The organism is Streptomyces sp. SID14515, from assembly GCF_010548505.1.
Lineage (GTDB): Bacteria > Actinomycetota > Actinomycetes > Streptomycetales > Streptomycetaceae > Streptomyces > Streptomyces caviscabies.
Genome location: NZ_JAAGMH010000065.1, coordinates 170,157 through 226,096, shown reverse-complemented (window position 1 = coordinate 226,096; position 55,940 = coordinate 170,157). Strand labels below are relative to the sequence as shown.

The 55,940-nt window shown below is 72.5% G+C and carries 50 protein-coding genes and 1 tRNA gene (1 of these 51 only partly in view); 30 read left to right on the top strand and 21 right to left on the bottom strand.

Annotation, left to right across the window (positions count from 1 at the left end; translation table 11 throughout):
• The 6 genes from G3I54_RS12375 to G3I54_RS12350 form a co-directional block, all read left to right on the top strand.
• Positions 1-1,200, top strand: the 3' end of a protein-coding gene (locus tag G3I54_RS12375; RefSeq protein WP_164614014.1) for a non-ribosomal peptide synthetase/type I polyketide synthase. Its footprint begins 11,376 nt before the window's first position; 1,200 of the gene's 12,576 nt are visible here — the last part of the coding sequence; the start codon falls outside the window, past its left edge; the stop codon is at positions 1,198-1,200.
• 110 nt (positions 1,201-1,310) lie between these two features.
• Positions 1,311-1,814 carry a hypothetical protein gene (locus G3I54_RS12370; protein WP_230543733.1) on the top strand — a complete coding sequence of 168 codons (504 nt, stop codon included), beginning with the start codon at positions 1,311-1,313 and terminating at the stop codon, positions 1,812-1,814.
• Positions 1,784-3,220, top strand: a complete 1,437-nt coding sequence (locus tag G3I54_RS12365) for a hypothetical protein (RefSeq protein WP_164614012.1) — start codon at positions 1,784-1,786, stop codon at positions 3,218-3,220. The genes G3I54_RS12370 and G3I54_RS12365 overlap by 31 nt, the downstream gene beginning before the upstream one ends.
• Entirely contained in the window at positions 3,217-4,602 is a 1,386-nt protein-coding gene (locus G3I54_RS12360; protein ID WP_164614010.1) for a VWA domain-containing protein, read from the top strand. The genes G3I54_RS12365 and G3I54_RS12360 overlap by 4 nt, the downstream gene beginning before the upstream one ends.
• 74 nt (positions 4,603-4,676) lie before the next feature.
• A complete protein-coding gene (locus G3I54_RS12355) occupies positions 4,677-5,807 on the top strand; it encodes an AAA family ATPase (RefSeq protein ID WP_164614008.1) in 1,131 nt (376 codons plus the stop codon).
• Positions 5,804-8,665, top strand: a complete 2,862-nt coding sequence (locus tag G3I54_RS12350; RefSeq protein ID WP_164614006.1) for a hypothetical protein — start codon at positions 5,804-5,806, stop codon at positions 8,663-8,665. Before G3I54_RS12355 ends, G3I54_RS12350 begins: the two co-directional genes overlap by 4 nt.
• A 107-nt stretch (positions 8,666-8,772) precedes the next feature.
• Here G3I54_RS12350 and G3I54_RS12345 read toward each other — a convergent pair whose 3' ends face one another.
• A complete protein-coding gene (locus G3I54_RS12345) occupies positions 8,773-9,537 on the bottom strand; it encodes an SDR family oxidoreductase (RefSeq protein ID WP_164614004.1) in 765 nt (254 codons plus the stop codon).
• Positions 9,538-9,817: 280 nt separating this feature from the next.
• Here G3I54_RS12345 and G3I54_RS12340 point away from each other — a divergent pair, with 280 nt between their 5' ends.
• Positions 9,818-10,705 carry a sugar isomerase gene (locus G3I54_RS12340; RefSeq protein ID WP_164614002.1) on the top strand — a complete coding sequence of 296 codons (888 nt, stop codon included), beginning with the start codon at positions 9,818-9,820 and terminating at the stop codon, positions 10,703-10,705.
• A 92-nt stretch (positions 10,706-10,797) separates the two neighbouring features.
• Positions 10,798-11,667: a class II fructose-bisphosphate aldolase gene (locus G3I54_RS12335; RefSeq protein ID WP_164614000.1), complete on the top strand. Its 870-nt coding sequence runs from the start codon at positions 10,798-10,800 to the stop codon at positions 11,665-11,667.
• A 68-nt stretch (positions 11,668-11,735) separates the two neighbouring features.
• Here G3I54_RS12335 and G3I54_RS12330 read toward each other — a convergent pair whose 3' ends face one another.
• The 6 genes from G3I54_RS12330 to G3I54_RS12305 all read right to left on the bottom strand — a co-directional run bounded on the left by G3I54_RS12330 (position 11,736) and on the right by G3I54_RS12305 (position 19,084).
• The gene (locus G3I54_RS12330; protein ID WP_164613998.1) at positions 11,736-13,292 is read right to left on the bottom strand and encodes an HAD-IA family hydrolase; all 1,557 of its coding nucleotides are present in this window, start codon (positions 13,290-13,292) and stop codon (positions 11,736-11,738) included.
• A gap of 45 nt (positions 13,293-13,337) precedes the next feature.
• Positions 13,338-14,375 (bottom strand): hydroxyacid dehydrogenase, encoded by a 1,038-nt coding sequence (locus G3I54_RS12325; protein WP_343240318.1) that lies wholly within the window; start codon positions 14,373-14,375, stop codon positions 13,338-13,340.
• Positions 14,372-15,310, bottom strand: coding sequence for a carbohydrate ABC transporter permease (locus G3I54_RS12320; RefSeq protein WP_164613996.1), 939 nt, complete (start codon positions 15,308-15,310; stop codon positions 14,372-14,374). The genes G3I54_RS12325 and G3I54_RS12320 overlap by 4 nt, the downstream gene beginning before the upstream one ends.
• On the bottom strand, positions 15,307-16,317 hold the full coding sequence (locus G3I54_RS12315) for a sugar ABC transporter permease (protein ID WP_343240317.1): 1,011 nt from the start codon (positions 16,315-16,317) through the stop codon (positions 15,307-15,309). Before G3I54_RS12315 ends, G3I54_RS12320 begins: the two co-directional genes overlap by 4 nt.
• Before the next feature lie 89 nt (positions 16,318-16,406).
• Complete coding sequence (locus G3I54_RS12310) at positions 16,407-17,711, bottom strand: sugar ABC transporter substrate-binding protein (RefSeq protein ID WP_164613994.1); 1,305 nt, start codon at positions 17,709-17,711, stop codon at positions 16,407-16,409.
• Between the two features lie 224 nt (positions 17,712-17,935).
• A complete protein-coding gene (locus G3I54_RS12305) occupies positions 17,936-19,084 on the bottom strand; it encodes a substrate-binding domain-containing protein (protein WP_164613992.1) in 1,149 nt (382 codons plus the stop codon).
• A gap of 368 nt (positions 19,085-19,452) precedes the next feature.
• Between G3I54_RS12305 and G3I54_RS12300 the strand changes: the two genes are divergently transcribed.
• On the top strand, positions 19,453-21,867 hold the full coding sequence (locus G3I54_RS12300; protein WP_164613990.1) for a polysaccharide lyase 8 family protein: 2,415 nt from the start codon (positions 19,453-19,455) through the stop codon (positions 21,865-21,867).
• A 36-nt stretch (positions 21,868-21,903) separates the two neighbouring features.
• On the opposite strand, the gene aac(3) is transcribed toward G3I54_RS12300, so the two are convergent.
• Positions 21,904-22,761 (bottom strand): aminoglycoside 3-N-acetyltransferase, encoded by an 858-nt coding sequence (gene aac(3) / locus G3I54_RS12295; protein ID WP_164613988.1) that lies wholly within the window; start codon positions 22,759-22,761, stop codon positions 21,904-21,906.
• A gap of 96 nt (positions 22,762-22,857) precedes the next feature.
• On the opposite strand from aac(3), the gene G3I54_RS12290 reads away from it, so the two are divergent.
• Positions 22,858-23,370, top strand: a complete 513-nt coding sequence (locus tag G3I54_RS12290) for a DinB family protein (protein WP_164613986.1) — start codon at positions 22,858-22,860, stop codon at positions 23,368-23,370.
• 121 nt (positions 23,371-23,491) lie between these two features.
• Positions 23,492-24,235, top strand: coding sequence for a transporter substrate-binding domain-containing protein (locus tag G3I54_RS12285; RefSeq protein WP_164613984.1), 744 nt, complete (start codon positions 23,492-23,494; stop codon positions 24,233-24,235).
• 29 nt (positions 24,236-24,264) lie between these two features.
• Here the strand turns inward: G3I54_RS12285 and G3I54_RS12280 are convergent, their stop codons facing one another.
• Entirely contained in the window at positions 24,265-25,890 is a 1,626-nt protein-coding gene (locus G3I54_RS12280; protein WP_164613982.1) for a family 20 glycosylhydrolase, read from the bottom strand.
• A gap of 258 nt (positions 25,891-26,148) precedes the next feature.
• Here G3I54_RS12280 and G3I54_RS12275 point away from each other — a divergent pair, with 258 nt between their 5' ends.
• Together G3I54_RS12275 and G3I54_RS12270 are read left to right on the top strand one after the other, a co-directional pair.
• Positions 26,149-27,474, top strand: a complete 1,326-nt coding sequence (locus tag G3I54_RS12275) for a family 1 glycosylhydrolase (RefSeq protein WP_164613980.1) — start codon at positions 26,149-26,151, stop codon at positions 27,472-27,474.
• Between the two features lie 10 nt (positions 27,475-27,484).
• A complete protein-coding gene (locus G3I54_RS12270; protein WP_164613978.1) occupies positions 27,485-28,138 on the top strand; it encodes a TetR/AcrR family transcriptional regulator in 654 nt (217 codons plus the stop codon).
• An 84-nt stretch (positions 28,139-28,222) separates the two neighbouring features.
• Here G3I54_RS12270 and G3I54_RS12265 read toward each other — a convergent pair whose 3' ends face one another.
• Positions 28,223-30,577: a glycoside hydrolase family 3 C-terminal domain-containing protein gene (locus G3I54_RS12265; RefSeq protein ID WP_164613976.1), complete on the bottom strand. Its 2,355-nt coding sequence runs from the start codon at positions 30,575-30,577 to the stop codon at positions 28,223-28,225.
• A 335-nt stretch (positions 30,578-30,912) separates the two neighbouring features.
• Between G3I54_RS12265 and G3I54_RS12260 the strand changes: the two genes are divergently transcribed.
• Complete coding sequence (locus tag G3I54_RS12260; RefSeq protein WP_164613974.1) at positions 30,913-31,827, top strand: SGNH/GDSL hydrolase family protein; 915 nt, start codon at positions 30,913-30,915, stop codon at positions 31,825-31,827.
• Here the strand turns inward: G3I54_RS12260 and G3I54_RS12255 are convergent.
• On the bottom strand, positions 31,817-32,536 hold the full coding sequence (locus G3I54_RS12255; RefSeq protein WP_164613972.1) for a TetR/AcrR family transcriptional regulator: 720 nt from the start codon (positions 32,534-32,536) through the stop codon (positions 31,817-31,819). The two genes, G3I54_RS12260 and G3I54_RS12255, sit on opposite strands and share 11 nt — an antisense overlap.
• 178 nt (positions 32,537-32,714) lie before the next feature.
• Between G3I54_RS12255 and G3I54_RS12250 the strand changes: the two genes are divergently transcribed.
• From G3I54_RS12250 to G3I54_RS12235, 4 genes are all read left to right on the top strand, one after another.
• Positions 32,715-34,244 carry an ABC transporter substrate-binding protein gene (locus tag G3I54_RS12250; protein WP_164613970.1) on the top strand — a complete coding sequence of 510 codons (1,530 nt, stop codon included), beginning with the start codon at positions 32,715-32,717 and terminating at the stop codon, positions 34,242-34,244.
• A 76-nt stretch (positions 34,245-34,320) separates the two neighbouring features.
• Positions 34,321-35,262 carry an ABC transporter permease gene (locus tag G3I54_RS12245; RefSeq protein WP_164613968.1) on the top strand — a complete coding sequence of 314 codons (942 nt, stop codon included), beginning with the start codon at positions 34,321-34,323 and terminating at the stop codon, positions 35,260-35,262.
• On the top strand, positions 35,259-37,049 hold the full coding sequence (locus G3I54_RS12240; protein ID WP_164613966.1) for a dipeptide/oligopeptide/nickel ABC transporter permease/ATP-binding protein: 1,791 nt from the start codon (positions 35,259-35,261) through the stop codon (positions 37,047-37,049). Before G3I54_RS12245 ends, G3I54_RS12240 begins: the two co-directional genes overlap by 4 nt.
• Entirely contained in the window at positions 37,046-37,927 is an 882-nt protein-coding gene (locus G3I54_RS12235; RefSeq protein ID WP_164613964.1) for an ATP-binding cassette domain-containing protein, read from the top strand. Before G3I54_RS12240 ends, G3I54_RS12235 begins: the two co-directional genes overlap by 4 nt.
• A 7-nt stretch (positions 37,928-37,934) precedes the next feature.
• On the opposite strand, the gene G3I54_RS12230 is transcribed toward G3I54_RS12235, so the two are convergent.
• From G3I54_RS12230 to G3I54_RS12225, 3 genes are all read right to left on the bottom strand, one after another.
• A complete protein-coding gene (locus G3I54_RS12230) occupies positions 37,935-38,435 on the bottom strand; it encodes a GNAT family N-acetyltransferase (RefSeq protein WP_164613962.1) in 501 nt (166 codons plus the stop codon).
• Positions 38,436-38,494: 59 nt separating this feature from the next.
• Positions 38,495-38,665 carry a DUF6381 family protein gene (locus tag G3I54_RS38970; RefSeq protein WP_203686005.1) on the bottom strand — a complete coding sequence of 57 codons (171 nt, stop codon included), beginning with the start codon at positions 38,663-38,665 and terminating at the stop codon, positions 38,495-38,497.
• A 199-nt stretch (positions 38,666-38,864) separates the two neighbouring features.
• Positions 38,865-39,299: a hypothetical protein gene (locus G3I54_RS12225; RefSeq protein WP_164613960.1), complete on the bottom strand. Its 435-nt coding sequence runs from the start codon at positions 39,297-39,299 to the stop codon at positions 38,865-38,867.
• Positions 39,300-39,480: 181 nt separating this feature from the next.
• Here G3I54_RS12225 and G3I54_RS12220 point away from each other — a divergent pair, with 181 nt between their 5' ends.
• Together G3I54_RS12220 and G3I54_RS12215 are read left to right on the top strand one after the other, a co-directional pair.
• Positions 39,481-39,993, top strand: a complete 513-nt coding sequence (locus tag G3I54_RS12220; protein WP_164613958.1) for a helix-turn-helix domain-containing protein — start codon at positions 39,481-39,483, stop codon at positions 39,991-39,993.
• A complete protein-coding gene (locus tag G3I54_RS12215) occupies positions 39,986-40,372 on the top strand; it encodes a DUF4180 domain-containing protein (protein ID WP_164613956.1) in 387 nt (128 codons plus the stop codon). The genes G3I54_RS12220 and G3I54_RS12215 overlap by 8 nt, the downstream gene beginning before the upstream one ends.
• A gap of 82 nt (positions 40,373-40,454) precedes the next feature.
• Here G3I54_RS12215 and G3I54_RS12210 read toward each other — a convergent pair whose 3' ends face one another.
• Positions 40,455-41,453 (bottom strand): sporulation protein, encoded by a 999-nt coding sequence (locus tag G3I54_RS12210; protein ID WP_164613954.1) that lies wholly within the window; start codon positions 41,451-41,453, stop codon positions 40,455-40,457.
• A 326-nt stretch (positions 41,454-41,779) separates the two neighbouring features.
• Here G3I54_RS12210 and G3I54_RS12205 point away from each other — a divergent pair, with 326 nt between their 5' ends.
• The 5 genes from G3I54_RS12205 (at position 41,780) to G3I54_RS12185 (ending at position 45,869) form a co-directional block, all read left to right on the top strand.
• Positions 41,780-43,117 (top strand): hemolysin family protein, encoded by a 1,338-nt coding sequence (locus tag G3I54_RS12205; protein ID WP_164613952.1) that lies wholly within the window; start codon positions 41,780-41,782, stop codon positions 43,115-43,117.
• Positions 43,114-44,130 carry a hemolysin family protein gene (locus G3I54_RS12200; protein WP_164613950.1) on the top strand — a complete coding sequence of 339 codons (1,017 nt, stop codon included), beginning with the start codon at positions 43,114-43,116 and terminating at the stop codon, positions 44,128-44,130. Before G3I54_RS12205 ends, G3I54_RS12200 begins: the two co-directional genes overlap by 4 nt.
• A 123-nt stretch (positions 44,131-44,253) precedes the next feature.
• Positions 44,254-44,874, top strand: a complete 621-nt coding sequence (locus G3I54_RS12195; protein WP_164613948.1) for an L-threonylcarbamoyladenylate synthase — start codon at positions 44,254-44,256, stop codon at positions 44,872-44,874.
• A gap of 31 nt (positions 44,875-44,905) precedes the next feature.
• Positions 44,906-45,529: a hypothetical protein gene (locus tag G3I54_RS12190; RefSeq protein WP_164613946.1), complete on the top strand. Its 624-nt coding sequence runs from the start codon at positions 44,906-44,908 to the stop codon at positions 45,527-45,529.
• Between the two features lie 115 nt (positions 45,530-45,644).
• The gene (locus tag G3I54_RS12185; RefSeq protein WP_030080623.1) at positions 45,645-45,869 is read left to right on the top strand and encodes a hypothetical protein; all 225 of its coding nucleotides are present in this window, start codon (positions 45,645-45,647) and stop codon (positions 45,867-45,869) included.
• On the opposite strand, the gene G3I54_RS12180 is transcribed toward G3I54_RS12185, so the two are convergent.
• The 5 genes from G3I54_RS12180 to G3I54_RS12160 all read right to left on the bottom strand — a co-directional run bounded on the left by G3I54_RS12180 (position 45,854) and on the right by G3I54_RS12160 (position 51,479).
• Positions 45,854-46,426, bottom strand: coding sequence for an AAA family ATPase (locus G3I54_RS12180; RefSeq protein ID WP_164613944.1), 573 nt, complete (start codon positions 46,424-46,426; stop codon positions 45,854-45,856). The two genes, G3I54_RS12185 and G3I54_RS12180, sit on opposite strands and share 16 nt — an antisense overlap.
• Positions 46,423-48,099, bottom strand: coding sequence for an ABC-F family ATP-binding cassette domain-containing protein (locus tag G3I54_RS12175; RefSeq protein WP_164613942.1), 1,677 nt, complete (start codon positions 48,097-48,099; stop codon positions 46,423-46,425). Before G3I54_RS12175 ends, G3I54_RS12180 begins: the two co-directional genes overlap by 4 nt.
• A 319-nt stretch (positions 48,100-48,418) precedes the next feature.
• Positions 48,419-49,924: a polyprenol phosphomannose-dependent alpha 1,6 mannosyltransferase MptB gene (mptB, locus tag G3I54_RS12170; RefSeq protein WP_164613940.1), complete on the bottom strand. Its 1,506-nt coding sequence runs from the start codon at positions 49,922-49,924 to the stop codon at positions 48,419-48,421.
• Positions 49,925-50,015: 91 nt separating this feature from the next.
• Positions 50,016-50,432 carry an SRPBCC family protein gene (locus G3I54_RS12165; protein WP_164613938.1) on the bottom strand — a complete coding sequence of 139 codons (417 nt, stop codon included), beginning with the start codon at positions 50,430-50,432 and terminating at the stop codon, positions 50,016-50,018.
• Positions 50,433-50,468: 36 nt separating this feature from the next.
• Positions 50,469-51,479 (bottom strand): aldo/keto reductase, encoded by a 1,011-nt coding sequence (locus G3I54_RS12160; protein WP_164613936.1) that lies wholly within the window; start codon positions 51,477-51,479, stop codon positions 50,469-50,471.
• A gap of 174 nt (positions 51,480-51,653) precedes the next feature.
• Between G3I54_RS12160 and G3I54_RS12155 the strand changes: the two genes are divergently transcribed.
• Together G3I54_RS12155 and G3I54_RS12150 are read left to right on the top strand one after the other, a co-directional pair.
• Positions 51,654-52,550: a LysR substrate-binding domain-containing protein gene (locus G3I54_RS12155; protein ID WP_164613935.1), complete on the top strand. Its 897-nt coding sequence runs from the start codon at positions 51,654-51,656 to the stop codon at positions 52,548-52,550.
• Positions 52,551-52,598: 48 nt separating this feature from the next.
• A tRNA-Trp gene (locus tag G3I54_RS12150) sits at positions 52,599-52,674 on the top strand.
• A 34-nt stretch (positions 52,675-52,708) separates the two neighbouring features.
• On the opposite strand, the gene G3I54_RS12145 is transcribed toward G3I54_RS12150, so the two are convergent.
• On the bottom strand, positions 52,709-52,978 hold the full coding sequence (locus tag G3I54_RS12145) for a hypothetical protein (RefSeq protein WP_164613933.1): 270 nt from the start codon (positions 52,976-52,978) through the stop codon (positions 52,709-52,711).
• 148 nt (positions 52,979-53,126) lie between these two features.
• Here G3I54_RS12145 and G3I54_RS12140 point away from each other — a divergent pair, with 148 nt between their 5' ends.
• From G3I54_RS12140 to G3I54_RS12130, 3 genes are all read left to right on the top strand, one after another.
• Complete coding sequence (locus G3I54_RS12140) at positions 53,127-53,747, top strand: DinB family protein (RefSeq protein WP_164613931.1); 621 nt, start codon at positions 53,127-53,129, stop codon at positions 53,745-53,747.
• Positions 53,748-53,856: 109 nt separating this feature from the next.
• On the top strand, positions 53,857-54,690 hold the full coding sequence (locus tag G3I54_RS12135; RefSeq protein ID WP_164613929.1) for a PP2C family protein-serine/threonine phosphatase: 834 nt from the start codon (positions 53,857-53,859) through the stop codon (positions 54,688-54,690).
• Between the two features lie 63 nt (positions 54,691-54,753).
• Positions 54,754-55,779: an MASE1 domain-containing protein gene (locus G3I54_RS12130; RefSeq protein WP_343240316.1), complete on the top strand. Its 1,026-nt coding sequence runs from the start codon at positions 54,754-54,756 to the stop codon at positions 55,777-55,779.
• Positions 55,780-55,940: the final 161 nt, after the last annotated feature.

The following is a 55,940-nucleotide window of genomic DNA, read 5'->3' as shown; positions in this document are numbered from 1 at the left end:
GGCTCCGGCCGGGACCGGCGGATGGACGCCGCGCTCGTCGGCTATCTGCCGTCCCCGGCCGACCTCGCCCGCCTGGCGGGTCTGCCGGAGGGGGCGCTGCCGCGCGAGGAGTTGCGGAGCCTGCTGTTCCCCGGCGGTCGGCCACGGCTCCTGGAGACGCTGCGGACGCCGCTGGGCCGTTCGGGCTTCGTGTGCGTCCCGCTGTTCGCGGACGAACTCGCCCCCGGCGACGACCTGCTCGGGCACACCGCACGGGGTGTGGAGTTCGCCTCGTCGCTCGGGGCGCGGGCCGTGTCCCTGGCGGGCATGATCCCCTCGCTCACCGGTTACGGCTTCGATGTCCTGCGGGCCGTCGGCACCACAGGAACCGCCCGCGCCGTCGCCACCGGACATGCCGTCACCACCGGTCCCGTCGCCCCGGTCGCCCCCGCCGTCACCACGGGTCACGCGGCGACCGTCGTGTCCGTCGTCAGGACCGTGCACGCCGCTCTCGAGGCGACGGGGCAGGAACTGGGCTCTCTCACCGTCGCGTTCGTGGGGCTCGGCTCGATCGGCTCCTCCTCGCTGGAGTTGTTGCTCACCCGGGCCCACCGGCCGCCCGCCCGGCTGCTGCTCTGTGACGTACCGGGCAGCGGGCCACGTCTGAAGGAGCTGGCCGACAGCCTCCTGGCACGCCGCCTGGCCGAGTCCGTGGAGGTGGTCGAGTCGCACCAGGGGCTGCCCGATGCCGTGTACGGGGCCCGGCTGATCGTCGCGGCGGTCAGCGGGGGCGGCACGCTCCTGGACGTCGACCGGCTGGCACCGGGTACGACGGTGGTCGACGACTCGTTCCCGCACTGCTTCGACACGGCGCGCGCCATCGGCCGGATGGAGCGAGAGCAGGACGTCCTGGTCGTCGGCGGTGGGCTGTTGCGTGCCGGTCCCACGGAACGGCTGGTGGCCGAGGGTCTGCCGGCCGCCGCGGTGGCCGGGTACCTCGCGCGGCCGATGGTGCCGGACAGCATCGCGTCCTGCCGGCTGGAGTCCTTGCTCCAGGCCTCGGGGGCCGAGGTGCCGCTCGTCCACGGTCCGGTCGACGCGGCCACCGGACTGGCCTACTGGGAGGCGGCGGAGGCGTCCGGCATCCGTGCCGCACCGCTTCACCTCCTCACCCGCACCATCGACGTGGACATGCTCGCGCGGCGCCCCTGGAGGTCATGACCGTTCCTCGTGCCGGGCGCCGGGGCGTTGTCAGTGGTCGGGATTAAGTTCGTTCTTGTCCCGCCGCGATGGCGTGGACGTCCCCTTTCGCATGCATGGGAGTTGGCGCGTTGTCGGTCTGGGAGAAGTCGAGTACCGCGCGGGTGGTGCCGCCCGCGCGGCCGCGGAAGCTGGCCAAGGTGCCGTTCGTCGAACTGGCCGACGGGCGGTTGCAGGGCGTCGTCTCCAGCGGATCGGACATCGGGCGGGTGTACGTGTCGTCCGTGGCGGCCCGGACGTACGCGTTCGCGTGCAGCACCAACAACAACCGGCCCTGCGGCGGTGCGCGCGGCATGTTCTGCAAGCACATCCAGGCGCTCGTCGGCGAGGCGGTGCTGCAGTACGGTGCGGAGCGCGTCGCCCGCTACCTCGCGGTGGACACCCCGGACGGGGAGCCCGACGCGCAGTCCCTCACCGCCGCCATGACCGCCACCCGGCCGGTGCTGGGCGACTCCTCGGCGGCCGCACAGGTCTTCAGCCGGTTCCTCCGGCACCTGGCCTATCTCGAACTGGCCCCGGTCACCGCACCGTTGCCCGAGATGCAGTGGTTCCCGCCGACCCGGGCGGTGGCGTGATGCGCGGCGATCTGCTGTCCGATCCGGTCGACGGGCTCGACGAGGCGCTCGCCGCCGTGGACGCCTTCGACGAAGCGCTGGTGGCCGGGCTGCTGCGGCCGGGGCCCGCCCAGGCGGCCGCGGTCGCCGGGCTCGCCGGGGCCGTCGCCGGGACCCCGCTGGCCGCGCGGGTTTCGGAGGCCGCCGACAGGGCGACGGGCGGGGCCGCCGGGGAGGACCACTTCGTGGCGCTCGCCGCCGCCCGCGGCGCGCTGCTCGGCTCCGTGCACGACGCCTTGACGCACCGGATCGACGAAGCCGTCGGCAGGCCCACCGCCGAGGAGGAGCGGGCGGAGGGCTCCGGCACGGTGTCCGCCGAGCCGGAGCAGGGTTCCAACCTCATCGCGGCGGCCCGCAGTTGGCTGTGCGATCTGGCGCGCGGCGGCTGGCGGGGCATCGACCACGAGCTCATCGCCGGGGCCGCGCCGGTCGTTTCCGCGATGCTGCCCGAACCGGGCCTGCGTCGTCGGGCGACGCTGCTGGACGGGTTCGCCGCCGAGCTCGCCGCGTCCTGCCCGGGGGCGGCGCTGGAGCGCGTGCCGGTGCGCCGGTGGGCCGATCTGTGGTCGCGCGCCCTGCTGTTGACGGTGCCCGGCGCCGCCGGGGAGCCGTCCGTCGTCCCGGTGACCGGTCGGCTGTTGCCGCTCGGCGTCGATGTGCAGGAGCACGCGACGGCCGTGCAGGCGCAGGTCCACGCCGTGTTCGAGCCCGCGGACGGCGGGGCGCCGCGTCTGGTGCGCGCCGGGGTCTCAGCGCCCAAGCCCGACACGGTCGTCGGGGCGGGCCTGTGGCAGCTGTTGCGTCCTCGTCTGTCTCTGCTCGGGGCCGTGAGCGAGGGCCGCTCGATGGAGCTGGAGGCCATGCCGATGACCGCCGAGGGGGATCTGGTCTGGGACGACGGGCGGGCCCGTACGGGTGAGCCCGCCGACGCCTTCGCCACTGCCCGGGTGATGCTGTCCGCGGCGACGGCCGCCCGCACTGCCCCGCTGGACCGGCATCCCGTCCGGATCGCCGTGCCGGTGCTGCTGGAGGGGTACACCGCGCGGAACGAGGAGGGCCGCCTCGCGTTCGATCTGGCGGGCCGGCTCCTGGCCGTCGACGCCGACCGGCTGCCCACCGCCGGTCCGCTGACGCCCGAGGCGGTCGCCGCCTCCAGCGCCTGCGTCGGGCTGCTGCGCTGGGACGCCGGGGAGTTCTTTCTCCAGCCGCTCGCGGTCGAGGCGACCGTGCGGAAGAAGGCCGTCGCCGTGCACGCCGGGGCGTGGGCGGGCGGCACCACCGACAAGGCCGGTGTCCGGGCGGAGAAGGCCGCCACCGACGCCGTCGCCGTGCTGCGCGAGCGCGCCGGAAGGCTGTTGCGGAAATGACCGAGGATCCCACCCGGCGGCCGCCGGGCCCCGAAGCCCCGCCCCAGGCCGGGCCCGACCCGTACGACAACCGCCGTCAGGTGCTGTACTGGCGGCTCCTGGCCCGTCTCTTCGACGGTGAGGAGCAGCCCGCGCTGGAGTCGGCGAGCCTCGGGGTGGTCGAGGACATCGGGCTGCCGTCCGCGCTGCTGGACCCCGGGACGTCGCTCGACTCGGTCGTGCAGCGCCACCCGGAGCTGGCCGCCGAGTTCGACGGGCTGATGACGCCGGACGACGGTGCGGACGGCGCCCGTGACCGGGCGGCGGAGGTGCGGCGCGCGGCGCTGGTCTCGAAGGTGCTGCTCAATGTCTTCGCGACCGGTTCCGGCGCGGTGACCGCCGAGCAGCTGGCGCGCTGGCAGTCCGACGCGGGCTGGCTGGGGCGTGCGCAGGGCGGTCGGCCCGGTGGGCTCCGCGGCAGGCGGGCGGCGGGCGCGGGCCCGGACGGCGGCGGCCTCGGGCCCGAGTTGGCGGCGATCGAGGCGGACCTCGTGGGGCGCATGCGGCTGCGGGAGGTGCTGGCCGATCCGGCGCTGGCCGCGCGGCTGACGCCCAGCATGTCGCTGATCGAGCAGTTGCTGCGGGACAAGGGCAATCTGTCGGGTGTGGCCCTCGCCAACGCCAAGTCGCTCATCCGCCGGTATGTCGACGAGGTCGCCGAGGTGCTGCGTACGCAGGTGGAGAAGGCCACCGTCGGCGAGCTGGACCGTTCGGTGCCGCCCAAGCGGGTCTTCCGCAATCTCGACCTGAACCGCACGATCTGGAAGAACCTCACCAACTGGAGTCCGGAGGAGGAGCGGCTCTACGTCGATCGCCTCTACTACCGGCACACCGTCCGCAGGACGACACCGCAGCGGCTGATCGTCGTGGTGGACCAGTCCGGCTCGATGGTCGACTCGATGGTGAACTGCACCATCCTGGCCTCCATATTCGCCGGGCTGCCGAAGGTGGATGTCCATCTCATCGCCTACGACACCCGCTCGATCGATCTCACTCCGTGGGTGCACGACCCGTTCGACGTGCTGCTGCGCACGAATCTCGGCGGTGGGAATGACGGCCCCGTCGCGATGGCGATGGCCCGCCCGAAGATCGCCGAGCCGAAGAACACCGTCATGGTGTGGATCTCGGACTTCTACGAGTTCGACCGCTCCCAGCCGCTGTTCGAGGGCATCGAGGCCGTTCACCGCTCCGGGGCGAAGTTCATCCCGGTCGGCTCGGTGACCAGCTCCGGACGGCAGGAGGTCAACCCCTGGTTCCGGGAGCGGTTCAAGGCTCTGGGCACGCCCGTGGTCTCCGGACACATCGACAAGCTCGTGCACGAACTCAAGACGTTCCTCACCTGAGGCCCCAGGGGGCCTGGCGCCGCCGGCCTCCTCCCCCTCGACATCTTTCCCGCTTGTTCAGAAAGGCCCTTTCCATGTCCGATGTGCTGCGCGCCCCCGCCGAGACCAAGTACGCGGAGGAGCTCGACTGGCTGGAGTCGATCGACGACAGCCCCAAGCCGTTCTCCTGGCGGCTGTCCCCGAAGATGGTCCGGCTGTTCATTCTGGGGTCCGAGCGCGCCGACGGCCTGGACCGGGAGATCTCCCAGAAGTGGTTCGGCGACCGGAGCTTCGTCGAGCGCTCGATCGTCACCCTCGCCTCCGACCGCGGTCTGCTCCTGATAGGAGACCCCGGCACCGGCAAGAGCTGGTTGGCGGAGCTGTTGTCCGCCGCGATCTCCCGCAACTCCACGCTGGTGGTGCAGGGTACGGCCGGCACGACCGAGGACCACATCAAGTACGCGTGGAACGTGTCCATGGTCATCGCCAAGGGCCAGTCGCGTGAGTCGATGATCCCGTCGCCGATCATGACCGCGATGGAGACGGGCGCCATCGGCCGCTTCGAGGAACTGACCCGTTCCACCAGCGACGTCCAGGACGCGCTGATCTCGATCCTCTCGGAGAAGTACATCTCCGTCCCCGAGCTGCAGGGCGACGGCACGGACGCGGGCGACAACATCGTCTTCGCCAAGCCGGGCTTCTCGATCATCGCGACCGCCAACAGCCGCGACCGGGGCGTCAACGACCTGTCGTCCGCGCTGAAGCGCCGCTTCAACTTCGTGCGTATCCCGGTGGTGACGAACAGGAAGAGCGAGGCGGAGATCGTCCGCTTCCGCACCGAGGAACTGCTGCGCCGCCACGCGATCGACCTGGACGTGCCGCCGACGCTGCTCGACATCCTGCTCCGGAGCTTCGCCGATCTGCGGGCCTCGGCCGCGGCGGCGGGCAGCGACGACGAGAAGCTGGAGTCCGCGCTGTCGACGGCGGAGCAGATCGGCGTGCTGGAGGACGCCGTCCTGCACAGCAACTTCTTCGGCGAGACCACGCTGACCGCCCGCACCCTCGCCGCCTCGCTCGTCGGCTCCCTCGCCCGGCGTGACCCCGAGGACCTCGCCATCTTCAACAAGTACCTGCACGGGGTGGTCGAGCCGCGGAGCCAGGAGGAGGGCGGCTCGTGGCCGGAGTTCCTGGACGGCGGCCGCGACACGATCGCCACCCTGTCATGAGCGGCTCCTCCACGAACGGCCCCGGAGAGACGCACTTCAGCGCACTGCGCGGGCAGTTGCACGAGGCCGCCACCGCCTTCGCCGACGGGCCCGACGCCCTGGAGGGCATCCTCCTCGGCATGGTCGACGACGTCGACCGGGCGGTGCGCGAACCGCTGGAGATCTTCCCGGTCTGCCACCATTCGCCCGCCTCCGCCCTCGCCATGGCCCGCCGGCTGCGCGAGAAGCAGCCCAAGGTCGTCTATCTGGAGCTGTGCGAGGACATGGCGCCGCTCCTCGACGAGCTGCGCAACTGCCGGCTGCCGGTGGCGGTCCAGGCCTTCGCGAGCGAGGTCGACGGGTTCCCCGCCGAGTGGGCCCCGCTCTCGGTCGTCGCCCCGATCACCGAGGCGTCCGCCGAGTACCAGGCCATCGCGTACGCCCTCGACACCCCGGGCGTCGAGCTGGTCCTCGTCGACCGGTCGTCGGACCATGTCTTCCAGTGGGACGGCCGCCACGGCGAACGCGCCCCCGAGGAGGAGCCCGGTGCCGCGGCCGGGACGCCGGAGCCCGAAGCGGCGCTGCACGGCGAGGCGGTCGGCGTGGAGATCGGCGACCTGCGGCCCCGCTTCGCGGAGCTGGAGGAGCATCTGCTGCGCCACGGCAGGGTGCGGCACTGGTCGGAGTGGTGGCACCAGTACGTCGAGGTTCCGCTCGGCGACAGCGACCACGACGCCTACCGCCAGGTCATGTTCCTCGTCGGCAGCCTGTTCCGGCGGCTCGCCCCCGGCGACGGGGACCGGGTCCGCGTGGACGAGGACCGCGAGCGGTACATGTGGACCAGGATCCGCGAGCATCTGGCGTCGAGCGGGGCCGGTCCGGAGGACTGCCTGTATGTGTGCGGCGCCTTCCACGCGGCCAGCCGGGTCGAGGAGTTCGGGGTGGCGGGCAGCGGGTCGTTTCTGATCTCCCCGCGCTCCGCGACCACCTGGCAGCACGGGCTGATCCCGTCCAGCCATGCGGCGATCGAGGCGCAGTTCGGGCTGGTCCCCGGGTCGGTGTCGATCGCCGCGACGCAGTGGGCGAAGAACCTCAAGCGCACCCGGGTGCAGCCCTACCGGCTGGCCGGGCAGGATAGTGCGAAGAAGCCGCGGGTCTCGAAGAAGGCGGTGGCGCCGAAGAAGGCCCCGGCAGCCGTTCCCGCTCCCCCGCAGGAAGCCGCCACGGACCGGCTCTCCGGGTTCCTGCGACGGCCGCCGGTCCTCGACACGCTCGACGAGGCCGAACTGCTGGGCTGGTCGGTCGACATCGTGCGCGCGGCACGGCGCAGTGGCTATCTGGCGTCCACCGCCGACGCCATCGCGGTGTTCGAGACGTCGATCCTGCTCGCCGGGATGCGGGACCGGGCCAAGCCCACTCCGTACGACTTCCAGGACGCGGCGATCACCTGCATCGAGAAGGACTCGGTGCCGGGGAGGCGGGACGTCCGCCGTCTCGTCGAGATCATGATGGGCGGCGACCGGATCGGCCGGGTCGGCTACGACGCGCTGCCGCCGCTGGCCCGCGATGTGCACGACCGGCTCGCACCGCTGGAGTTGAAGCTCCAGCAGCGTGGTGTGCAGCGTGCGCTGCTGGACCTGCACTCCAAGCCCGAGCTCGGGGCCTGCTCCGATGTGCTGTGGATGCTCCGCCGGCTGATGCCGCACGGTGCGGCCCGGCCCATCATGGGTGAGCGGAAGCTCGGCGAGCGTTCGATCCAGGAGTCGTGGGACCTGGCGCTGGGCACCCACCAGCGGGCGCTCATCGAGCTCGGTTACGAGGGCGTGAGCATCGAGCAGGTCCTGGAGCAGCGGCTGCGCCGCGACGCGTACGGTCCGCGGGCGACGACGGCGGTCGTCCTCGCCGCCGTCGAGGACGCGACGCTGTATCTCAGCAGCCGCCGACTCGCCGACGAGCTGGGCCACCGGGCCCTGGAGGTCCTCGCCGCCGAACGCACCGTGGACGGGGCCCCGGAGGTGCTGCGCCGGGTGCGGGGGCTGCTGGCCTACTACCGGACCGCTGAGCCGGTCCTGCCGCCGTGGGTGGAGTCGTTCGTCAAGGCCGGCTATGCGCACTACTGCACCTTGCTGCCGACAGCGTTCACGGACGAGGACGCGACCGTGGGGCAGGTGGCGGCGATGCTGGGCTTCCTGTTCAGCATGGAGAGCCTGGCGCTGTCCCTGGGCTGCGACCGGGCCCAGCTGGAGTTGGCCGTCGCCCAGTCGCGCCCCACCGACCCGGAGCGGACGGCGCTCCTGTGGGCGGCGCAGGTGCAGCTCGGCGCCCTGTCCCGGGCCGAGCTGCGGGAGCGCTGCGGCGAGCTGCTGGCGAACCCGATGGTGGTGCCCGCCTATCCGCGCTATCTCAGCGGTTTCGTGCACGCGTTGGTGCCGGTGCCGGGGTTGGCGGACGTGGTGGTGGAGGCCGTGTCCAACGCGTTCGGGCGGCTGCCGGATCCGGTTCTGCTGCCGTGGCTGCCGACCCTGATCACGACGCTGCGCGCCGGAGCGGCGGACCTGGCCCCGCTGTTGATCCGTGAGGCCGGGCGGATCTTCCCGGCCCGGCTCGCGACGCTGGATACGTGGGTGCCGCCGTGGCACGAGACGCCGGAGGCGGCTGCGCCGGCCGCCGGCCCCGCGAAGGCGGCCGACGGCGCGAGCCGTGGCGCCGCCCTGCTCTTCGCCCACCCGGGGACACTCGACGCCGTCGCGGAGCTGCTCGGCTGCGACGGCGCCTGGGCCTCGCCCGCCGCGGATGGTCCGCGGGCCCCGGGCGCGGCGCTGTTGACCCGTCACCCGGACACCGCCGCCGCGTGGGAGTCGCTGCTCTCGGGCTCATGACCGACGGGCGGACCGCAGAGGGGCGCGGGGAAAGCGGGGGCGTGAGGGATACGAGGGATGTGTGCGGTGCCGGGGCGGATCCGCCCCGGCACCGCGCCCTGGGCCTCTCAGAGCCCGATGCCGCCCGTGGCGTCGATGCTCTGGCCGGTGACCCAGCGCGCGTCCTCCGAGGCGAGGAAGGCCACGACGTCGGCGATGTCGGCCGGCTGGCCCATGCGTCCGAACACCGAGTGCGCGGCCAGGGCCGCCGCCGCCTCGGGCGTCTCACGTCGCCGGGCGTTCATGTCCGTCTCCACGAAGCCGGGCACCACGGTGTTCGCCGTTATGCCCCGCCCCGCCACTTCCTTTGCCACAGCAAGCGTCAGCGTCTCCACCGCGCCCTTGGTCATGGCATAGGTCACCGACTCCGGAAAGGACCGGTGTGCGGCGGCCGACGAGATGTTGACGATCCGCCCTTCGTCCCGCATCAAGGTCAAACCCTGCTGAATAAGGAACAGCGGCGCTTTCACGTTCACCGCGAACAGCCGGTCGAAGACCTCCGGTGAGGCGTCGCCTATTCGCCCGGATCCGCTGACACCGGCGTTGTTGACCAGAATGTCCAGCACCGGTTCCTCGCCCCGGTCGGTCATTCCCGCGCCGAACGCCTCGTACAGCGCTTCGGCGTCTCCCCGCACCCCCAGCAGGGCGCCCACCGCGAAAGCCTGTCCGCCCGCTTTCCGGATCTCCTCGACCACCTCCTGCGCCGCCTCTTCCCGCGCACCGTAATGAACGGCGACCAACGCACCGTCGCGCGCGAGCCGCCGGGCGATCGCGCGGCCGATACCGCGGCTGGCGCCGGTGACCAAGGCGACCTTCCCCGTCAGCGAACCCATGGATCAATCCCCCTACCTCGTACATTCCGCGGAACTCGTAAAGCGCAGCCACCCTACCCACCTACGCGGGGCCGAATGCGCGACCGCGAAGCGACGCCCGGAGCACCGTCGCCGGCGGCGTACCGGCCGAGCGGTCGAAAGCGGGCAGGTCGTGCGGTCGAGGGCGGGCAGGCCGCGCGGGGCGCACGAACCCTGCACGCATCTGCTTGATATTGCTTGAAACTCTTGCCTAATATGCAGCTTCGAGCATCATCCGCCGGGACGGGAACAGGGAGCACAGATGACGCACGTGGCTCAGGAGCTGGCAAGCCAGCCCGACTGCTGGCAGGTGGCCGCCGGTATGGCGGACGGGCTCGCCCACCGGCTTCCGGCGGCCGGCGAGCGCATCGCCGTGGTCGGCTGCGGTACGTCGTACTTCATGGCGCAGGCCTACGCGGCTCTTCGGGAGGGCAGCGGCCAGGGCGAGACCGACGCCTTCGCCGCGTCGGAGTTCCCGGCCGGCCGCCCCTACGACCGGGTCGTGGCGCTGAGCCGCTCGGGCACCACGACGGAGGTGCTCGGACTCCTCGGGAAAATCGGTGACACGACCCGCCGCACGGTGGTCATCGGCGACCCCGACACCCCGATGGCGGCGATGGCCGACGACACGATCGTGCTGGAGTTCGCCGACGAGAAGTCCGTCGTGCAGACCCGCTTCGCGACCTCCGCCCTGACCCTGCTCCGCGCCCATCTGGGCCTGCACTCCGACGCGGTCGTCGAGGACGCCCAGGTGGCGCTCGCCGAGCCGCTGCCCGTCGGTCTTGTGGAGTGCAGCCAGTTCACGTTCCTGGGGCAGGGCTGGAGTGTGGGGCTCGCGAACGAGGCGGCGCTGAAGATGCGCGAGGCGGCGCTCGCCTGGACCGAGGCGTACCCGGCGATGGAGTACCGGCACGGCCCGATCAGCATCTCCACCCGCTCCACCGCGACCTGGATGCTCGGCGAGGCCCCGGCCGGGCTGATGGACGAGGTGCACGCGACCGGCGCCCGCTGGGTGGCCGGCGGACTCGACCCGCTGGCGGAGCTGGTGCGGGTACAGCGTCTAGCCCTGGCCATCGCGAACGCCCGCGGTCTCGACCCGGACCGGCCCCGCCACCTCACCCGCTCGGTCATCCTCAGCACCACGGCCTGACAGCCCACGCTCTCCCCCTCCGTCTCCCCTTCCCTTTACCTCCCCTCCCTCCTTCTCCCTCCCCGCCGACGGTCCCTCATCCCGGAGTCGCCATGCCCATCGCCGCCACCGGCGATCTGATCGCCGAGGCCGCCGCGCAGCAGCGTGCGGTCGCCGCGTTCAACGTCATCACCCTCGAACACGCGGAAGCCATCGCCGAGGGCGCGGAGGCCGCGGGGTCGCCGGTGATCCTGCAGATCAGCGAGAACGCCGTCGCCTACCACCGGGGCCGACCGCGTCCGCTCGCGCGCGCCGCGGCGGAGGTGGCGGACCAGGCCGCCGTGCCCGTATCCCTGCACCTCGACCATGTGCAGTCGACCGAGCTGCTGCACCGGGCGGCGGACTGCGGTTTCAGTTCGGCGATGTTCGACGCCGCCAAGCTGCCGTACGCGGAGAACCTGGCGGCCACCCGCGCCGCCGTCGTATGGGCGCACGAGCGGGGTCTGTGGCTGGAGGCCGAGCTCGGGCAGGTCGGCGGCAAGAACGGCGAGCCGACGCTCGACGCCCATGCGCCCGGGGCCCGTACGGATCCGGACGAGGCGCGGTCGTTCGTGGCGGCCACCGGCGTCGACGCGCTGGCCGTGGCGGTCGGCACCTCGCACGCCATGACATCGCGGGACGCCGTCATCGACCACGCGTTGCTGGGCAGGCTGCGGGAGGCCGTGCCGGTTCCGCTGGTGCTGCACGGTTCGTCCGGGGCCTCCGACGAGGAGCTGGCGCGCGCCGTGGCGGGCGGGATCCGCAAGGTCAACATCGGCACCGCGCTCAACATCGCGATGACCGGCGCGATACGGGAACGGCTGGCCCAGGACGACCGGGGCGTGGACCCGCGCCGCTATCTGGCGGACGGACGGGACGCGATGGCCCGCACGGTGGCCCGGATGATCTCGCTGCTGCCCTCGGGGAGGGCGCACGCCGCGTGACGAGCGGGAAGACGCCGGGGCCGGCGGGCGTGATGCCCGCCGGCCCCGGCGTCTTCCCGCTCGTCAGGTCATACGGGCTCCTCCGGCCACCATTCCCGCAGCGGGAATGTGAGATCCGGCCGGACCTGCCGCCCCGGGCCGGGGGTGATGGGCGCCGACGAGGGCACGGCCAGCACCCGGCAGCCCGCGGCCTCGGCAGCGGCCACCCCGGTCGGGCTGTCCTCGACGGCGAGGCAGGCCTCGGGCGGGAGGCCCAGGCGCGCGGCCGCCTTGAGATAGGGGTCGGGGAACGGCTTCGAGCGGTCGCTCTCGCCGTCCGCCACCGTCGTACGGAACACCTCGCCGCCCAGCCTCCGCAGGACCGTGTCCACCACCCGGCGCGGCGAGGCCGACACCAGCGCCGCGGGCAGGCCGTCGCGCTCCAGCCGGTCCAGCAGTGCGCGGGCGCCGGGCCGGAGTCGGACGCCCGCTTCGACGGATGCGAGGAACGCGTCCTCCAACTCGGACGCGAGCGAAGCGACTTCCGGCCCGGCGACTTCCGACCCACCGGCATCCGGCCCGACGGCATCAAGCCTGGCGGCTTCCGGCCCGGCGGCGGTCTCCGGCCACAGTCGTACGAGAAGGGCGGCCGTGTCGGCGCAGGTGCGGCCGAGGACTCCGGCGCCCTCCGCGTCGGTGAGGGTGTGGCCGTGGGCCGCCGCCACGGTGCGTGCCGCCTCCAGCCAGAGAGGTTCGGTGTCGACGAGGGTGCCGTCCATGTCGAGGAGGACGGCGCGCGCCACGGTGGGTATCCGGCTGCCGTCGAGCGTCCAGTGCGAGTCCGGCGTACGGTCCAGGGCCGCGTACACCTGGGCGGCGACGTCCTCGTGCCGGACCTGGCGGGCGGGGCGGGCGCCGGCCGTGATGTCCGGGCCCGCGCAGGCCAGCCACGCGGTGCGTTCGGCCGGGCTGTCACCGCCGTGACCGCCTTCGTCCCGGTGTCCGTGGTCGGTGACGACGAGGACGGTCCAGGCCTCGGCCTCGTACGAGGGGCGTGCGCGTACCGCCGTCAGGAGGTCGCCCAGGCGGCGGTCGGCCGCCTGGATCGACGCCTCGTACGCGTCGCCACAGCCGAGGTGGTGGGCCGTCTCGTCGGGGGCGCCGAGGTAGACGAAGGACGCCTCGGGGTCCTCGTGGGTGAGGACGCCCACCGCGTCGCGCACGGTCGAGGCGTCGGCCTCCTCCCAGGCGGCGGGGGTGTCGGCGGCCGGTGCGTGGTGGGTGAGCCGCGTGGGCCTGCGGAGCATCGGGCCGCCGTCGGCGACGGTGACCAGGGGTTCCCACGCGGCGGCCGCATAGGTGCGGCGGCCGTCCTGGCGGGCCAGGCGGGTCGTGAAGTCCGGGAAGACGCCGAGCCGGTGGCCGCTGAAGTCGTTGCTCCACACGGCGTGCTTGGTGACGCCGACGCCCGTCAGGATCGTCGCCCAGCACGGCCCGGACATGGTCGGCGTGCCCTCCCCCACGGCCACCGGGGCCAGGAAGCCCGCGTCGGCCACCGCGTCGAGGTGCGGGGTGGGCACACGGTTCAGGGTGTCGAGGCGCACTCCGTCGATGCCGACGACGAGCACCCGGCGGGTACGGGACATGGCGGGTCTCCCGGGGGTGGTACGAGGGTGGGTACGGGTACGGGGTCAGGCCTGCTGGTGCAGGGTGCGGGGGTCCACCGCGTGGGCGAACGGCAGGCCGTGCGCGTAGCGTTCGAGCTCGTCTACGGCGGCGTCCGCGAGCCGGTGGAGTTCGCCGCCCTGGGAACCGGCGATGTGCGGGGTGAGCAGGACGTTCGGCAGGTCGTAGAGGGGTGAGTCGGCGGGCAGGACTTCGGGTTCCGTGTGGTCGAGCACGGCGTTCAGACGTCCGGCGGCCAGTTCCTTGACCAGCGCGTCGGTGTCCACGAGGGAGCCGCGCGCGGTGTTGACGAGGGTCGCTCCGTCCGGCATCAGGGCCAGCCGCCCGGCGTCGAACAGGTGCCGGGTCGACGGCAGTTCGGGGGCGTGGATGCTGACGACGTCGCTCTCCGCCGCCAGGGCGTCGAGGTCGTAGCGCTCCACGCCCAGGGTCCGGGCGCCGGCCTCGTCCAGGTACGGGTCGTGGACCAGGACGCGCAGATCGTAGGGGCGCAGCAGTTCGACGACGCGGCGTCCGATGCGGGAGGCGCCGACGATGCCCACGGTGCGGCGGTAGTTGCCGACGTCGGGGAACCGTTCGAGGAGGTTCACCCGGGTGCGTGCCGCGCGGTAGACGCGGGCGCTCTCCAGGATGTTCTTGTTGGCGAAGAGGATCGCCGCGACCGTGTATTCGGCGACCGGGAAGGCGTTGGCCGTCGCGGCGGTGCTGACGGTGATGCCGCGGTCCCAGACGTCCTGGGTGATGTGGTGCTTGACGGAGCCGGCGGCGTGGACGACCGCGCGCAGCCGGGGCATGGCGCTGAGGGCGGCCGGGCCGAGCGGCGGGCAGCCCCAGCCGGTGAACAGGACCTCGGCCTCGTGGAGTCCGGTGCGCTGCGCGGGGTCGTCGGCGTCGAAGTCGGTGACCAGGAGGCCGGGGACGAGGTCGGCGACGCGGGCGAGCCGGTCCAGGGCTTCGGGGGCCAGGATCGCCGCACGGGTCTCGCCGCTCATCGCCAGGACGGTGCGGGGTCGGGTCCGCTGGGGCGTGGCGGGGTGGCTCACTTGACGGCTCCTGCGGTGAGGCCCGAGCGCCAGAAGCGCTGGAGGCAGAGGAAGGCGATGATCAGGGGGACGACGGCGACGAGGGAGCCGATGATGACCAGCGGGTAGAGCTCCGGCTGCTGGTTGACGTTCTGGTTCCACATGTAGAGGCCCAGGTTGACCGGGTAGAGCTGGTCGTCGTTGAGCATCATGAGCGCGCCGTAGAAGTTGTTCCAGCTCGCGGTGAAGGAGAACAGGAAGATGGTCACGAAGCCGGGCGCGAGCATCGGCAGGGCGACCTTCGTGAAGGTCCGCACCTCTCCCGCCCCGTCCATCCGGGCCGCTTCCAGGACCTCGCCGGGCACGTACCCCTCGGAGAAGACCCGGGCGAGGTAGACGCCGAACGGGTTCACGAGGCTGGGGATGAGGACGGCCCAGTAGGTGTTGACGAGGCCCAGTTCGGAGGCCATCAGGTAGAGCGGGAGCTGAACGACGGTGGAGGGGATGAGGACGCCGACGAGGACGACCCCGAACCACTTCTCGCGGCCGCGGAAGGCGTATTTGTCGAAGGCGTAGCCGCAGGCCACCGAGATGAGGGTGGAGAGCCCTGAGGCGACGACGGTGTACAGGAGGCTGTTGAGCAGCCAGCGGACGAACACCCCGTCGTTGTATTCGAGGAGGGCGGTCAGGTTGGCCAGGAACCGGAAGTCGCCGAGGCTGAACGGGTTGGTGGCGAACAGGTCCCGGTAGCTCTTGGTGGAGGCGATGAGGAGCCAGGTCAGCGGCATCAGTGTGTAGACGGCGACGACGGCGAGCACGCCGTTCACCATGACGCGCGAGGTGAGACTTCCGGTGCGGCCCCGTCGTGCGGGCGGTCGTGGCGCGGTGCGGCGTTCGGCCCGGCCGCGCCGTGCGGTGGCGGCCGGTGCTTCGCGGTTGGCTGTCTGGATGCTCATGAGGCCTTCCACCGGTTGCCGAGCTTGGTGACGACGAAGGACAGCAGGCCGGCGAAGAGGGCGAGCAGGAGGGAGCTCGCGGCGGCCAGGCCGTAGTCGTGGCCCTTGAAGGCCGCGGTGTAGATGAACATGGTCGGGGACCAGTCCTCGCCCATGGTGTTGGCGCGGAGCTGTACGAGCTTGGGGGCGTCGAAGAGCTGGATGGCGCCGACGCAGGTGAAGAGCAGGGTCAGGACGACGGTCGGCCGGATCATGGGGATCTTGACCTGGAGGGCGGTGCGCAGTGCTCCGGCTCCGTCGACGGTGGCGGCTTCCAGGACCTCGCGGGGAACGGCCTGGAGTCCGGCGTAGAAGATGATCATGTTGTAGCCGGTCCACTGCCAGGCGGAGATGTTGACGACCGAGAAGATCGCCTCGTCCTGGCCGAAGAAGTTCCAGCTCGCGCCGAGGGCGTCGAGGGCGTCGGTGACCGGGCTGAGGCCGGGTGTGTAGAGGTAGAGCCAGATCAGCGAGGCGATCAGGCCGGGCACCGCGTGCGGCAGGAAGTAGGCGATCTGGAAGAAGCGCCGGGCCCGGGCCATGGTCGAGTCGACGAGCAGGGCCAGGATGAGCGCGCCGCCGACCATCGCGGGGATGTAGAGGGCGCAGTAGAGGGCGATGTTGCCGAACGAGCGGAGGAACGCCTCGTTGCCGAGGGCTTCGGTGAAGTTGCCGAACCCGGCGAAGACGCGCTCGGTTCCGCCGAAGCCCAGGCCGGAGGACTCCTCGCGGTAGAGGCTCATCCAGGCCGCGTAGATCATCGGCAGGACGGTGACGGCGGTGAAGAGCGCGAAGAACGGCACCGTGAACAGGGCGAGGGCCCGGCGCTGTCCGCGTCGTGTGCCGGGGCCGCCCGGGGCGCCGGGCCTTCCCGGTCCGGCTGATCCAGCGGGTCCGGTGGAACCGGCGGGCGGCGGCGCGACCTGGGGTGCGGCGGTCTTGGCCGGCCGGGCGAGTGGGGCTGCCACCTGATGCTCCTTCGGCGGATGGGGTGGGCGGGTGGGGCGGGGCGGGGCCGCCCGGAACGGTCGACGGTCCGTCCCGGGCGGCCGCGCGACTACTTGTCGAGCTTCAGACCGCGGTCGGTGACCGCGCTCTCGCCCTTCGCCTGGCCGGAGTCCAGCATCTTCGTGTGGTCGCCGCCCGCGGCCATCTGCGCCGAGGTCACCTGCTGCTGCACCGGGCCCCAGGTCCAGCCGGGCACGATGGTGTCGGCGGCCTCACCGGCCACGGCGTAGACGTCCTGGTCGCCGAAGTAGGAGCTGTCGAACTGCTTCGCCGCCGCGGCGCGCATGCCCTCGTTGGCGGGCAGGGCGCTGCTGGGGGTCTTGAGGGAGCTGAGGCGGGCGGTCATGGCCGCGGGGTCGGTGGTGACCCACTTGATGAACTCGGCGGCGGCCTCGGTGTGTTCGCTGCCCTTGGGCACGATGTAGGACGTTCCGCCGTACATGCCGGTGCTCGGCTTGCCGTCCCAGGTGGGCAGGGGCGCTATGCCCCACTTGCCCTTGGAGTCGGGGTAGCTGACGGGGAAGTTCCCGGCGCTCCAGGCGGCTCCGATGATGGTGGCCACCTTGCCGGTGGCGCGTTCCTTGTTCTCGCCCTCGCCCCAGAGCGGGGTCTTGGAGGCGAGGCCGTCCGCGAGGAGGTCGTCCCAGTAGGCGGCTACCTTGCGGGAGGCCGGGTCGTCGATGTTCACCTTCCAGGCGTCGCCGCTGGTGCCGTACCACCGGGCGCCGGCCTGCCAGGCGAGGCCGGAGAGCAGGGCGGGGTCGCCGCCGCCGAAGTTGGTGATGGTGACGTCCGGGTCGCCCTTGTGGATCTTCTCGGCGGCCGTACGGTATTCGGCCCAGGTCGTCGGCACCTCGACGCCGTACTTCTTGAAGAGGTCCTTGCGGTAGAAGAGCTGGATCGGTGTGACGTCGAACGGCACCGCCCAGGTGGAGCCGCCGAGGTTGACCAGGGACTGGACGGCTTCGGGGAATTCCTTCTTCACCAGCTCGCCGGAGCTGGGGGTGAGGTCCTCCAGGTTGCCCTCGCTGGCGTACTCGGGCAGAGCGGAGTAGTCCATGGTGGCCACGTCGGGGGCGTTGCCGCCCTTGACCGCGTTGGAGAGCTTGGTGACGCCCTCGGGGCCCGCGGGGACCATCGAGAACTTCACCTTGATGCCGGTGTGCGCCTTGTTGAACGCGTCGGCCGTTTCCTTGGCGCCCGCGGTGGCGGACCAGAAGGTGAGGGTGACGGGCTTGCCGTCCCCGGGGCCCGAGGCGTCCGATCCCGATCCGCCGCAGGCGGTGACGAGCAGGGCGAGTGAAGCGGCGGACGCCGCCAGGGCGAGGCGGGACGTGCGGGCGATACAGGGCATGGGCCGGCTCCTACGAGACCTCGAACTGCGGGAGATGAGGTGAACGGCACACATCATTTTGCGCAGAACCGATCGCCGTCAAGAGCAAACGACCAAATCAATCGAATCGATCACCACGGGTCGGCACCCTGCCTCCGACCGCCCACGGACTGCGGGCATGCAAAGAGCCGTGCCAGCAGGGCCTGTTGGCCCGGGCACGGCTCGTGGCGTGGCTCTAGGGGGTGTCAGGGAGCGGCAGCGGCCGCCCCGCAGGAGACCCGGATCCGCAGGGTGGGCAGGATGTCCAGGTGCCGGCGGGCGGCGGAACCCCCGCCCGCCGCACCCGCGCCCACGCCCCCGCTCTCATCCGTCGCGCCGGGTTCGGCCACCCCGAGACGGGACAGCAGGAGCCGGGCGGCAGCCGCCCCCACGGCGTGCTTGTCCGGGGCCACGGCGGTGAGCGGCAGATCGGCGAGGCCGGCGACCTCGTCGTCGTACGCGATCACCGCGAGGTCCTCGGGCACCCGCACCCCCCGGGCCTGGAGCCGGGGAATGAGGACGATCGCGTCCGCGTCGCTGTGCACGATCGCGGCGGTCACGTCACCGCTCGCCACGCCCTCGCAGAGATACTCCAGCGTCCGCTCGAAACGATCGGCCTCCGACCGCGACGGGGCGTCGTCCAGCGGCGAGGCCGACACCGGGGTCAGCCCCAGGGCCTCCACGGCGGCCCGGTACCCGACCCGGAGCCGGGGAGCGGTCGGGCTGTCCTGCACGGCGAGCGCGATCGCCCGGTGCCCCAGCCCGGCCAGATGCGCCACCGCTTCGGCGGCGCCGTGCGCGTGGTCCGAGCGCACCCGATCCAAGCGCGCCGCCGGATGGCCGAGGGGCGCCGAGCGTTCCACCAGGACGACCGGGGTCCGCTGCTCCACCGTCCACAGCCCCTCACCCTGCTCCGGGCAGCCGCGCTCCCAGCTCGGCGTGAGCAGGAGCCCGTCGGCGCCGGTGGACAGCAGCCGGCGGGCCTGGGCGGCGTCCTCGTCGGGGAGGTAGCGGGAGAGGCCGATCGTCAGCCGGGCGCCCGCGGCCTCGACCGTCTGCCGGGCGCCGCGCACGACATCCGCGTAGTAGTACTCGGTGGTCGGCACCACCATGCCCACCACCAGCCCTTCGGCGGGGGGCGCGGCGGCGGGTGCGGGCCGGGACTGCCCGGCGGGCCACACCACCGCGCCGTGCAGCCGCTCCACCAGGCCCTGGGCGGCCAGCGCCTCGACGTCCCGGCGCAGGGTGACGGCGGACATGCCGAGTTCCTCGGCGAGTTCGGCGACGCGCAGGCTGCCGCGCTCGCGGACGAGTTCGAGCACCCGCTCGTGGCGCTGATCGACGTGCAGTCGCATGGATCCCCCTGGACTCGGAGACGGCTGGGCCCCGGCCCGACGGTGTCCCGGCGGCGGAAGCGCGTGGGGTCCGGCTCCCGGGCGGCCGCCGTCCGGCCTGCCCCAACCATATCGATCACATGCGCTCGAAACGATCCGAGCAGGGTTTTGCCCCGGTGCGACGGTCGCGCGCCGGTTCGCATCCGGCAACGACATACACGCCCCGAGAATCGATTGATACGATCAATTCGGCCAAAGTCATTGAGCGAGTCGCCTGGCGGCTGCTAGAAAGTGCCCGCCCGCTCAGAACAGTCGGATCCCGGGATCAGTTCAGCGCCCCCGCGCGCCGGGTTCCCGCCGGAGACACGTCACCGACCCGGAGCTCTCCCATGACTTCTGCCTGGTCCCGCCGTACCTTCCTGGCCACCTCCGCGGCGCTCACCGCCGCCGGTGGCGGCGCCCTGATGCTCACCTCGCCCGGTGCCGCCGCGTCCCCCGCCGAGGACGACCCGTACGCCGCGCTCCGCACCACCTGGAGCGCGCTGATCCTCGGCGAGGGGTTCAGCCCGACCGCCGAACCCTTCAGGAGCCGGCTGGCCGATCTCGGCACGAAGGCCTCGCAGTGGCTGGAGACGATGGCCCCGGCGGAGGGCTCGCTGTGGCCCGACGCCGTGTTCGCGGATCCGGACCCGGACACGGACCCCGAGTCGTACGTCCTCTCGGGGCGAATGGCCGACAGCTACATCCGCCTGAACACCATGGCCCAGGCCTACCGCCAGCAGGGCACCGGGCTGACCGGGAACACCGGACTGCGCGATGCCGTGCTCACCGGACTGGAGCACCTCAACACCCAGGTCTACAACGACGGGCAGACCCGGTACGGCAATTGGTACAGCTGGCAGATCGGCGCGCCGCAGGCCCTGCTGGACGTGTGCGTGCTGATGTACGACGCGATCGCCCCGGAGCGGCTCGCGCGCTACTGCGCCGCGGTCGACCACTTCGTACCGGACTCCGCCGTCGCCTCGTACACCGGGACCAGCACCGGGGCGAACCGGGTCGACCTGTGCCGGGTGCTGGCCCTGCGCGGGGTCGTCGGAGGGAGCCCGGCGAAGATCGCGCTGGCCCGGGACGCCCTCTCCCCCGTCTTCCCGCTGGTGGCCAAGGGCGACGGGCTGTACGCCGACGGCTCGTTCATCCAGCACACCACCGTGCCGTACACCGGCAGCTACGGATCGGTGATGCTCGGCGGGCTCGGGCTGCTGTTCGCGTTGCTGAAGGGGAGCACGTGGGAGGTCACCGACCCGAAGCGGCAGGTGGTGTTCGACGCGGTGGAGAACGCCTGGGCGCCGTTCCTCTTCAACGGACTCGTCATGGATTCCGTCGCGGGTCGCGCGATCAGCCGGGGCGAGGTCGACGACCACCGGCGCGGGCACCCCATCCTCGCCTCCATCGTGCTGCTCGGGCGGGGCGCGTCGGACGCCGAGAACGCGCGGTGGCGGGCGCTCGTCAAGGGCTGGGCGCAGCGCGACTACTACAGCCCGCCGCTGAACAACCCCTCGCTCGGGCTCACCGCGCTGGCCCGGATCAAGAGCGTCCTGGACGACACCTCGCTCACCCCGGTCCCCGAGCCGGACGGCCACCGGCTGTTCCCCGACATGGCGCGGGCCACGCACCGCCGCCCGGGCTGGGCGGCGTCGCTGAGCATGGCCGACCGGCGGATCACCTACTACGAGGTCGGCAACGGCGAGAATCTGCGCGGCTGGCACACCGGGTCGGGGATGCTCTACTGGTGGGGCGACACCTTCGCCAACGGCCAGTACAGCGACGCCTTCTGGCCCACCGTCGATCCGTACCGGCTGCCCGGCACCACGGCCTCGCGCAAGGTGCTCGCCGACGGAGCGGGCGGCGACTGGGGTGTTTCGCTCCCCGATGTGAACTGGGTCGGCGGGGTCACCGACAAGAAGCGCGCCGCCGTGGGGCAGTACCTCAAGGGTCTTTCCAGCACGCTGATGGCGAAGAAGTCGTGGTTCTTCCTCGACGACACCGTGGTGTGCCTGGGCGCGGGCATCCACGGCCGCGACGGCGCGGCCGTGGAGACCACCGTCGACAACCGCAACCTCGGGCCGACGGGCAACGCCCCGTTCACCGTGGACGGCTCGGCCAAACCCCTCACCCTGCCGTGGTCGGCGACGCTGACCGACGCGTCCTGGGCTCATCTCGCCGGGCACGGCGGTTACGTCTTCCCGGGCGGGGCCACCGTGAAGGCGCTGCGGGAGAACCGGACGGGCCGCTGGCGCGACATCAACACCGCGGGCTCCACGGATCCGGTCTCCCGGAAGTACCTCACCCTCTGGTTCGACCACGGCCAGGACCCGACGGACGCCACGTACGCGTACCAGCTGCTGCCCGGCGCGTCCGCGCAGCGCACGGCGGCACGGGCGGCGGACAGCGGCTGGCTGCGGGTGCTCGCCAACACGGACGATCAGCAGGGGGTGTCGGTGCCTTCGCTCGGGCTGACCGCCGTCAACTTCTGGTTCGGCGGGAGCGTCGGGCCGCTGGTGGCGGACGCCCCGTGCTCCGTGATGGTCACCGAGCACGCCGACGGGACGGCGACGGTGTGTGTGAGCGATCCGATGCGGATGCGGACGAGCCTGACCCTCACCTGGAACCGGGCCGTCGCCTCGGTGGTGTCGAAGCCGGCGACGGTGACCTCGGCGACGACGGGAGCCTCGCTGCGCCTGGTCTTCGGCGACCTGTCCGGGACGCGCGGGGCGACGCAGACGATCAAGGTGCGGCTGTCCTGAGCCGCGTCGGCGTCGGCGTTCAGGCGGCCGGTCGGTTCAGGCGGCCGGCGGGTTCAGGTGCTCCTCGATCCAGCGGACGCCGAAGTCCACGGCCGGAGCGGCGTCGAACAGACAGCTCCTGGCCGCCCCGACGAAACCCTCGCGCCCGATGCCGGCGGCGAGCATGCTCCCGACGATCACCGCGAAGGGGTCCTGTCCCTCGGGCACGACCGGGGAGTAGTCGAACGCGCCGTGCTCGGAGTCGATGTCCCGGAAGGTGCGCCAGAGCCGCTCGCCCTCCACCCGGACGGGCTGTTCGTACGTCACGAACCGTTTGCCGGGGGCCTGGGCGAGCGCCTCGGCGTGGTGCAGCAGCGTCATCGTCTCCCGGGGCGCGCCGAGGAGCAGCACCCGGCCGCCGAGGGCGACCAGCCGGGCCAGTGGGCTGCCGGGGCCGTGCGGGTCGTCCCAGGGGTGTGCCTCGGTCAGCGCGGCGGCCGAGGCGCCGAGCGCCGCGAGGCTCACGTCGGGGTGGCGGCTGCGCAGGGCCCCGGGCCGGTGGCGCAGTGCCTCCGGGAGGCGGCCGTTGGCGTGCTCGGCCTCGCTCAGTTCCGGGTCGTAGGCGGGGTGGTGGGCGCGCAGGGCCTCCTGCCAGGCGCGGGGCCAGGTGGTGAAGTCGTAGGGCGGGGCGTCGTTCCAGCCGCAGGTGACCAGCAGCGTGCCGGCCGGCCCCACCACGTCCAGCAGGGCGTCGATGACCGTGCCGGGGCCGCCGGGGACGTAACCGATCGCGGACAGCCGCGTATGGAACATCACGGTGTCGCCCGGGGCGAGGCCGAGTCCGGTCAGGTCGTCCCGGATCCGGTCCCGGGTCACCGGGCCCTCGGAGCGTCGCAGCAGTTCCCTCTCGTCCATGGCTCACCACCCTAGGCTCCGGCGGGAAACTCGCCTGCCCGGGCGGACGCGGGCCGGTCATACTGTCGGCCGGAACACGGACTGGGGAACCTCATCATGACGAACGACGACCGGATCGGGCCTCCTCTGCTGGGGAGCGAGCGCGAGACGCTGCGGGCCTTTCTCGACTACCACCGGGACACCTTGGCCATGAAGTGCGCGGGGCTGGACGACGAGGAGTTGCGCGAGCGGTCGATACCGCCGTCGACCTTGTCGCTGCTGGCTCTGGTGCGGCATCTCGCGGAGGTGGAACGCACCTGGTTCCGGCGGGTGTTCGAGGACGGGGCGGCTCCGATGGTGTGGTCGGAGAAGCTCTTCGACTTCCAGGCGGCCTACGACGCGAGCGCCTCGACCCGGGCCGAGGCGTTCGCCGCGTGGGAGGCGGAGGTGGAGACCTCGCGCCGGATCGAACGGGAGGCGGCCTCGCTGGATCTGGTGGGGTATCAGCCGCGCTGGGAGAAGGAGGTCTCGCTGCGGATGGTCATGGTGCACGTCCTGCTGGAGTACGGCCGCCACAACGGTCACGCGGACCTGCTGCGGGAAGGGGTGGACGGGACGGTGGGTGCGTGAGCCCGCGCCGGTCCCGTACACGCGCCTTCGCCGCCGCGGCCGGTCCCGTACGCCCTACGGCGGTGGTGAGCGCGGTTGTACGCCCTTCGGCCGCGGCCGGCGCGCTCGTAGACTCGGCTCCATGACTCAGCAGCCGACAGCTTCCGCCCTCGTCTCCGTGTTCGCGCCCGGCGGCGTCCTGCGTGCCTCGATCAACCTGGGCAATCCGATCCTGGCCCACCGGGATCCGGCGAGCGGCGAGGTGGCCGGAGTCTCCGTCGACCTCGCGCGGGAGTTCGGGCGGCGGCTCGGGGTGCCCGTCGAGCCGGTGGCCTTCGAGAGGGCCGCGCTGTCGGTCGACGCGGTACGGGCCGAGCGGGCGGACATCGGGTTCTTCGCCGTCGACCCCGCCCGGGGCGAGGGGCTGCGGTTCACCGCCCCCTATGTCCTCATCGAGGGCAGCTATCTGGTGCCCGAGCCGTCCGCGGTCTCCGAGAACGGCCAGGTGGACGCCGAGGGCACCCGGATCTCGGTCGGGGCCGGGTCGGCCTACGACCTCTTCCTCACCCGCGAGATCCGCCGGGCCGAGGTCGTCCGGCTGGAGGGCGCCCCGCGCGCGCTCGCGGCCCTCCGGGCGGGCGAGGTCGATGTGGCCGCCGGGATCCGGCAGTTGCTGGAGGCCGAGGCGGCGCGGGCCGAGGGCGTACGGGTGCTGCCGGGGCGGTTCATGGTGATCCGGCAGGCCATGGGGGTGCCGTCCGGGCGAGGGGCGGCGGCGCAGGAGCTGCTGGCGTCGTTCGTGGAGGAGATGAAGGCGGGCGGCTTCGTCGCCGACGCCCTGAAGCGTCACGGCGTCGAGGGCGCGTCCGTGGCGCCCGCCGCCTGAACCTTCCTCCGGCGCCCGGCCGGTTCGCCTCACCGCCGGTCCTGCCCCGCCCAGTCGATCTCGGTGGACGCCAGGTAGGCGAGCCCCCGCTGTTCCCAGAGCCGGCCGTGGTGGGCGAGGCGGGTTCGGTGGTCGGCCCAGTCGGGGGCGCGGCCGGTCCAGGCCGCCGCCGCGACGGACGGCAGGCGGGGCAGCAGCAGGGTCGTCACATCGTCGAGGGTTTCCACGGATTCGGCGAAGACGGTGGCCTCCACCCCGGCGATCCGGTCCTCGGGGACGCCGTGGGAGGCCGGGTCCCAGCGTGCGGCGTGCTCGACGCCGAGCGGGCGGTAGGTGGGGAAGCCGAGGCGGGCGGCGGTGGACGCCTGGCCGGGCGGGACGATCTCCGGGGCGTAGGAGCGGTCCAGGTAGAGGTGGGACTGCGGGGAGAGCAGGACGCGGCCGCCGCCGTCGAGGATCCGGGCCAGGTCGTGGTCGCTGGGCGCGAAGAAGGCCTTGAGAGCCGCGATGAACTCCGGGGTCTGGCCCGCCGCGAGGAGTTCGGGGCGGGCGGCGAGCTCCTCGGCCGAGTCGGGCAGGTCCATCATCGGGACGTCGACCCAGAACTGGGCGATGTCCTCGGGTCCGATCCCGGCCCGGGAGGATTCCTGCCAGCCGACCGGCCGCTTGCCCGACTCCCGTACCAGTGACCGCAGTTCGCGGATCGACCGGACGAAGCTCTCCTCGGTCGCGCCGACCGCCTCGTCGCCGCCGATGTGCACGAAGGGGCCGTCGGTCAGCCGGCACACGTCCGCGAGGACCGTGGCGACGGCCTTCCCGGTCGCCGGGTCCGCGAGGTCCAGCGGCGGGACGAACGGGAAGCGGCCGGTCAGCCCCTCGGGTGCGGGGGCCGCCGGAAGCCCGGGCAGGGCCTCGCGGAGGGTCGCGCAGTGGCCGGGGAGGTCGATCTCGGGGACGACGGTGACGAAGCGTTCGGCGGCGTAGGTCTGGAGTTCGCGGTAGTCGTCGACGGTGTAGAAGGCCCGTGGCGTGCCGTCCGGGGCGGGAGCGGTGAGCTCGGGGACGCCGGGGATCTCCAGCCGCCAGCCCTCGTTGTCGGTCAGGTGCAGATGGAGGACGTTCAGCTTGTAGAGCGCGGCGAGGTCGATGAGGGCGCGCAGTTCACCGGGGGCGAGGTGGCCGCGGGCGGGGTCGACGAGCAGGCCGCGCCAGGCGTGGTGCGGGGCGTCGGTCAGCTCCTGGGCGGGCACGCGGTCGCCGGAGGTGGCGAGCAGGTGGAGCGCCGTGGTGGCGGCGCGGAACACCCCGGTGGGCGTGGCGGCCCGGCAGGCGATGCCGGACGCGCCGACCGTCAGGCGGTAGGACTCGTCGACGGGTTCGGCGCCGCCGGTCGGGGCGATGCCCACGGGCGTACGGAAACCCGGGGCCGCCTCGTCGTCGAGAGCGAGCGCGAGGGTGGCGGCTTCCGGGTCGGGCCCGGCCCCGAGGGGCAGGAGGCGGTCGCCGAGGTGGGGCGCCAACAGGGCGTGGACCGTGGCGGCGAGGCCGCCCGGCGTCGCACCGGCCGGTTCGATCCGCCAGGCGCCCGTGGTGCTCGGGCCTGCGGTCGCGGCGTTCGGGGTCGTGCGCCGGGGCCGGGGAATGACGGCGTTCATGGTCTCCTCCACGGGCTGCTGTGCCGGTACGGGGCCGGGTTCCCGGCCTGTGCGGACGGCCGGGAGGCCCGGGCCCTCGTCAGGTCGGAGCCGGGCCTCCCGGAGCGGTGGGTTCCGGCGGGCCTCGGGGCTGTCGCCTCTTCCTGCTGGGCCGGACGCACCTGTACGCTAACACGAAAACCGATCAATGAACGCTTTTCGTGGAGCGCTGCGACGGCCGTCCGCCCTCGTACGCTCCCCGGCGGAAGGAGCTCCTCCATGACACCCCCGACCGGCCCCCGACTCACCCTGCCGGAGGGCTTCCTCCTGGGCGCCTCCACCTCCGCCCACCAGGTCGAGGGGAACAACGTCGGCAGCGACTGGTGGGCCGTCGAGAACCGGCCCGGCACCTTCGTCGCCGAGCGCAGCGGGGACGCGGCCGACAGCTTCCACCGCTGGCCCGAGGACATGGACCTGCTGAGCGAACTCGGCTTCAACGCCTACCGGTTCAGCATCGAGTGGGCCCGCATCGAGCCCGAGCGGGGGCAGATCTCGCGGGCGGCGGTCGCGCACTACCGGGCCATGGTCCTCGGCGCGCTGGAACGCGGCCTGACACCGGTGGTGACGCTGCATCACTTCACCTCGCCGCGGTGGTTCAGCGCGCTCGGCGGCTGGGCGTCGCCCGGGGCGCCCGGACTCTTCGCCGCGTACGCCGAGGTCGCGACGGAGATCCTCTCGGCGGGCGTACGGCACGTGGCCACGATCAACGAGCCGAACATGATCGCGCTGATGCACACGATGATCCGGCGGCTGGGCCTCACGACGGGCGACACGGAGGCGCGGACCGGGGAGTCCGTCGCGTCGGAGGGGCCAGGCGGCACCGGACAGCAGGCGGGGGCCGCCGCTTTCGACGCGAGCGGGGTGGAGCCCGACGCGGAGGTCACCCGGTCGCTGATCCGGGCGCACCGGGCGGCGTACGAGGTGCTGAAGGCGGCCGACCCCGAGCTCCAGGTGGGGTGGACCGTCGCCAACCAGGTCTATCAGGCCGAACCCGGTGCGGCCGAGGTCGCCGCGGCCCACGCGCACCCCCGGGAGGACGTGTTCCTGGAGGCCGCCCGCGAGGACGACTGGATCGGCGTCCAGGCCTACACCCGGCACCGGATCGGCCAGGACGGCCCGCTGCCGGTGGAGGCGGGCGCCGAGACGACGCTGACCGGCTGGGAGTACTACCCGGAGGCACTGGGCCTCGCGATCAGGCACACCGCCGCGGTGGTCGGTCCGCACGTTCCCGTGCTGGTCACCGAGAACGGCATCGCGACCGGGGACGACGAGCGCCGCGTCGCGTACACGACCCAGGCGCTGGCGAGCCTGGCCTCGGCCCTGCGCGACGGCATCGACGTACGCGGCTATCTGCACTGGAGCGCCCTGGACAACTACGAGTGGGGGTCCTACCGGCCGACCTTCGGGCTCATCGCGGTCGATCCCCGCACCTTCGCCCGGACGCCCAAGCCCTCCGCCCGCTGGCTGGGTGCGCTGGCCCGGGCCGGACAGATCCCGGACGGGGCGCCGACGGCCGTGCCCGCGAGTGTCCGCAGCGCCGGTTAGGCTTCCGGGCATGGCAAAACGGGGCCCGTACGAAAAGGGCGAGGCGAAGCGCACGGAGATCCTGCACGCGGCACTGGAGATCTTCGCCGCCGAGGGCTACCGCGGCACATCGCTGCGCAAGGTGGCCGCCAAGTGCAGTCTCAGCCTGCCCGGCCTGATGCACTACTTCAGCTCCAAGGAGGATCTGCTCACCCAGGTGCTCCGGATGCGTGACGAGACGGCGCGGGCGCGGCAGAGCGAGCGCTCCAACCCGGAGAGCTACCGCGAGATCATCCGGGAGAGCGCGAAGACACCGGGCCTGGTCGAGCTGTTCGTCTCGATGGCGGCGGCGGCCGGCGATCCGGAGCACCCCGCGCACGCGCATTTCGCGGAGCGCTATCCGGTGCTGCGCGAGCGCGTCGCCGCGTATCTGCGGCAACGGATGGACGAGGGCCGGATGACGACGCGGATCCCGGCGGAACGGCTGGCCGTGCTGCTGATCGCGGTGGCCGACGGCATCCAGTTGCAGTGGCTGATCGACCGGTCGACGGACATGGAACAGCCGATCGACGACATCATGCGCCTGCTCGCCCTCGATCCGGAGAACGAGGAGGGCCGGAAGACCTCGGAGGTTCCAGCGACCTCGGAGGACTCGGCGAACCCGGCAGGCCGGACCGGGGACTGAGCGCTCGGTCCGCACGCCGACGGGCGCGTACGACGGTCTTCCCGCCGTACGCGCCCGTCGGCCGTCTCACGGCCGGACGCCCCGTCACCCCTGGTGCCGCACCCCGGTTGCCGGCGCCCGCTCCGCCGCCCGCGCGGCCAGGGCCACAACCTCTTCGGGCCGGACCGGGCTCTGCGGGAACTCGGCGATCACGTCGAGCGGCGTCCCGGCGAGGAAGCGCCGCATCGCCGGATCCTCCATCGCGCCCGCTCCCCCGCCGGCGGCGGCCCGCCCCTCGGCGAAGGCCTTCATCAGCAGGGGGCCGCCGACCGGATGGGCCAGCCATTCGGCGACGGTGTTACGGCCCGTGAGCGTGAGGCGGGAGGGGTCGCCCTTCACCGGGAGCACGGCGGACTGCCGGATGTCACGGGAGGACGCACCGGCCTCGATGCCCCAGTCGCCGCCCTCGACCCACCAGCCGCCTTCCCGCTCGCTGTAGTGGGCGAGATCCTCACGGGACACCTGGACGACGGCCTCGCGGCTCTCGCCGGGCGCGAGGGTGACGGAGGTGAAGCCGCGCAGTTCCCTCGGAGGGCGGGCGACGGAGGAGCCGGCGGGACCGGTGCTGTAGATCTGGACGACTTCCCGCCCGGCGCGCGTCCCGGTGTTGGCGACGGTGACCGCCACCGCGAAGCGGTTCCCGCCCTCGTCCGGGGTGACGCGCAGCGCGCTGTAGGCGAACGTCGTGTACGACAGCCCGTGGCCGAAGGGGAAGGCGACCTCGCGGGCGGCGGCGTCGTACCCCCGGTACCCGACGAAGACGCCCTCGCCGTAGCGGACATGGCCTTCCTCGCCAGGGAACGACAGGTGGCTGGGCGAGTCCTCGATCCGCAGCGGTACGGTCTCGGCGAGCTTGCCGGAGGGGTTGACCTCGCCGAACAGCACCCGGGCCAGTGCGCCGCCGCCCGCCTGGCCGAGCAGCCAGCCCTCGACGAGTGCGGGCACGGTGCGGTGCCAGGGGTCGGTGCGGACCACTCCCCCGTTGGACAGGACGACGGCGACGCGCGGGTTGGCCGCGACGACGGCGTCGAGCAGCCGCAGTTGGGCCTCGGGCAGGTCGATGTGGTCCCGGTCGAAGCCCTCGGACTCGTCGTGGGCGGAGAGGCCGAGGAAGAGGAGGACGGTGTCGGACGCGGCGGCGAGGCGGACCGCGGCTGCCGCGAGCGCGGCGTCGTCCTCAAGAGCGTCCGCGCTCCCGGTTCCGGCCGTTTCGGCGCCCGCGAGGGCGTAGCCGGGGGCGAAGTCGACCCGGGCCCCGTCGGCTTGGGCGCGCAGGGCGTCCAGGGGCGTGTCGAGTCGGGTGGGCGTGACCTGGGAGCTTCCGGCGCCCTGGTAGCGGGGCGTACGGGCGAGTTCGCCGATGACGGCCACGCTGCCGGCGGCCGGGTCCAGCGGCAGCAGGCCGTCGTCGTTCTTGAGGAGGACCACGCAGCGCTCGGCGGCCTGTCCGGCGAGGCGGTGGTGGTCCTCGACGGACATCCGGGGCTCGGGGCGGTCGGCGTCGGCGGTGCGCCGGGCGAAGCGGACGAGCCGCTCGACGGAGGTGTCCAGCACCGCTTCGTCCAGGGATCCGTCGGTCACCGCGGCGACCACCTCGCGGTCGGTCCGCCCCTGGGTGCCGGGCATCTGGAGGTCGAGGCCGGCGCGGAGGGCGGCGACCCGGTCGCGTACGGCTCCCCAGTCGGACATCACGATGCCTTCGAAGCCCCACTCGGTGCGCAGGATGTCGGTGAGCAGGCGGGTGTTCTCCGAGAGGGTGACGCCGTTGACGGCGTTGTAGGAGGACATCACGGACCAGGGCCGGTCGCGGCGGACGATGCGTTCGAAGGCGCGGAGGTAGATCTCGCGGAGCGGGCGCTCGTCGATGTCGGCGCTCACCCGCATCCGGTCGGTCTCCTGGTTGTTGGCCGCGTAGTGCTTGAGGGCCGCGCCGACGCCCGACTCCTGGAGCCCGCGGACCATGGCGCCGCCGAGCTCGGCGGTGAGCAGCGGGTCCTCGGAGAAGTACTCGAAGTTGCGGCCGCACAGCGGGGACCGCTTGATGTTGATGCCCGGACCGAGCAGGACGCGGATGCCGTGGGCGGTGGCCTCGTCGGCGAGCGCTCCGGCGACGCGGTGGGCGAGTTCCGGGTCCCAGCTGCTGCCGAGCGCCACAGCGGGCGGGTAGCAGGTGGCGGGTGCGGCGCTGTGCAGATCGACCTGTCCGCCGTCGCCCGCCTCCTTCGGCAGGCGCAGTCCGTGCGGCCCGTCGGAGAGGGTGACGGCGGGAACGCCCGCCCGGGTGAGGGCCGTGGTGACGAAGTCGCCGTCACCGCTGGTCAGGGACGCCTTCTCGGCGAGGGTCGGCCGGAGGGAGAACGGCTCCCCGGCCGGGGGCGGTGGGGACTGATCGTTCGTCATACGCACACCTGTCGGATCGGTGGTGGGGCGGTCGGGCCAGGAAGGCTGCCACGACGCAAAAACCGTAAGTTGATCGGTTTTGGGTGTCAAGGGGCCGCGCCTCCCCCGGCACCCCGGTCCACACGAGCGGCCCTCACAGCCGGAACGGGCGGTGCGCGATCCCTTGACGATCAGAAACCGTTCATCGTACGGTTTTCGCTCTCCGGCCGATCCGGTCCGGAACCGATGCCCATCGCCGCCGCGACCGCGCTCCGCGTGCCGTGCGTTCCACCGCTCATCCGCCGCTCATCCACCGCTCTCCCCCTGCTCATCCGCCGACGAGACGAGGACTGGCCATGCCCCCTCCCAGCAGGCGCTCCGCATCCGCTCCCGCCCGCCACCGCCCGGTGACCACCGCCCTGGCCCTGGTGAGCGCCACGGCCCTGCTCGCCGGCACCGCCGCCACCGCCACCGCGACCCCGCTCTCCGCCAAGGCGGACAGCGGCGCTCCGGTCCACTACGTGGCGCTCGGAGACTCCTTCAGCTCGGGTCCGGGTATCCCGGTGCAGACGGACGAGACGTGCGGGCGCTCCTCGCGGAACTACCCGACCCTCGTGGCGGCCTCGCTCACGGCGGCCTCGTTCACCGATGTCACCTGCGCGGGGGCCGACACCCGCCATATGACCGCCCCTCAGGGCGCGGCGGCCCCGCAGCTCGACGCCCTGCGGCCGGACACGACGCTGGTCACCCTCGGCATCGGCGGCAACGACCTCGATCTGACCGGCGTACTCACCCGGTGCGTCCTGCTCGGAAAGCTGGCGCCCCTCGGCGCACCGTGCAAACGGAGTTACACGCTCCTGGGCAGCGACGAGATCGGCGCCCGGATCGCCGCCACCGCACCGAAGGTCGCGGCGGTGCTCGCCGAGATCCACGGACGGTCGCCGAAGGCCCGGGTCCTGGTCGTGGGCTATCCGGCGATCGTTCCCGACGACGGCACGTCCTGCCGGGCCACGGTGCCGCTCGCCGAGGGCGACTTCGCCTGGTTCCGGGACAAGCAGAAGCAGCTCGACTCGATGCTGGCCCAACAGGCCGGAGCCGGGCGCGACATCTATGTCGACGCGTACGCGCCCTCGGTCGGCCACGACGCGTGCAAGCCGCCGGGCGTGCGCTGGATCGAGCCCGAACAGACCGCGGAGGCGGCCGGGTTCCACCCGAACGCCGCCGGACACCGGAGTACGGCCGATGCGGCGCTCGCGACGCTCACCCGCTGACGCCGGGCGCCGCCGCCCCGTCGGCCTCCTCTGCCCCGCCGCTCTCCTCCGGCCCGTCCGCGGGGAGCAGTCCGAGGCGGTCCACGAAGTCGCGCACCAGCGTCTCCATCGGCACCGCCGCGGGCTCCAGCAGCCACTGGGTCTGGAGGCCATCCATCAGCGCCAGCAGCTGACCCGCCACCACGGCCGGGTCCACGTCGCCGGGGTGTCCGGCCTCCTCTTGGAGCGCCCGGACGAGGCCGGTCAGCTCCGCCCGCAGCAGCCGGTAGCGCCGCGTGAAGTACCGGTGGGCGGGGTGGGTCGGGTCGGTGGCCTCGGCGGACAGCTTCGCGTACAGGGCGACGAGGCCGGGCGTACGGCTGTTGCGGGCCACCACCGCGATCAGCAGCCGCATCCGGTCGCCCGGGGTCGGGTCCGGTGCGCCGGGCTCGACGATGCCGGGGAACAGCTCCCGGGCGTCGATCAGGTCGCGCCGCTCCAGCACCTCGATGAGCAGCGACTCCTTGCCCGGGAAGTGGTGCAGCAGCCCGGCGTGGGTCAGCCCGGCGTGGGCGGCGATGTCGCGCAGCGAGACCGCGTGGAAGCCGGACCGGGAGAACAGCTCGGTCGCGGAGTCGAGGATGCGGGCACGGGTGCGCACCCCCTTCGACGGCGCGCGCGACCCGTGTCCGGCCGGCCGGTACGTGGCGTGCGCGGGCCTTTCGCTCACCACGGCGGCCTCCTGTGCTCCTCGGGTGCGGGCAACGCCGTGAACAGCGCGCCGCCGAACTTACCAGCTGGTTGATTTTCGCAGCAGAAAAACCTACCAAGTGGTTAATTCCGCAGGTAGGCTCACCGCCACTCTTCCCGGGACGTCCATCCCCGGCTCTCCAGACGGAGCGAACCCCATGAGCAGAACCACGCGGAACGGAGCCCTGGCGGCCTGCCTGGCAGCCGTCCTCACCCTCGCCGGATGCGCGGACACGGGTGCGCGGGGCGGCACCGGATCGCAGCTGAACATCGCGACGCTGAGCTATCCGCAGAGCCTCGACCCGGCCCAGGCGGTCGGCAGCGCCCTGCCGTTCTTCCAGGCCGCCTACGACACGCTGCTCAAGCGGGAGCCGGACGGCGCCTTCAGTCCGATGCTCGCCACGAAATGGGCATACGACGCCGACGGCACCGAGCTGGCCCTCACCCTGCGCGAGGACGTGAAGTTCGCCGACGGGACCGCGTTCGACGCGGCCGCGGTCAAGGCGAACCTGGAGCGCTTCAAGAAGGGCGGTGGCGCCGACGCGAAGTGGCTCAACGGCCTGGAGTCGGTGGAGGTCGTCGACGCCTCGCACGTCACGCTGAAGCTGGCGGAGCCCGATCCGGCGATGCTGTTCTATCTGAGCGACGCGGCCGGCCTGATGGCGAACCCCGCCGCGTTCGCCAAGGGCGACAGCCTCAAGACGACGCCCGACGGCACCGGCCCGTACCGGCTGGCGAAGGACAGGACCACCATCGGGACCAAGTGGGTCTACGAGCGCAACACCGGCTACTGGGGCGATGAACTCCCCTACAAGGAGCTCTCGATCAGCTTCTTCGACAACGAGACGGCGATCGTCAACGGCATCCGCACCGGTCAGGTCAACGCGGCCCTGCTCCAGAACGCCGACCAGCAGATCAGCGTCGAGTCGGACCCCCGGGTGAAGACGACGAAGCAGGAGTTCGACTTCCAGGGGCTGCTGCTGTTCGACCGTGACGGGAAGCTGACCCCCGCGCTCAAGGACCCGCGGGTACGCCAGGCCCTCAACCACGCGGTCGACCGCACGACCATGCTCGCCACCATCCGGCAGAACCGCGGCGCGGCGACCGGCCAGGTCTTCGGGCCGGACACCGAGGGCTACGACCCGAAGCTGGACACGTACTACGCGCACGACCCCGCGAAGGCCAAGGGGCTGCTGAAGGCGGCGGGTTACCCGAGCGGGTTCACGATCAAGCTGCCCCGGATCGCCGCGATCGTCAACGACGCCCTCGCCGCGTCGCTCGCCACCGACTTCAAGGCCATCGGGGTCACGCTGAAGTGGGACGACCTCGACGGGGGTTCGGCGGTCCAGAAGGTGTTCACCGACCGGGGCTACTCCGGCATGGTCATGAACATGGGCCAGGCCTCGTCCGACTGGATCGTCGTCAACGAGCTGGTCACACCGGGCGCGTTCAACATGTTCGGCACGACCGACGCCACGGTCCAAAAGCTCATCCCGCGCATCCGCGGCGGCTCCGGCGACGAGGCGAAGCAGGCGGCGCGCGACCTCAACCGCCACCTCGTCGAGGACGGCTGGTTCCTCCCCTTCTACCGGATGTCGTATCTGCACGTCTCGGACGGCACGGTGACGATCACCCCGCAGTCCGGCATGGCCGTCCCCTCCATCTACAACTACGCCCCCGCCGGCTGAGCCCGCCCGGATCCCGCGTGCCCGACAGAAATCCCGAGCGCCTGGCACACCGAGTGCCTGACAGATACCGAGTGCCATGCTGAACTTCATCGCCCGCAGGATCACGGCGGGGGCCCTGCTCCTGGTCGTCATCTCCTTCCTCTCCTATCTGCTGCTGTCGATCCCCGACCTGGACGTGGGCCGGCAACTCCTCGGCCAGGGCGCCGACCAGACCGCCGTCGACGCGAAGAACGCCTCGCTCGGACTGGACCGGCCGGTCCTCGTGCAGTACGCCGACTGGCTGACCCATGCCGTACGGGGCGACCTCGGCACCTCCTGGTTCACCAGCGAGGACGTCGCCACCACGGTCTCGGCCCGGCTGCCGGTCACCGCGAGCCTGATGGTGGGCGTCACCCTCGTCGCCACCGTCGTGTCGTTCCTGCTCGGCGTGTGGGCGGGCGTCCGGCGCGGGGCCGTCGACCGGTTCGTCCAGGTGCTGGGCGTCGTGGGATACGCCCTGCCGGGGTTCCTGGTGACTCTGGTGATCGTGCTGGTCTTCGCGGTCAACCTGAACTGGTTCCCGGCCATCGGCTACACCCCGTTCGCCGTGTCGCCCTCCGGCTGGCTGTCCACGATCACGCTGCCCGTGCTGTCCCTGTCCATCGCCTCCGTGGCGGGCGTCTCCCAGCAGGTGCGCGGCGCGGTCATCGACGTCCTGCGCCAGGACTACGTCCGTACGCTGCGGGCGCGCGGGCTGCCCATGTCGCGGATCGTGTTCCGGCATGTCCTGCGCAACGCGTCGGCTCCGGCGCTGTCGGTGCTCGGGATGCAGTTCGTCGGACTGCTCGGCGGAGCCGTGCTCGTGGAGCAGATCTTCGGTCTGCCCGGCATCGGCAGCATGACCGTCACCTACACCACCCGTGGCGATGTCCCCGTGATCATGGCGCTGGTCATGCTCACGGTCGTCGGAGTGGTCCTCATCAATCTCCTGGTCGACGTCATGATCGGCTGGCTCAACCCGAAGGCGAGGGTCGCATGAGCGACAACCTCCCGACCGGCGCGGCGGCCCCCGCCCGGGGCGGAGCGGCCCGCCGGCTCCTGCGCAACCCGCTGGGCGCGGTCTCGGCCGGTGTGCTGCTGCTCCTCGTCGTCGCGGTGCTCCTGGCGCCGCTGCTCGCACCGCAGGCTCCCGACGCCTCCTCGCTGGGCGACGCGTTCGCCGGACCCGACGGCGCGCACCCGCTGGGCATGGACTCGGCGGGGCGCGACATCCTCTCCCGGATCCTGTACGGCGGCCGCAACACGCTCGGCGGGGCGCTGATCGCCCTCGCGGTGGCCCTGGTGCTCGGCGTGCCGTCCGGTCTGTACGCCGGGTACTACGGCGGCCGGTTCGACTCGGTGGCCAACTGGGGCGTCAACCTCGTCATGGCGCTGCCCGCCATGGTGGTGCTGCTCGCCTCGCGGGCCATCCTCGGCCCCAACGTATGGGTGCTGATGATCGTGCTGGGCGTGCTCGCCGCGCCGAGCTTCTTCCGGCTGGTACGGGGCATCGTCGCGGGCGTCCGCAGGGAGCTGTACGTGGACGCCGCCAAGGTCTCCGGGCTGTCCGACACCCGGATCGTGGCGCGGCACATCCTCATCGTGGTGCGCGGCCCCGTCATCATCCAGGTGGCGCTGGTCGCCGGGATCGCCATCGGTCTCCAGGCGGGTCTGGAGTTCCTGGGCGTCGGCAGCGGTTCCTCGGCCACCTGGGGCGCGATGCTGAACGAGGCGTTCCAGAACATCCAGCGGGCTCCGCTGCTCATGCTCTGGCCCGGACTGGCCCTCGGTCTCACCAACGGGGCCCTGGTCCTGCTGGCGGGCGCGGTGCGCGACGTGCTGGAGGAGCGGGGCGGCGGTCAGGACGGCGGACGCGGTGCGCGCCGTACGCACGCGCGTCGCACGAAGGGGGCGCCGGTTCCGTCGGCCCCGGCGGAGAGCGGCGGGCGCAGCCCCCTGCTGTCGGTGCGCGGACTCACCGTCGTCTACGGGAAGCCGGACGGCACACAGAAGCAGGTGGTCCACGGGGTCGACCTCGACGTGCACCCCGGGGAGATCGTCGGCCTGGTCGGCGAGTCGGGGTCCGGCAAGACGCAGACCGCGTTCTCGGTCCTCGGGATCCTGCCGGAGTCGGGACGGATCGGAGCCGGCAGCATCACCGTCGCGGGGCGCGAGGTGGCCGGGCTGCCGGAGCGCGCCCACCGCGCCCTGCGAGGCCGGACGGTCGCGTACGTTCCGCAGGAGCCGATGAGCAATCTCGACCCGGCCTTCACGATAGGCAGCCAGCTCATGGAACCCCTCCGGCAGGTGCTGGGCCTCTCCCGCAAGGAGGCCGCCGCCCGCGCGCTGGACCTGCTGCGGCTGGTGGAGATCCCCGAGCCCGAGCGGGCGATGCGGCTGTATCCGCACGAGATATCCGGCGGCATGGCCCAGCGGGTCCTGATCGCCGGGGCGATGTCCTGCGACCCGGAACTGCTCATCGCCGACGAGCCGACCACCGCTCTGGACGTCCTGGTCCAGGCGGAGATCCTGGATCTGCTGCGCCGGCTCCAGCGGGACCGGGGACTGGGGGTCCTCCTGGTCACCCACAACCTCGGCGTCGTCGCGGACCTCTGCGACCGGGTCGCGGTGATGAGCGACGGCCGGATCGTGGAGACCGGCACCGCCGAACAGATCGTCCATTCCCCCCGGGACCCCTACACCCGGTCCCTGCTCGGCGCGGTCCTCGACGACGCGCCGGCCCGGGAGCCATGGCAGCCGCGCGAGGCGAGGAGCACCACCGTATGACCAGCACCGTGGTCGGCGATATCGCCGCCGAGGAGCCCGACGGCCTGCCGGACGCCCTGCTGCGCGTCCGCGACCTGCGCGTCTCCTACCCCGGCCGGGGCCGCCGCGCGCCGCGCGCCGAGATCCTCAAGGGGGTCTCCCTCGACATCAGGCCGGGCGAAACCCTCGGCCTGGTGGGCGAGTCCGGTTCGGGCAAGACGACGATCGGCCGGGCGGTCCTCGGGCTCGCGCCGGTGCGGTCGGGCGGCATCACCTTCGCGGGCGAGCGCATCGAGCGGGCCGGGGCCGCGCGCCGACGGGCGCTCAGCCGCGACCTCCAGGTCGTCTTTCAGGACCCGTACACCTCGCTCAACCCGTCCCGTACGGTCGGCGACACCCTCGGCGAACCGCTGCTGGGTCAGGGCATCGGCGCGAAGGAGGCCCGCGCCCGGATCACCGAACTGCTCGACCGGGTGCGGCTGCCGGCCGACTCGGCGGACCGGCTGCCCCGGGAGTTCTCCGGCGGGCAGCGCCAACGCGTCGCCATCGCGCGGGCGTTGGCGCTGCGGCCCCGGCTGGTGATCTGCGACGAGCCGGTGTCCGCACTGGACCTGACCACCCAGCGGACGGTGCTCGAACTGCTCCTGGAGATCCAGGAGGAGACCGGCGTCGCCTATCTCTTCGTCACGCACGACCTGGCGGTGGTCCGCTTCATGAGCCACCGGGTGGCGGTCATCCGGGGCGGCGAACTCGTCGAGACGGGCGACGCACGGCGCGTCACCTCCGAGCTCGAGCACCCCTATACCCGTGCGCTGATGCTCGCCGCACCCGTCGCGGACGTCGCGGAGCAGCGCCGGCGGAGGGAGGCGGCTCAGGCGCGGGCACAGGCGACCGCCTGACCGGCCGTCAGCGGCGGCGGGTCAGGACGCGGGTGGTGCCGCCGTCGTCCTCCACGATGTCCCGCACGTGCTCGAAGCCGATCCTGTCCAGCAACCGCAGCGAGGCCTCGTTCGCGGCGGCGACGGTGGCGTGGACCTCGGTCAGCCCGAGGGCGCCGAAGCCGTGGGCGACGACGGCCTGTGCCAGCTCGGTCCCCAGGCCGCACCCCCACGCCGTCGGCGCCAGGGCGTAGATGATCTCGTGGCCGTCGACGGCGTCGGTCCGCTTGATCTCGGCGTGCCCGACCAGGAGTCCGTCTCGGCGGACGGCCCAGACGGCGAACAGGTCCTGGGCGTAGACCTTGGTGAAGACCCGCTCGAACAGGGCCCGGTCCTCCGCCTCGGTGGAAGGGCCGTCACCCATCCACCGGGACACCCCGGCGTCCTGGAACAGGGCGACGAAGTCCTCTTCGTCCTCGGGGACGTACGGCTCCAGCAGGAGCCTCTCGGTGCGCAGAGTCGGGGTCACGGCGCGCGACGCTACCCGGGCGACGCCCGCGCGGGCAATCCGCTTTCCCCGCACCTCGGTCAGGAGGGGCGGGAATCGGCCGCCGGGTCCTCGCGCAGCAGCCGCAGAGCCTTCTCCCGCAGCCGCTGCCGGTGCTCGGGGTCGGTGGCCCGGTCGGCGGCGCGGCCCAGTTCCTCGGCGCGTTCACGGGTGCGGCGGGCTCGCTCCACCGGGCTGTCGTACGGGTTCATGGGGTGTCCTCCGTCGTGGGTCCTCCGTCGGCAACCGGTGTCGTGTGCGCGACCGGAGCCCCAGCGTCACCGGAGTCGGTCCGCACCGCATCTCGTGCGGTCACGTTCGGTGACGACGGGGGAGGCGGGGTCCGGGAGGGGGGTCCGGGAGGGCGCGGCGACGGCCGGTCCGTCGTGACCGGCGTGCTGGGCGCGCCTGTCAGTCGGCGGTGTGGTCCGGATGGCCTTCGGTCCGCCGGTCCGCCTTCATCTCGGCCTCGTAGAGATGGTCGCGGCCCTCGGCGAGTTCCTGTCTGATCTCCCGTTCGATCGACCGGAACACGTCGTAGTAGGTGGCGTTGTACTCCTCCACGATCTGGAACGTCCAGTGCCCGGGGATGACGTTGCGGCCGAGGATCTCCCGTTCGACCTGCTCGGCCCGGTCCGCGTGCCCTGCGGCGCGGAGCAGTCGTACGGCGTCGTCGAGGGCGAGGTCGGCGCTCCCGGTGAGCTGGTGGAAGTCGTAGAGGGCGCCGCGGGCACGCTCGGCGGTCTCCAGCGCCTTCGACAGGGCCCCGAGTGCTTCCACCGTCGTATCGGTGACGCCTTCGGGTCGCTGGTGCCGCGGATCGGGCGGCCTGGCTCCGGGGTTCATGGGGCTCCTCTCCCTCCTGTCCGCGTGGGCGGCCGTGCGTAACCCACCTTGCTGGGGCGGACTGCGTCGCACCCGCCGAGCAGGTCCGGAACGAGTAATCACCGACCGCGGCATTCCCTAAACTGCTGCATTTTCTCCCATCAGGCACTCCGCAAGGCTGTTTACCGTACGATCCATACCTATGGGGAATGACGAGCGGGAGCTCTACTCGGTCGGCGAAGTGGCCGAGCTGCTGGGCCTGCATGTGCGGACCGTCCGGAACTACGTCCGCGAGGGCCGGCTCAAGGCCGTCCGGATCGGCAAGCAGTACCGGATCAGCAAGGAGGACTTCGCGGCTCTGACCGGCCGGCCGGTCGATGGCACCGCCGGCCGCCCGGCCGACGGCACGGCCCCGGAACCGGCACCCGCGCCGGGACACGTCGAGGTGTCGAGCATCGTGCAGATCGACGCGCTCGGCCCGGACGCCGCGCACCGGCTCAGCACGTTCATCACGGCGAGCACGCAGTCCGCGCGGGACACATCGGATCCCCTGCGCGTCCAGACGGTCTACGACAAGGAGCGAACCCGGATGAAGATCGTGATTCTCGGCGGCGCGGCCGCCACCGCCGATCTGCTGCACATGATCGATGGCCTCCTCGGCCCGGACAACGACCTGTTCACCTCCACGAGCGGGCAGGGGTCGGACCGTGCCTGACATCGTCGAGCACCACGGCGTCCCGGTCCTGGAGTGCGATGCCGACGGGGAGACCGTCGCCGACGTCCAGGGCGCTCTGGACCATCTGATCGGCGCCGCGTTCCAGCGCGCGGAGGTGGTCGCCGTGCCGTCCACGCGGCTGGACGACAGCTTCTACGACCTGAGCACCGGCTTCGCCGGAGAGATCCTGCAGAAGTTCGCGAACTACCGGCTGCGGCTGGTCATCGTCGGGGACATCAGCCGTCATCTGGCGGCCAGTTCGGCCCTTCCCGATCTCGTCCGCGAGGCCAACCGCGGCCGGGACATCTGGTTCGTCCCGGATCTGGACGCGCTCGCCGACCGGCTGGCTCCGAACGGGGCGGGCCGGGGCGGCGCGTGAGCCGATGACGCGGGCGGGCGACGGAAAGCCCGTCGCCCGCCATGGAGGAGAGACGGCGGGGAAGCCGCCCGCCCCGAGGACGTCAGCCCTCGTCGCCTCCCGCGTCCTCGTCGCCCTCCTCGTCCTCGAAGGCGTCGCCGATCTCGTCGACGACCTCGGCGGCGACCATGCCGCCGACGACGCCGACGGCCACGCCCGCGGCGACCCCGGCCACCACCGCGCCCGTACCGGGGCCCGAGCGGTGCTGGTCACCGTGGTGCTCCGCGTACGGGGACGGTGTGTCGTACGGAGACGGCGTGCCGTGCCCCCCGTGGCCGGCGACGACCTCCTTCAGCCAGGCGTCGACCCGGGCGTTCCATTCGGCCTGCGCAACCGCCTGGTGGGAGGCGGTGAAGCGGTGGACCGTGTCGTGGCCATCGGAGAGGAGTCCGGCGCGCTTGTCCGCCTCGATCACGACCTCCAGACCGCCCGGTGCGGCGAGGAAGGTCACCTCGATCTCATTGACGGCGTGCGCGTGGCCGGCCGGCGGAAGAATCTCGATCTCCTGGTAGCAGGGCAGCTGCTGGCCGGTCCCCCGGATGTGCCCGAGCTCCAGGTCCGCGGACCTGAACGTGTAGCCGAGCTGGCCGAAAGCCTCCAGGATCGCCTCCTGCGCGGGCAGCGGGCCCACCGCGAGCTGGTCGAGGTCGCCCTTGTCGCGGGCACCCGCGATCTCCAGCTCGGTCCGAATGCCGAGCACCGGGCCCAGCGGCTGGCCGTGGAGCTCGGTGATCGGCGTCTCCCAGGGCAGGGTGAGGCTGAACGGCACGGTGTGTTCCGTCTCCTCCGCCAGCCGGAAGCCGCCGCCGACGGTGAACCGTTCGAGGACGACCGTGCCCTCGTGCTCCTCCTCCTGGTCCTCCCGCTCGACCCTGGCCACGAGGAGCAGGGAGATCCGGTCGACCGACACGTCCGTCCCGCCGCCGCGCAGACGGACCTCTCCGGAGAGGAGGCCGCCGGGCAGCGCCGCACCGGGCTCCAGAACGGTGTCGACCGAGGGTCCGCCGACCCCGAGGGCTCCGAGCAACTTCTTGAACACCATGTGCGGCGTCCGCTCCTTCTGTGAATGCCACCAACCGGGGGCGGAATGCCCCGGGAAGTAAAGGATTTCCCAAGCCCGGGACCGCTACGCACAGTTCCGGCCATCAAGATCAAGGGCAGTCCGCCTCGGGCCGTACCCCATGTGACACTCGCCACTCCCCTTTGCTTTGCGTTCCCTTTACTATCTATCAGGCGGGTTCACACCCGTCCCTCACGTCGAGCCCGACGACCCGAACAGAGAAGGAGCTGCGGCACCGCAATGGGTGAGCCTCCCAGTACGAACCGTGTCATCCCCGATCCCGCGCACCAGGGGACGGAGGTGACACGGTGAGCGAAGTGATCCTGCTCCTCCTCGCCCTCGCGCTGACGCTGGCCTGCGCGGTCTTCGTCGCGGCCGAGTTCTCGCTGACGACCATCGAGCGCAGCGAGCTCGAACGCGCCGCGCAGGCAGGAGAGCGCGGCGCCGAGAGTGCGCTCAAGGCCGCCAAGCGCCTCACGTTCCAGCTCTCCGGCGCACAGCTCGGCATCACCGTGACCTCCCTGGTCATCGGCATGCTCGCCGAACCGTCCCTCGCGGTGCTGCTGCGCGGCCCGCTGGAGGGCGTCGGGCTGCCGTCCGGTGCCGTGTCCACGGTCGCCACCCTCCTCGGCGTGGCCCTCTCCACCGTGGTCCTCATGGTCATCGGTGAGCTGGTCCCGAAGAACTGGGCGATCTCCAGCCCGCTCACGGTCGCCAAGGTCGTCTCGACCCCGCAGCGGGCGTTCACGGCGGCTTTCGCCCCGCTGATCCGGCACCTCAACAACACCGCGAACCGCGCCGTGCGGCGGCTGGGCCTGGAGCCGGCCGAGGAGCTGGCCTCCGCCCGTACGCCGCAGGAGCTGATCGCGCTCGCCCAGCACTCCGCCCGTGAGGGCGCCATCGAGCAGGACTCGGCCGAGCTGTTCGTCCGCACCCTGCACCTGGCGGAGCTGTCCGCCGAGAACGTGATGACGCCGCGGGTCGACGTCCGGGCGCTGGAGGCGCACGCCACCGCCGCCGACGCCGCCAACCTCACGCTGGCCACCGGTCTGTCCCGCTTCCCGGTCTACCGCGACAGCCTGGACGAGGTCATCGGCACGGTCCACATCCGCGACGTCCTCGCCCTGGACGAGACGGAGCGGTCCCGGACGCCGGTCACGGCGCTGGCCACCGAGCCGCTTCTCGTCCCCGACTCGCTGCCCGTGGACCGGCTGCTCGCGCAACTGCGCAAGCACCGGACGATGGCCGTGGTGATCGACGAGTACGGCGGTACGGCGGGCGTCGCCACCGTCGAGGACATCGTCGAGGAGGTCGTCGGCGAGGTCCGCGACGAGCACGACCCCCATGAGCGCCCCGACCTCGCACCGGCCGAACCGCTCGGCGACGGGCGCCCGGTGTGGGCGGCCGAGGGCAGCATCCGGCTGGACCAGCTCGACCGGATCGGCTTCCGCGCGCCGGAAGGGCCGTACGAGACGCTCGCCGGCCTGCTCGCCAACCAGCTGGCCCGCATCCCGGTCCGCACCGACCGGGTGGAGGTCGACGGCTGGCAGTTCGACGTGCTCGACATCGAGCACCACCGGGCCGACCGGGTCCGGATCACCGCGCCCGCAGCGGCGCCCGCCCTCGTGGAGGAGGACGCCCGATGACCGCCATCCAGCTCGCCATCGGCGCGCTCACCCTCCTGACCAACGCGTTCTTCGTGGGCGCCGAGTTCGCCCTGATCTCGGTCCGCCGCAGTCAGATCGAGCCGCAGGCCATGCGGGGCAGCCGACGCGCCAAGAGTGCCCTGTGGGGTCTCGAACACCTGTCGGCCGCCATGGCCACCGCGCAGCTCGGCATCACCATCTCCTCGCTGGTGCTGGGCGCCGTCGCGGAGCCGGCCATCGCGCATCTGCTGGAGCCGCCGTTCGACGCGGTCGGCGTGCCAGAAGCGCTGGTCCACCCGATCGCCTTCGTGATCGCGCTGACGCTGGCGACGTATCTGCACATGCTCATCGGCGAGATGATCCCGAAGAACATCGCGCTGGCCGCCCCCGTCGCCACCGCGCTGGCGCTGGGGCCGTCCCTGGTGGGTCTGACGCGGGCGCTGCGGCCGGTCATCTTCGGCATCAACGCCTTCGCCAACATGCTGCTGCGGCTGCTCAAGGTCGACCCCAAGGACGAGGTCGCCTCGGTGTTCACCGACGACGAGCTCGTGCGGCTGGTGAAGGACTCCAGCGACGCCGGGCTGCTCGCCCCGGCCGACGGTGAGCGGCTGCGGGACGCGCTGGAGCTCGGGACCCGGCCGGTCGGCGAGGTGATGGTCCCGCTGAACCGGACCGTCACCGTCGACCTGGGCATCACCCCGCAGGGCCTGGAGCGGGCCGCGGTCGCCTCGGGCTTCTCCCGGCTGCCGGTCACCGGACCCGACGACGAGCTGCTGGGCTACTTCCACATCAAGGACGCCCTCGGTGTCGCGGAGCGCACCAAGGCGCTGCCCACGAGCTCCCTGCACCCCGTCATCCGGGTCGAGATCGACACCCCGCTCGACGACGCCCTCACCACGATGCGTGCCGCCGGTACCCATCTCGCGGCGGTCGCCGGGGACAAGGGCACGGTCATCGGCTTCGTGACGATGGAGGACGTACTGGACGAGCTGGTGGGGGCCGCCGCGGTCTGACCGGCCCGGCGGAACACCACCGCGTGTAACGGAAGGAGAGGCGGCCCGTCGTGCGACGGGCCGCCTCTCGCCGTTCCCGGCCAACGGCCCTGTCGGCCCTGCCCGAACGCGTAAGCTCGGCGGATGGCCAAGTACTTCGACGTGCACCCCGCAAATCCCCAGCCCCGCACCATCGGCACGGTGGTCGACAGCATCCGGTCCGGTGCGCTCGTCGCGTACCCGACCGACTCGTGCTACGCACTGGGCTGCCAGTTGGGCAACCGTGACGCCCTCGGCCGGATCCGGTCGATCCGGAACCTCGACGACAAGCACCACTTCACGCTGGTGTGCCACGACTTCGCGCAGCTGGCGCAGTTCGTCCGCGTGGACAACGACGTGTTCCGGGCGGTCAAGGCGGCGACGCCCGGCAGCTACACCTTCATCCTCCCGGCGACGAAGGAGGTTCCCCGCCAGTTGCTGCATCCGAAGAAGAAGACGGTCGGTGTGCGTATCCCCGACCATGTCGTGACCCAGGCGCTGGTCGCCGAGCTCGGCGAGCCGCTGCTCTCCAGCACCCTGCTGCTGCCGGACGAGGAGGAGCCGCTGACGCAGGGCTGGGAGATCAAGGAGCGGCTGGACCACGAGGTGGACGCCGTCATCGACTCGGGCGACTGCGGCACCGAGCCGACCACGGTCATCGACTTCTCCGGCGACGAGCCCGAGATCGTACGCCGCGGAGCCGGGGACACGTCCCGCTTCGAGTGATCCGGGGCGGCAGCGGGGCAGACTGGCGGGCGTGACAGGTGAGCGACTGCGGTTCGACGGCTGGATCGCCGGTGTGGGGACCTCCTCGGGCACCCGGCTGGTGGTCGGGCACTGGCCGCGCTCGCCCTTCGGCGCGTTCAGCGACGTCATGGTCGAGCATCCCGACGGCGAACGGGTCCTGCTGGCCCCGACCCGGCGGATCGCGGACTTCGTCGCCGCCACCTACCGCTTCGACCGGATCGAGGTGGTGCCCGTGACCGTGACCGCCGTCGCCGGCGACAGCTGGCTCGTCGAGGCGGGTCCGCTGCGCCTCCGGCTGCGCACCGGACGCCGGTCCGCCCTCGGGCTGCTCCTGTCCGCCGTACCGGCCCCGCTGGTCCGCAGCCCGGTCTGGGCCGCGCTGTGCGACGTGCCGGCCCGGCTGCTGATGCCCGGCGTACGCACCTTGGGCCGCGCCGGCCCCGGTCGGCGGGAGTGGTACGGGGCGCGGGATCTGCGGCCGGTCGTGGCCGCCGACGCCGTGCTGGACGGGGTGGGCCTGGGCGCGCTCGCGCCGCTCGATCCGCCGGTCGCCTTCGGATTCGGCTCCGCCCCGCGCGGCCCTTCCCTGGTGCGCGTCACCACAACGGTGGAACTCTCGGCCGCCGGGCGGTGAGGGGCCGCAGCGCCCCCGGGCGGGCGCGGGAGCCTGTCGCGGACCGGCTTCGGCCCGCTCGCGGAGCGGGCCGGCCGGGGATGCGCGGGGGCGGGGCGCGCCGCAGGGTGGACCCATGGCAAATCCCCCGATCGTCATCCACCGTCCGACCCCCTCGGGCGGCCGCCGGGTGACCGTGCACTACGAAGGCCGGGACGAGATACTCGGGCTGGCCCACAGCGACCACGATGTCATCGTGTTCCTGAGCGAGGCCGGCCTCGAAGAAGCGGACCGGCTCCTCGACAATCCGGTCTGGGTGGAGTGGCGGGGCGGGCGGGCCCACCGCTACGAGGCGGCCTGAGCGGCCGCACCACCGGCGCCTCCCGCACCGCGCAGACCGTCGAGGATGTCCGAAACCGTCTCCTCGGGCGTCTGACCGGATGTGTCCAGCCAGCGGCCGATACGAGGCGTCCCGCTCCGCAGATGCGCGTCGAACGCTTCGACGGTCCACTCCCCGTACCCCGTCTTCGCCCGCGCCTCCTCCCGCTCGCGCACGGTGCCCGGCGAGGGGGCGAGCACGACGATGTGGAGCGGACGGGTCCGGACCCTGTCGACGTAACGGGGCAGGTCGTCGCCGAGCACGATGTCCTGGACGACGGCCGTCCAGCCGTCGTCCGCGTAGGCGTCGGCCACCTGCGCGGAGATCCGCTGACGCAGGTCGAGCTGGCTCCGGGCCTCCGCCGCCTCGTCGGGTGTCATCTCCGCGCGGCCGGAGACGATCATCCGGCGGAAGACGTCGCCGCGCACATGTACCGCTCGCGGCAGGCTCTCCGCCAGGAGCTGGGCGACGGTGGACTTGCCCGCCGCCATCACTCCGGTGATCAGGACGACGCAGGGGCCCGGGTCGACGCCCGTCATGCCGTGCCCGCCGGGGTCGACTCCGGGCTCCCGAACAGGTCGCGGACCTCGTCGGCGTCGGTCTCCCGCAGTGCGTCGTCCAGCAGGATCCAGCGGGTGATGCCCACGGATTCCAGGAACGGCAGGTCGTGGCTGGCGATGACGAGCGCGCCCTCGTAGGACTCCAGGGCGCTCGTCAGCTGCCGCACGCTCGCCAGGTCGAGGTTGTTCGTCGGTTCGTCCAGCAGGAGCAACTGCGGGGCGGGGGCGGCGAGCATCGTCGCCGCGAGCGCGGCGCGGAAGCGTTCGCCGCCCGAGAGAGTGCCCGCCGGCTGCTCCGCGCGGGCCCCTTTGAAGAGGAACCGGGCGAGCTGGGAGCGGATCTGGTTGTCGGTGGTGCCCGGAGCGGTGCGGGCGACGTTGTCGGCGACGCTCAGCGCGTCGTCGAGGACGTCCAGCCGCTGCGGCAGGAATTTCAGCGGCACCGCCGCCGTGGCCTCTCCGGTGCTCGGTTCGAGCTCCCCGGTGAGCGTGCGCAGCAGGGTCGTCTTGCCGGCCCCGTTGCGGCCGACCAGGGCGATGCGTTCGGGGCCCTTCACCTGGAGGCTGCCCTCGCGCAGCTGTCCGTAGGGCAGGCTCAGGTCCCGTACGGTCAGGACGGTGCGGCCGGCCGGTACGGTGGTGTGGGGCAGGCTCACCTTGATCTCGGCGTCCCGGCGGATGGCCTCGGCGGCTTCCTCCCGGCGCTCGCGAGCCTCGTCGAGGCGGTCCTCGTGCAACCCGCGCAGCCGGTCCCCGGATTCCTGCGCCGAGCGCTTGCGCTCCCCGGCGACGATGCGCGGGGCCTTGCGCTGGCCGTCCAGCTTCTTGTCGTGGCGCTGGCGGCGGGCCACCTTGACCCGGGTCTCCTCCAGTTCGCGCTGTTGACGGCGTACGTCGGCGTCGGCGGCGCGCAGCATCCGCCCGGCGGCCTCCTGCTGGGTGGCGAGGGCCTCCTGGTAGGCGGACCAGCCGCCTCCGTACCAGCTCACCGAGCCCGAGCGGAGTTCGGCGATGCGGTCGACCCGCTCCAGCAGGTCCCGGTCGTGGCTGACGACGATCAGGATGCCGGAGCGCCAGGAGTCGACGGCGTCGTAGAGCCTGCGGCGGGCGAACAGGTCCAGGTTGTTGGTCGGTTCGTCGAGGAGGAGGACGTCGGGGCGTTCCAGGAGCAGCGCGGCCAGGCGCAGCAGGACTGTCTCCCCGCCGGACAACTGCCCGACGGTGCGGTCCAGTTCGACGGCTCCGAGCCCGAGGGAGCCGAGGGTGGCCAGGGCGCGTTCCTCGACGTCCCAGTCGTCTCCGACCTTCTCGAAGTGCTCTTCCCGTACGTCTCCGGACTCGATGGCGCGCAGGGCGGCCCGCCGCTCGGCGATGCCGAGGGCCGCGTCGACGCGCAGGGTGGTGTCCAGGGTGATGTTCTGGGGCAGGTGGGCGAGGTTTCCGCCGACGGTGACGGACCCGGCCGAGGGGCGCAGAAGCCCGGCGAACAGGCGCAGCAGGGTCGACTTGCCGGCCCCGTTGGCGCCCGCCAGACCGGTGCGGCCCCGGGGGACGGTGAGGGAGAGCCCGTCGAAGAGCTTGGTGCCGTCGGGCCACTGGAAGGTGAGGTTGGAGGCGGCCACGGAGGCGCTGGGCGCGGTGGGATGGCTCATGGTGGTTCTCGCAGTCGGAAGCGGAGGAACGGGGGGCTTCGTATGCGAACAGCACGCGGCGACCCGGCCGGGGGCCGGAAAGTGGTGGGAACAGTCCTGCGAAGTGAGGGACGGCTCAGCACCGAGGTCGCATCCACGCGGAAGTCACGGGCGGCAGACATGCCGACAACGTCGTGACCGTGTACGGGCCAGGGCCGTACCGCGCGATGATCGCGGACCTCAGATGCGCAACGTCCACCTCTATCGGAGACAACAGGACCCGCTCAGCGTAGCCGAGGATCTTGTAGGGCGTCGAGGGGATTTCTTCGGGCGGACTTCTCTACGGGGCGTTCTGCGGGGCCGGGGCGGGGGTCGCGGCGGAGGCGGGGGTGTCCTCGTTCTCCGGCGATTCCGCGGGGACGCGCTGGCCGGGCAGTCGGACATCGGGCGGCACCACGGGGGTCCGGCGGACGGCGAGGGTGCCGAGGACGGCGGCGAGGCCGGCGAGGGCGAACCCGTAGGGCGGGGTGGCGCCCATGGGATGGGTCTCGTACACCAGCGCCGCCGAGAGCACGATCAGGACGGCGGACAGGCGGCCGTACTGTTCGGTCGCGGCGACGACGGCCATGCCCCACAGCAGATACCAGGGCTGGACCATGGGCGAGAGGGCGACCAGGGCGAGCAGCGAGAGGCCGAGCGCGTGGGCCGGTGTCACACCGCCGCGCATCGCACGCCGGGCCAGCACGAGGATCAGGCCGAGCGCGATCGCCAGGCCCAGTGTCTGGACGGCGGACTTGACCGGCGTCGCGTCGACGTCCAGGACCAGGTGGGCCAGCTCGCCGAGTCCGAGGCCGATGTCGCTGGTGACGGAGAGCGCGGTGTGGATGTTCGCGGCGACGCCCTGGGTGTGGAGCCAGCCGAATCCGGTGCCGCTGATCAGCGTGGCCCCTCCGGCGACCGCGCAGGCGATCAGGCCGGGCGCGAGGAGCCCCTTGGCCCAGCGGCGCCACTGGGGGCCCGTCGCGGAAGCGTGCACGAGGACGCCGATGAACAAGAGCGACACGGCCGCCGGTGACTTCACCATCATGGCGAGTCCGATCAGCGCGCTGCCCGCGATCCACTTTCCGCGCAGGGCGAGCACGAAACCGGCAAGCATCAGGCCGATCATCAGCCCGTCGTTGTGCATGCCGCCGACGACATGGATCAGCAGCAGCGGGTTGAGGGCTCCCAGCCACAGGGCGCGGCTCTCGCTGCGGCCGTGTTCCCGTGCGAGGCGGCGCAGGGACCAGACGATCAGGGCGAGGGAGAGAAGTGCGACGACGCGCATCGCCAGGACGGCGGGGACGATCGTGCCGCCGGTGGTCCAGGCGACGGCCGCGGAGATCAGCAGGAAGAGCGGCCCGTAGGGGGCCGGGGTGTCGCGCCAGTGGTTGCCGACGCTCGCGGCGGCGTCGCCGCCGATCCCGCCCGGGTCCAGGGCAGAGGGGCCGACGGTGTAGACGTCGTGCCCTTCGACGACCATCGATCCCTGAGCGATGTAGCTGTAGACATCGGCGCTGTAGAGCGGGGGCGCGAGCAGGAACGGGGCGGTCCACCAGGCGAGGGTGACGAGGGTGTCGCGGACGGTGGAGGCGGTCTTGCCGTACTGCCACCAGGCCACGACGAGCACGGTCAGTCCGGCGTAGGCGAGGACCGCGGCGGCGGCCTTCGCGGTCGGCCCGTGGTCGGTCCACAGCCCCCAGGGGTCATGGACCGGCAGCTTTCCGGCGAACCAGCCGCCGGCGACGACCGCCAGGGATCCTGCCGCACCCAGCCGACGGTGTCCGACCGCACTCAAAGCCCACATGACCGGCCAACCTATCGGACGGCCGGACCTGCCCCACAGCCGCTCCCCCGGCCGGCCGGGCGCCCGGAGCAGGTCCGGGCGCCCGTGGCGTTCAGCCGGCGAGCGACTGCGTGAGGGCGGCGAGGCCGTCGGCGTAGATGCCGTGGAAGAGGGCGGCGGCCTCGTCCTCGCCGATCCCGTCCGGGGTGAAGGTGCCGGACCACTCGACGAGCGCCCGGCCCGGCGCCGAGCCCTCGCGCACGGTGATGGTCGACAGGTAGCCCGTGACCGGGAACGGGGCGCGGAGGATGGAGTAGCTGTAACTGCGCGCCGCGTTGTCGAAGGCCTCGAGGCGCTCGACGATGACGCCGCCCTCCTCGTTGACGAGGGTGCGGACGCGGCCGCCCTCGCTCAGCTCACTGGTCGGGATGTACGGGAGCCAGTCGGGCAGCGAGTCGAAGCCGCCGATGAGCTGCCAGACGCGGTCGGCGGGAACGGGGAGTTCGGTGGAGGCGGTGGTGCTGGTCATGGGGTGACGTCCTTGATGTGGTCGAGCGCGCGTGGTTCAGGCGGTGGGGACGGGGGCGTCGGCGGAGATCAGCTTCTCCTCGCGCAGGGCCGCCCAGAAGGCCGCGGGGACCTTCTCGTCGAGAGCGGCGAGGTCCTCGGCGATACGGCTGGGCCGGGTGGCGCCGGGGATCGCCGCCGCGGTGGCCGGGTGGGCCAGGGCGAACTGGAGCGCGGCGGCCTTGATGCCGATGCCGTGCTGCTCGGCGAGCGCCTTGAGACGCTCCACCTTGGCGACGATGTCCGCGGGCGCCTTCTGGTATTCGAAGTGCGCGCCCCCCGCGAGGATGCCGGAGCTGTACGGTCCGCCGACGACGAGGTCGACGTCGTGTTCGGCGGCCGCCGGGAGGAGCCGCTGCAGGGCGCGGTCGTGGTCGAGGAGGGTGTAGCGGCCGGCGAGAAGGAACGCGTCGGGGCGCGGCTCGTCGAGGTCGAGGGTGAGTTCGAGCGGCTCGACCTTGTTGACGCCGAGGCCCCAGGCCTTGATGACGCCTTCCTCGCGCAGCCGGGTCAGGACCCGGAAGGCGCCGGTGCGGGCGCTCTCGTAGGCGGCGAGCCACTCGTCGCCGTAGAAGTCCTGGGCGACGTCGTGGACCCAGACGATGTCCAGGCGGTCGGTCCGCAGCCGCTTCAGGCTGTCCTCGATGGAGCGCAGGGTGGCGTCCGCGCTGTAGTCGTTGATCATCTTGTTGGGGCGGCCGTGCTCGAAGAGCCCGCCCTTCTCGCCGAGGTCGCGGGCGGCCGGGTCCTCGGTCTCGTCCAGGATGACCCGGCCGACCTTGGTGCTGAGGACGTAGGCGTCGCGCGGGTGCTGGGCGAGGACGTCGCCGAGCCGGATCTCGGAGAGGCCGGCCCCGTAGAAGGGGGCGGTGTCGAAGTAGCGGATGCCCTGGCCCCAGGCGGCCTGCACGGTGGCGACGGCCTCGTCGTCGGGGATCGCCCGGAACATGTTGCCGAGCGGTGCGGTGCCGAAGCCGAGCCGGCCGGGGAGGAGGTGGGTGATGCTCACGTGTGGGTCCTTGACTCTGCGAAGGAGCCGACCATCAGTGCGTCTTTGATCCGGAAAGATCCGGTTGCGCACACTCTGTCGGCCTTACGCATTCGAGGTTAGGATCGGACGTTGAGACTGTCCAAGACTTGTTTGGGCTGACTTGAGTCTCCGAAGGTCTTACGAGGACGTGACATGCTCGATCTCCGCCAGCTCCGCTATTTCGTCGCCGTCGCCGAGACGGAACACGTCGGCCGCGCCGCCGAACAGCTCCACATCTCCCAGTCGCCGCTCAGCCGGCAGATCGCCCAGCTGGAGAAGGAGCTCGGCCTGGTCCTGTTCGAGCGGGACCGGCAGCGGATCCGTCTGACGTCCGACGGCCATGTCTTCCTCGCCGAGACCCGGGCCCTGCTCACCCACGCCGGGCGGCTGGAGAACCTGGGGCGCCGGCTCGGACGGGGCGAGGAGGGCGGGCTCTGCGTCGGCTACGTACCGGACGCCATGCACACGGGGCTCCTGCCCGCCGCGCTGCGCACGCTGCGCCTGGAGCGGCCGGGGATCCATGTGGCGCTGTACGGACAGCAGAGCACCGAGCAGTTCGAGGGGCTGCGGCAGCGCAGCCTGGACATCGCCCTGGTCCAGGAGCCGCCGACGGAGGACGACCCGGATCTGCGCTCGGCGCTGCTGCTGGAGGACCCGCTGCTGCTCGTGCTGCCCGCCGGCCATCCGCTGGCGGACAAGGCGGACCTCGTGCCGGAGGACCTGGACGGGCAGCCGTGGATCGCGGTGGAGAGCAGCCACGACCCGGGCCGGCACGACGCGTTCGTCGCCTCGTGCGTGGCGGCGGGCTTCACCCCGGACATCACGCTGGACGCCGCCGAACCCCTCACCGCGCTGGGGCTCGTCGCCTCCGGGTTCGGCCTGGCGCTGGTGCAGCGGAGCATGGTGCGCGGCACGGCGCCCGGTGTGGCCGTACGCGAACTGCCCTGGCACAGCGGGTCCGCACGGCTGTGGGCGGCCTGGCACCGCGTCGATCTGCGGCCCGTGGTGGGGGCATTCCGCGCCACAGTGCTCGACGCGGCGCCCGGGTAAAGCCGTTGGCGAGAACATCGGGGCGTGTCAGGCTTCACCCGTAACCGAAGGGGCGTAGCTCAGCGGCCAGAGCGGCGGTCTCCAAAATCGTATGTCGCAGGTTCGATTCCTGCCGCCCCTGCCATCACCACCCGGCCCGCGTCGCCACCGGTCCCCCGTCAGCGCACGTCGCCGCGCCAGTCCCATTGGCGGCTGTCCGGCGACCGGGGACCGTACTCGGCGCGGCCGCCCGGTCCATAGGCGCCGATCTCCGTGACCAGCCCGACCCCGTCGCGCAGGTCCGCGTCGCCCCAGCCGGTGACGTCGAGCAGCAGCCCGTCGAGCGGGCCGCCGACCAGCTCGCGGTAGTCATGACCCGGCCTCGGCCCCGGGTGGGGGTCGTCGTGATCGGTGCCGTACACCCGTCGCAGCCTCATCAGCTCGTCCATGCGGGCAGCATCCCACCGGGCACTGACAACGGCTCGGTACGAGGGTCCATCCGGCCACCTCCCGCCGCCCCGCCACCCGTCCGGACCGGCGGGCGGAGGCGTCGGAAATGGACGCGCGCCCGCCCGGTGGCTGTGGCACGCTCCACCGATGACCCTTCCATCGCGCACGGTCCCCCTGTTGGAGCAGTTCGACTTCGCCTGCGAACGGCTTCTCGGCCGGCTGGCCGGGCCCGTCATGGACAGCGGCAACGGCGTCGACATCGGCGTCACCCCGCTCGGCGACGACGAGTACCTCTGGGAACCCGTGCCCGACTGCTGGTCCGTGCGCCGTCGCGGCGACGGCCCCGGGGCGCGGGCGACCGTGCTGGCGGGGGCCGGGGACTGGGGGCGGGACGCGGCGGACTCCCCGCATCCGTTTCCGCCGCCGTTCACCACCATCGCGTGGCGTCTGAGTCACCTCACGGAGATGCTCTCCCTCCGCGCCGAGTACACCGATGGCGGACGCGCGCTCACGCGCGACGACCACCGCACCCCGGGGGACGCCGCCGGGGCCGTGGCCGCCTTCGAGACCGCGTCCGCCGCCTGGCGCGAGGCCCTGATCGGCGCGGACGACACGGCCCTCGACACCATCGGGTACAGCACGTATCCGAACGGCAGCGACGCCGAGGAGCCGTTCGTCGACATCGTCTGGTGGGTCAACCAGGAGGTGCTGCACCACGGCGCCGAGATCGCCCTGCTCCGCGATCTGTACCGCGCCCGGCCGTCCTGAGCCCCGCCCCGGCGGCCGGGCGACCGCGGTGGCCCTCTCGGTCGCCGCAGTCGCCGCTCGGGGTCGCCCGCCATATGATTCAGGGACTAAACGCACCGCGGAGCGGCACATGAACCGGCGTCGGAATCCCCGCTCAGCCAGTGCCGAAGACCTGCTCAACACCTTGCAGGACCTCACCGCCCGCGCTCGGCGCGAAGTGGAGTTCCACCAGGCCAGGGTGGAGCTGGCGCAGGCGCTCCAGCGCGACATGCTTCCGGCGACCCTGCCCACGCTGCCCGGCCTCCAGGCCGCGGCCCGCTACGCGCCCGCCCGCCACGGTCTGGACATCGGCGGCGACTGGTACGACGGTTTCGCGCTCGCGGACGGGGCCCTCGGTTTCGCCATCGGCGACGTACAGGGGCACGACGTCGAGGCGGCCGCCTTCATGGGGCAGGTCCGCATCGCGATGCGGGCCATCGCGGGCACGGCGTCCGACCCGGGCGAGGTCCTGGGCCGGACGAACGATCTGCTGCTGTCCGTGGACTCGGGGCTCTTCGCGACCTGCACCTTCCTGCGGCTGGACCCGACGACCTGGGAGCTGCACAGCGCGCGGGCCGGGCATGTGGCGTGCGTCTGGGCCACCACGGAGGGCCGGTCCGGCATCACGGAGGACCCGGGCGGCATGCCGCTGGGCATCGAGCCCGGCGAGTGCTACCCCGTCACCCGGCGCACCCTCGACTCCGACGGGGCGATCGTGCTGCTCACCGACGGGGTCGTCGAGGGGCCGTCGCTGCTGATCGAGGACGGTCTCGAACGGGTCCGCCGGCTGGTCGCCGCGCACACCGCGGCGAGCGCGGCGCAGCTGGCCGACGAGGTCCTGGGCGCGGCGGAGGTGACGGGGCACGAGGACGACGCCGCCGTACTGGTCCTGCGGCACGCGGCCTCCGGGCGCGGACCGCGGTGACGCCGGGCCGTACCGCGCGTGTCACCTGCCGACTCCCGTCGCGGTCGGTGTCTGATGAGTGGTGTGATCCGCAGCAAGGAAGCCAGACGTCGGGCCGTGTACGTGGCGCAGGTCCTGGGCGTGGCCGGCGCCTACTACCTGTCGGGGCGGCTCGGGCTGCTGCGCCAGGTCGTCGTGGACGGCGCGGTCGTCACGCCGCTGTGGCCGCCCACCGGCATCGCGCTGGCCGCGCTGCTGTGCCTGGGCGCCCGGGTCTGGCCGGGGATCGCGCTGGGCACGCTGGTCACGGTCTCCGAGATCGGCGACGCGTTCACGGTGAGCCGTCTGGCCATCATGTTCGGCAACACGATCGCGCCGCTCGCCGCGTACGCCCTGCTGCGGAAGGTGGGCTTCCGCAGTGATCTGGTCCGGCTGCGCGACGGGGTCTGTCTGGTCTTCCTCGGCGCGTTCGCGGGGATGCTGATCAGCGCCACCCTCGGCAGTTTCACGCTGCTGCTCGATGACAAGGTTCCGCCGGGACGGTTCTGGCTGGTCTGGTCGTCCTGGTGGGCGGGCGACGCGATGGGGGTCCTGGTGGTCACCCCGGTGCTGCTGGTCCTGCGCCAGGTGCGACTGCCCCGGCCCGGCGACCGGTGGCTGGAGGCCTCGGTCCTCGCGGTCGTCGTGGTGCTGTCGTCGCTGATCGCGACGCGCAGCTCACTGGGGATGATCTATCTGGTGTTCCCGGTGATCATCTGGGCGGCGCTGCGCTTCCAGCTGCCCGGCAGCGCGCCGTGCGCCCTGGTCGTCTCGGTGCTCGCCATCCTCGCCGGCACGGATGCCCTGGGGCCGTTCGCGGGGCACAGCCTGATGGAGATCATGGCCAACCTCTCGCTCCTCAACGGATGCGTCGCGCTCACCGCGCTGCTGCTGGGAGCGATCGTCGCGGAGCACAAGAACATCCGCCGCGAGACGGAACACGCCGTCGAGGAGCTGGAGGCCCTGGTGGAGCAGCTCGCGCCGCTGTCCGGGCCGACCGCGGCGCGGTACGGGGACAGACCGCGGCGGCACGGCCCGCTGGACGGCGGCCCCCACACCGATCGCCCGTAGCGCCGGTCCTCGCCCGGGCCCCGGCGCCGGTGTCAGTACGGCAGGGGGCGGCCGGACGGGGTGCGCAGATCGAGCGGCGGCGGCCCCGAAGGGGGCGGGGGACGACGGACGGCGACTCGGATGCGGCCCATTGCCACCACCTCCTCCTGGTCAACCGGTAT

Coding starts and splice junctions, on each gene's coding strand:
- G3I54_RS12175 (WP_164613942.1), bottom strand. CDS start 48,099: ATGAGCCATCCCACCGCGCCCAGCGCCTCCGTGGCCGCCTCCAACCTC.
- G3I54_RS12345 (WP_164614004.1), bottom strand. CDS start 9,537: ATGGGTTCGCTGACGGGGAAGGTCGCCTTGGTCACCGGCGCCAGCCGC.
- G3I54_RS12290 (WP_164613986.1), top strand. CDS start 22,858: ATGACGAACGACGACCGGATCGGGCCTCCTCTGCTGGGGAGCGAGCGC.
- G3I54_RS12275 (WP_164613980.1), top strand. CDS start 26,149: ATGACACCCCCGACCGGCCCCCGACTCACCCTGCCGGAGGGCTTCCTC.
- G3I54_RS12225 (WP_164613960.1), bottom strand. CDS start 39,299: ATGAACCCCGGAGCCAGGCCGCCCGATCCGCGGCACCAGCGACCCGAA.
- G3I54_RS12180 (WP_164613944.1), bottom strand. CDS start 46,426: ATGACGGGCGTCGACCCGGGCCCCTGCGTCGTCCTGATCACCGGAGTG.
- G3I54_RS12185 (WP_030080623.1), top strand. CDS start 45,645: ATGGCAAATCCCCCGATCGTCATCCACCGTCCGACCCCCTCGGGCGGC.
- G3I54_RS12240 (WP_164613966.1), top strand. CDS start 35,259: ATGAGCGACAACCTCCCGACCGGCGCGGCGGCCCCCGCCCGGGGCGGA.
- G3I54_RS12140 (WP_164613931.1), top strand. CDS start 53,127: ATGACCCTTCCATCGCGCACGGTCCCCCTGTTGGAGCAGTTCGACTTC.
- G3I54_RS12165 (WP_164613938.1), bottom strand. CDS start 50,432: ATGACCAGCACCACCGCCTCCACCGAACTCCCCGTTCCCGCCGACCGC.
- G3I54_RS12320 (WP_164613996.1), bottom strand. CDS start 15,310: ATGAGCATCCAGACAGCCAACCGCGAAGCACCGGCCGCCACCGCACGG.
- G3I54_RS12155 (WP_164613935.1), top strand. CDS start 51,654: ATGCTCGATCTCCGCCAGCTCCGCTATTTCGTCGCCGTCGCCGAGACG.
- G3I54_RS12195 (WP_164613948.1), top strand. CDS start 44,254: ATGGCCAAGTACTTCGACGTGCACCCCGCAAATCCCCAGCCCCGCACC.
- G3I54_RS12350 (WP_164614006.1), top strand. CDS start 5,804: ATGAGCGGCTCCTCCACGAACGGCCCCGGAGAGACGCACTTCAGCGCA.
- G3I54_RS12145 (WP_164613933.1), bottom strand. CDS start 52,978: ATGGACGAGCTGATGAGGCTGCGACGGGTGTACGGCACCGATCACGAC.
- G3I54_RS12300 (WP_164613990.1), top strand. CDS start 19,453: ATGACTTCTGCCTGGTCCCGCCGTACCTTCCTGGCCACCTCCGCGGCG.
- G3I54_RS12270 (WP_164613978.1), top strand. CDS start 27,485: ATGGCAAAACGGGGCCCGTACGAAAAGGGCGAGGCGAAGCGCACGGAG.
- G3I54_RS12245 (WP_164613968.1), top strand. CDS start 34,321: ATGCTGAACTTCATCGCCCGCAGGATCACGGCGGGGGCCCTGCTCCTG.
- G3I54_RS12265 (WP_164613976.1), bottom strand. CDS start 30,577: ATGACGAACGATCAGTCCCCACCGCCCCCGGCCGGGGAGCCGTTCTCC.
- G3I54_RS12280 (WP_164613982.1), bottom strand. CDS start 25,890: ATGAACGCCGTCATTCCCCGGCCCCGGCGCACGACCCCGAACGCCGCG.
- G3I54_RS12210 (WP_164613954.1), bottom strand. CDS start 41,453: ATGGTGTTCAAGAAGTTGCTCGGAGCCCTCGGGGTCGGCGGACCCTCG.
- G3I54_RS12330 (WP_164613998.1), bottom strand. CDS start 13,292: ATGTCCCGTACCCGCCGGGTGCTCGTCGTCGGCATCGACGGAGTGCGC.
- G3I54_RS12335 (WP_164614000.1), top strand. CDS start 10,798: ATGCCCATCGCCGCCACCGGCGATCTGATCGCCGAGGCCGCCGCGCAG.
- G3I54_RS12355 (WP_164614008.1), top strand. CDS start 4,677: ATGTCCGATGTGCTGCGCGCCCCCGCCGAGACCAAGTACGCGGAGGAG.
- G3I54_RS12310 (WP_164613994.1), bottom strand. CDS start 17,711: ATGCCCTGTATCGCCCGCACGTCCCGCCTCGCCCTGGCGGCGTCCGCC.
- G3I54_RS12285 (WP_164613984.1), top strand. CDS start 23,492: ATGACTCAGCAGCCGACAGCTTCCGCCCTCGTCTCCGTGTTCGCGCCC.
- G3I54_RS12235 (WP_164613964.1), top strand. CDS start 37,046: ATGACCAGCACCGTGGTCGGCGATATCGCCGCCGAGGAGCCCGACGGC.
- G3I54_RS38970 (WP_203686005.1), bottom strand. CDS start 38,665: ATGAACCCGTACGACAGCCCGGTGGAGCGAGCCCGCCGCACCCGTGAA.
- G3I54_RS12135 (WP_164613929.1), top strand. CDS start 53,857: ATGAACCGGCGTCGGAATCCCCGCTCAGCCAGTGCCGAAGACCTGCTC.
- mptB (WP_164613940.1), bottom strand. CDS start 49,924: ATGTGGGCTTTGAGTGCGGTCGGACACCGTCGGCTGGGTGCGGCAGGA.
- G3I54_RS12250 (WP_164613970.1), top strand. CDS start 32,715: ATGAGCAGAACCACGCGGAACGGAGCCCTGGCGGCCTGCCTGGCAGCC.
- G3I54_RS12200 (WP_164613950.1), top strand. CDS start 43,114: ATGACCGCCATCCAGCTCGCCATCGGCGCGCTCACCCTCCTGACCAAC.
- G3I54_RS12360 (WP_164614010.1), top strand. CDS start 3,217: ATGACCGAGGATCCCACCCGGCGGCCGCCGGGCCCCGAAGCCCCGCCC.
- G3I54_RS12305 (WP_164613992.1), bottom strand. CDS start 19,084: ATGCGACTGCACGTCGATCAGCGCCACGAGCGGGTGCTCGAACTCGTC.
- G3I54_RS12220 (WP_164613958.1), top strand. CDS start 39,481: ATGGGGAATGACGAGCGGGAGCTCTACTCGGTCGGCGAAGTGGCCGAG.
- G3I54_RS12340 (WP_164614002.1), top strand. CDS start 9,818: ATGACGCACGTGGCTCAGGAGCTGGCAAGCCAGCCCGACTGCTGGCAG.
- G3I54_RS12260 (WP_164613974.1), top strand. CDS start 30,913: ATGCCCCCTCCCAGCAGGCGCTCCGCATCCGCTCCCGCCCGCCACCGC.